The sequence below is a fragment of the Colwellia sp. MB02u-9 genome, assembly GCF_014077085.1.
Classification (GTDB): domain Bacteria; phylum Pseudomonadota; class Gammaproteobacteria; order Enterobacterales; family Alteromonadaceae; genus Cognaticolwellia.
This window is the reverse complement of the sequence record NZ_JACGVF010000067.1, coordinates 1-57,671: the sequence shown is the minus strand read 5'-3', so window position 1 is coordinate 57,671 and position 57,671 is coordinate 1. Positions and strand designations below refer to the sequence as shown.

Annotated in this window: 51 protein-coding genes and 1 riboswitch (1 of these 52 running past the window's edge); of the genes, 16 read left to right on the top strand and 35 right to left on the bottom strand. The window is 39.9% G+C overall.

Translation table 11 applies throughout. The features are described from left to right. The 3 genes from ileS to murJ all read right to left on the bottom strand — a co-directional run. Positions 1-1,166, bottom strand: the 5' end (the start) of a protein-coding gene (ileS, locus tag H4J65_RS02185) for an isoleucine--tRNA ligase (RefSeq protein ID WP_182194858.1). It extends 1,684 nt beyond the left edge of the window; 1,166 of the gene's 2,850 nt are visible here — the first part of the coding sequence; the start codon lies at positions 1,164-1,166; its stop codon lies off the left edge, out of view. A 119-nt stretch (positions 1,167-1,285) separates the two neighbouring features. Beyond that, positions 1,286-2,233: a bifunctional riboflavin kinase/FAD synthetase gene (gene ribF, locus H4J65_RS02180; RefSeq protein ID WP_182137509.1), complete on the bottom strand. Its 948-nt coding sequence runs from the start codon at positions 2,231-2,233 to the stop codon at positions 1,286-1,288. A 133-nt stretch (positions 2,234-2,366) separates the two neighbouring features. Further along, positions 2,367-3,947 carry a murein biosynthesis integral membrane protein MurJ gene (murJ, locus tag H4J65_RS02175; protein ID WP_182194854.1) on the bottom strand — a complete coding sequence of 527 codons (1,581 nt, stop codon included), beginning with the start codon at positions 3,945-3,947 and terminating at the stop codon, positions 2,367-2,369. A 487-nt stretch (positions 3,948-4,434) separates the two neighbouring features. Between murJ and rpsT the strand changes: the two genes are divergently transcribed. Then, the gene (gene rpsT / locus H4J65_RS02170) at positions 4,435-4,695 is read left to right on the top strand and encodes a 30S ribosomal protein S20 (RefSeq protein WP_182137511.1); all 261 of its coding nucleotides are present in this window, start codon (positions 4,435-4,437) and stop codon (positions 4,693-4,695) included. Positions 4,696-4,840: 145 nt separating this feature from the next. Continuing rightward, positions 4,841-6,496: a dipeptidyl-peptidase 3 family protein gene (locus H4J65_RS02165; RefSeq protein WP_182194850.1), complete on the top strand. Its 1,656-nt coding sequence runs from the start codon at positions 4,841-4,843 to the stop codon at positions 6,494-6,496. A gap of 156 nt (positions 6,497-6,652) precedes the next feature. On the opposite strand, the gene H4J65_RS02160 is transcribed toward H4J65_RS02165, so the two are convergent. Genes H4J65_RS02160 through H4J65_RS02150 form a run of 4 tightly spaced genes read right to left on the bottom strand, consistent with a single transcriptional unit; the run spans position 6,653 to position 10,979 of the window. Beyond that, positions 6,653-7,861 carry an efflux RND transporter periplasmic adaptor subunit gene (locus H4J65_RS02160; protein WP_182194845.1) on the bottom strand — a complete coding sequence of 403 codons (1,209 nt, stop codon included), beginning with the start codon at positions 7,859-7,861 and terminating at the stop codon, positions 6,653-6,655. Between the two features lie 4 nt (positions 7,862-7,865). After that, on the bottom strand, positions 7,866-9,479 hold the full coding sequence (locus H4J65_RS02155; protein ID WP_220465071.1) for an ABC transporter permease: 1,614 nt from the start codon (positions 9,477-9,479) through the stop codon (positions 7,866-7,868). Next, positions 9,461-10,228 carry a hypothetical protein gene (locus H4J65_RS17905; protein ID WP_220465070.1) on the bottom strand — a complete coding sequence of 256 codons (768 nt, stop codon included), beginning with the start codon at positions 10,226-10,228 and terminating at the stop codon, positions 9,461-9,463. Before H4J65_RS17905 ends, H4J65_RS02155 begins: the two co-directional genes overlap by 19 nt. Before the next feature lie 7 nt (positions 10,229-10,235). Beyond that, positions 10,236-10,979, bottom strand: a complete 744-nt coding sequence (locus tag H4J65_RS02150; protein ID WP_182194842.1) for an ABC transporter ATP-binding protein — start codon at positions 10,977-10,979, stop codon at positions 10,236-10,238. A 402-nt stretch (positions 10,980-11,381) separates the two neighbouring features. Between H4J65_RS02150 and H4J65_RS02145 the strand changes: the two genes are divergently transcribed. The 3 genes from H4J65_RS02145 (at position 11,382) to H4J65_RS02135 (ending at position 16,261) form a co-directional block, all read left to right on the top strand. After that, positions 11,382-13,016, top strand: coding sequence for a choline dehydrogenase (locus tag H4J65_RS02145; RefSeq protein ID WP_310649902.1), 1,635 nt, complete (start codon positions 11,382-11,384; stop codon positions 13,014-13,016). Positions 13,017-13,116: 100 nt separating this feature from the next. After that, a complete protein-coding gene (locus tag H4J65_RS02140) occupies positions 13,117-13,629 on the top strand; it encodes a TlpA disulfide reductase family protein (RefSeq protein WP_220465069.1) in 513 nt (170 codons plus the stop codon). A gap of 436 nt (positions 13,630-14,065) precedes the next feature. Further along, positions 14,066-16,261: a M3 family metallopeptidase gene (locus H4J65_RS02135; protein WP_182135693.1), complete on the top strand. Its 2,196-nt coding sequence runs from the start codon at positions 14,066-14,068 to the stop codon at positions 16,259-16,261. Between the two features lie 107 nt (positions 16,262-16,368). On the opposite strand, the gene H4J65_RS02130 is transcribed toward H4J65_RS02135, so the two are convergent. From H4J65_RS02130 to H4J65_RS02105, 6 genes are all read right to left on the bottom strand, one after another. Next, on the bottom strand, positions 16,369-16,806 hold the full coding sequence (locus H4J65_RS02130) for a DUF3010 family protein (protein WP_182135692.1): 438 nt from the start codon (positions 16,804-16,806) through the stop codon (positions 16,369-16,371). Between the two features lie 95 nt (positions 16,807-16,901). Next, entirely contained in the window at positions 16,902-17,666 is a 765-nt protein-coding gene (locus tag H4J65_RS02125) for a tRNA-uridine aminocarboxypropyltransferase (protein WP_182135691.1), read from the bottom strand. Between the two features lie 120 nt (positions 17,667-17,786). Then, entirely contained in the window at positions 17,787-18,599 is an 813-nt protein-coding gene (locus tag H4J65_RS02120) for a DUF2884 family protein (RefSeq protein WP_182194838.1), read from the bottom strand. Between the two features lie 224 nt (positions 18,600-18,823). Then, the gene (zapE, locus tag H4J65_RS02115) at positions 18,824-19,978 is read right to left on the bottom strand and encodes a cell division protein ZapE (RefSeq protein ID WP_182135689.1); all 1,155 of its coding nucleotides are present in this window, start codon (positions 19,976-19,978) and stop codon (positions 18,824-18,826) included. 96 nt (positions 19,979-20,074) lie between these two features. Continuing rightward, entirely contained in the window at positions 20,075-20,284 is a 210-nt protein-coding gene (locus H4J65_RS02110; RefSeq protein ID WP_077287100.1) for a cold-shock protein, read from the bottom strand. Positions 20,285-20,575: 291 nt separating this feature from the next. Further along, positions 20,576-21,094, bottom strand: coding sequence for an RNA methyltransferase (locus H4J65_RS02105; RefSeq protein ID WP_182194835.1), 519 nt, complete (start codon positions 21,092-21,094; stop codon positions 20,576-20,578). A gap of 203 nt (positions 21,095-21,297) precedes the next feature. Here H4J65_RS02105 and H4J65_RS02100 point away from each other — a divergent pair, with 203 nt between their 5' ends. The 3 genes from H4J65_RS02100 (at position 21,298) to H4J65_RS02090 (ending at position 23,772) form a co-directional block, all read left to right on the top strand. Then, entirely contained in the window at positions 21,298-21,912 is a 615-nt protein-coding gene (locus tag H4J65_RS02100) for a hypothetical protein (RefSeq protein ID WP_182194831.1), read from the top strand. A 192-nt stretch (positions 21,913-22,104) separates the two neighbouring features. Next, a complete protein-coding gene (gene lepB, locus H4J65_RS02095) occupies positions 22,105-22,770 on the top strand; it encodes a signal peptidase I (protein WP_182135686.1) in 666 nt (221 codons plus the stop codon). A gap of 261 nt (positions 22,771-23,031) precedes the next feature. After that, the gene (locus H4J65_RS02090; protein WP_182194827.1) at positions 23,032-23,772 is read left to right on the top strand and encodes a peptidylprolyl isomerase; all 741 of its coding nucleotides are present in this window, start codon (positions 23,032-23,034) and stop codon (positions 23,770-23,772) included. A gap of 411 nt (positions 23,773-24,183) precedes the next feature. On the opposite strand, the gene arfB is transcribed toward H4J65_RS02090, so the two are convergent. The 3 genes from arfB to hpf all read right to left on the bottom strand — a co-directional run bounded on the left by arfB (position 24,184) and on the right by hpf (position 25,246). Then, the gene (gene arfB / locus H4J65_RS02085) at positions 24,184-24,600 is read right to left on the bottom strand and encodes an alternative ribosome rescue aminoacyl-tRNA hydrolase ArfB (RefSeq protein WP_182135684.1); all 417 of its coding nucleotides are present in this window, start codon (positions 24,598-24,600) and stop codon (positions 24,184-24,186) included. Further along, positions 24,594-24,731 carry a hypothetical protein gene (locus tag H4J65_RS02080; RefSeq protein WP_182194823.1) on the bottom strand — a complete coding sequence of 46 codons (138 nt, stop codon included), beginning with the start codon at positions 24,729-24,731 and terminating at the stop codon, positions 24,594-24,596. Before H4J65_RS02080 ends, arfB begins: the two co-directional genes overlap by 7 nt. A 158-nt stretch (positions 24,732-24,889) precedes the next feature. Continuing rightward, the gene (gene hpf, locus H4J65_RS02075; protein WP_182182937.1) at positions 24,890-25,246 is read right to left on the bottom strand and encodes a ribosome hibernation-promoting factor, HPF/YfiA family; all 357 of its coding nucleotides are present in this window, start codon (positions 25,244-25,246) and stop codon (positions 24,890-24,892) included. Positions 25,247-25,992: 746 nt separating this feature from the next. Here hpf and H4J65_RS02070 point away from each other — a divergent pair. After that, on the top strand, positions 25,993-27,096 hold the full coding sequence (locus H4J65_RS02070) for a 1-acyl-sn-glycerol-3-phosphate acyltransferase (protein WP_182194820.1): 1,104 nt from the start codon (positions 25,993-25,995) through the stop codon (positions 27,094-27,096). A 116-nt stretch (positions 27,097-27,212) separates the two neighbouring features. Here H4J65_RS02070 and H4J65_RS02065 read toward each other — a convergent pair whose 3' ends face one another. The 8 genes from H4J65_RS02065 to H4J65_RS02030 all read right to left on the bottom strand — a co-directional run bounded on the left by H4J65_RS02065 (position 27,213) and on the right by H4J65_RS02030 (position 36,824). After that, a complete protein-coding gene (locus tag H4J65_RS02065) occupies positions 27,213-28,649 on the bottom strand; it encodes an aminopeptidase 1 (RefSeq protein ID WP_182194817.1) in 1,437 nt (478 codons plus the stop codon). 207 nt (positions 28,650-28,856) lie between these two features. After that, positions 28,857-29,174: an AzlD domain-containing protein gene (locus tag H4J65_RS02060; protein WP_182135680.1), complete on the bottom strand. Its 318-nt coding sequence runs from the start codon at positions 29,172-29,174 to the stop codon at positions 28,857-28,859. Then, positions 29,171-29,947, bottom strand: coding sequence for an AzlC family ABC transporter permease (locus H4J65_RS02055; protein ID WP_182194812.1), 777 nt, complete (start codon positions 29,945-29,947; stop codon positions 29,171-29,173). Before H4J65_RS02055 ends, H4J65_RS02060 begins: the two co-directional genes overlap by 4 nt. Before the next feature lie 188 nt (positions 29,948-30,135). Next, positions 30,136-30,900, bottom strand: a complete 765-nt coding sequence (kdsB, locus tag H4J65_RS02050) for a 3-deoxy-manno-octulosonate cytidylyltransferase (protein ID WP_182194808.1) — start codon at positions 30,898-30,900, stop codon at positions 30,136-30,138. A gap of 63 nt (positions 30,901-30,963) precedes the next feature. Beyond that, complete coding sequence (locus H4J65_RS02045) at positions 30,964-31,146, bottom strand: Trm112 family protein (RefSeq protein ID WP_182135677.1); 183 nt, start codon at positions 31,144-31,146, stop codon at positions 30,964-30,966. 89 nt (positions 31,147-31,235) lie between these two features. Further along, complete coding sequence (gene lpxK / locus H4J65_RS02040; protein WP_220461160.1) at positions 31,236-32,315, bottom strand: tetraacyldisaccharide 4'-kinase; 1,080 nt, start codon at positions 32,313-32,315, stop codon at positions 31,236-31,238. 38 nt (positions 32,316-32,353) lie between these two features. Beyond that, complete coding sequence (msbA, locus tag H4J65_RS02035; RefSeq protein WP_182135675.1) at positions 32,354-34,117, bottom strand: lipid A export permease/ATP-binding protein MsbA; 1,764 nt, start codon at positions 34,115-34,117, stop codon at positions 32,354-32,356. Positions 34,118-34,295: 178 nt separating this feature from the next. Beyond that, the gene (locus H4J65_RS02030; RefSeq protein ID WP_182194805.1) at positions 34,296-36,824 is read right to left on the bottom strand and encodes a DNA internalization-related competence protein ComEC/Rec2; all 2,529 of its coding nucleotides are present in this window, start codon (positions 36,822-36,824) and stop codon (positions 34,296-34,298) included. 46 nt (positions 36,825-36,870) lie between these two features. On the opposite strand from H4J65_RS02030, the gene H4J65_RS02025 reads away from it, so the two are divergent. Beyond that, positions 36,871-37,386: a DUF2062 domain-containing protein gene (locus H4J65_RS02025; RefSeq protein WP_182135673.1), complete on the top strand. Its 516-nt coding sequence runs from the start codon at positions 36,871-36,873 to the stop codon at positions 37,384-37,386. Between the two features lie 76 nt (positions 37,387-37,462). Here H4J65_RS02025 and lolE read toward each other — a convergent pair whose 3' ends face one another. From lolE to H4J65_RS01990, 7 genes are all read right to left on the bottom strand, one after another. Further along, positions 37,463-38,728, bottom strand: a complete 1,266-nt coding sequence (gene lolE / locus H4J65_RS02020; protein ID WP_182194801.1) for a lipoprotein-releasing ABC transporter permease subunit LolE — start codon at positions 38,726-38,728, stop codon at positions 37,463-37,465. After that, positions 38,729-39,583: a lipoprotein-releasing ABC transporter ATP-binding protein LolD gene (lolD, locus tag H4J65_RS02015; RefSeq protein ID WP_259367472.1), complete on the bottom strand. Its 855-nt coding sequence runs from the start codon at positions 39,581-39,583 to the stop codon at positions 38,729-38,731. It lies immediately after the preceding gene. Next, a complete protein-coding gene (locus tag H4J65_RS02010; protein ID WP_182194798.1) occupies positions 39,576-40,796 on the bottom strand; it encodes a lipoprotein-releasing ABC transporter permease subunit in 1,221 nt (406 codons plus the stop codon). Before H4J65_RS02010 ends, lolD begins: the two co-directional genes overlap by 8 nt. A 469-nt stretch (positions 40,797-41,265) precedes the next feature. Beyond that, complete coding sequence (locus H4J65_RS02005) at positions 41,266-41,433, bottom strand: hypothetical protein (protein ID WP_182135709.1); 168 nt, start codon at positions 41,431-41,433, stop codon at positions 41,266-41,268. 410 nt (positions 41,434-41,843) lie between these two features. Then, positions 41,844-42,455: a glutathione S-transferase family protein gene (locus H4J65_RS02000; protein WP_182194795.1), complete on the bottom strand. Its 612-nt coding sequence runs from the start codon at positions 42,453-42,455 to the stop codon at positions 41,844-41,846. A 367-nt stretch (positions 42,456-42,822) separates the two neighbouring features. Further along, positions 42,823-45,930: an efflux RND transporter permease subunit gene (locus tag H4J65_RS01995; RefSeq protein ID WP_182194792.1), complete on the bottom strand. Its 3,108-nt coding sequence runs from the start codon at positions 45,928-45,930 to the stop codon at positions 42,823-42,825. Next, positions 45,930-46,988 (bottom strand): efflux RND transporter periplasmic adaptor subunit, encoded by a 1,059-nt coding sequence (locus H4J65_RS01990; protein ID WP_182194789.1) that lies wholly within the window; start codon positions 46,986-46,988, stop codon positions 45,930-45,932. Before H4J65_RS01990 ends, H4J65_RS01995 begins: the two co-directional genes overlap by 1 nt. Before the next feature lie 653 nt (positions 46,989-47,641). Here H4J65_RS01990 and H4J65_RS01985 point away from each other — a divergent pair. The 6 genes from H4J65_RS01985 to H4J65_RS01960 all read left to right on the top strand — a co-directional run bounded on the left by H4J65_RS01985 (position 47,642) and on the right by H4J65_RS01960 (position 54,100). Beyond that, complete coding sequence (locus tag H4J65_RS01985) at positions 47,642-49,708, top strand: M13 family metallopeptidase (RefSeq protein ID WP_182194785.1); 2,067 nt, start codon at positions 47,642-47,644, stop codon at positions 49,706-49,708. Positions 49,709-49,898: 190 nt separating this feature from the next. Continuing rightward, positions 49,899-50,041: riboswitch (cobalamin riboswitch) on the top strand. A 201-nt stretch (positions 50,042-50,242) separates the two neighbouring features. Continuing rightward, positions 50,243-51,130, top strand: a complete 888-nt coding sequence (locus H4J65_RS01980) for an ABC transporter ATP-binding protein (protein ID WP_182194781.1) — start codon at positions 50,243-50,245, stop codon at positions 51,128-51,130. Between the two features lie 2 nt (positions 51,131-51,132). Continuing rightward, positions 51,133-52,134, top strand: coding sequence for an iron ABC transporter permease (locus H4J65_RS01975; RefSeq protein WP_310649904.1), 1,002 nt, complete (start codon positions 51,133-51,135; stop codon positions 52,132-52,134). Between the two features lie 5 nt (positions 52,135-52,139). Continuing rightward, positions 52,140-52,745, top strand: coding sequence for a cob(I)yrinic acid a,c-diamide adenosyltransferase (cobO, locus tag H4J65_RS01970; protein ID WP_182194778.1), 606 nt, complete (start codon positions 52,140-52,142; stop codon positions 52,743-52,745). A gap of 36 nt (positions 52,746-52,781) precedes the next feature. Next, positions 52,782-53,675 carry a cobalamin-binding protein gene (locus H4J65_RS01965; protein WP_182194775.1) on the top strand — a complete coding sequence of 298 codons (894 nt, stop codon included), beginning with the start codon at positions 52,782-52,784 and terminating at the stop codon, positions 53,673-53,675. A gap of 257 nt (positions 53,676-53,932) precedes the next feature. After that, positions 53,933-54,100, top strand: a complete 168-nt coding sequence (locus H4J65_RS01960) for a DUF2897 family protein (protein ID WP_182135663.1) — start codon at positions 53,933-53,935, stop codon at positions 54,098-54,100. Positions 54,101-54,388: 288 nt separating this feature from the next. Here the strand turns inward: H4J65_RS01960 and H4J65_RS01955 are convergent, their stop codons facing one another. From H4J65_RS01955 to H4J65_RS01940, 4 genes are all read right to left on the bottom strand, one after another. Next, positions 54,389-54,826 carry an acyltransferase gene (locus H4J65_RS01955; RefSeq protein ID WP_182194772.1) on the bottom strand — a complete coding sequence of 146 codons (438 nt, stop codon included), beginning with the start codon at positions 54,824-54,826 and terminating at the stop codon, positions 54,389-54,391. A gap of 105 nt (positions 54,827-54,931) precedes the next feature. Next, a complete protein-coding gene (locus tag H4J65_RS01950) occupies positions 54,932-55,345 on the bottom strand; it encodes an MAPEG family protein (protein ID WP_310649901.1) in 414 nt (137 codons plus the stop codon). A 156-nt stretch (positions 55,346-55,501) separates the two neighbouring features. Further along, positions 55,502-55,792 (bottom strand): DUF3817 domain-containing protein, encoded by a 291-nt coding sequence (locus H4J65_RS01945; protein WP_182182901.1) that lies wholly within the window; start codon positions 55,790-55,792, stop codon positions 55,502-55,504. A gap of 468 nt (positions 55,793-56,260) precedes the next feature. Next, entirely contained in the window at positions 56,261-57,220 is a 960-nt protein-coding gene (locus H4J65_RS01940) for an integron integrase (RefSeq protein ID WP_182194768.1), read from the bottom strand. Positions 57,221-57,671 lie beyond the last annotated feature (451 nt).

Sequence of the window (57,671 nt, the reverse complement as noted above, 5' to 3'; positions counted from 1 at the left end):
TTGGCTTTAAAAACATGCTGACCTGCAAAAAGTGGGGTATCTTCTAAATAAACACCGTTGGCACCAACAGGATTTGCCACTTCTAAATCATATATCTTACCGACAACAAAATCTTCTACACCATGACCTGGCGCTGTATGAACGCAACCCGTACCTGAATCGGTCGTCACGTGTTCACCTAAAATTAATGGCACGGTAAAATCATAAAATGGGTGTTTAAGTTCGACAAGGTCTAAATCGCTGCCCTGACAAAGACCTAATATCTGGTATTTATCAATACCAAAGCGCTCCATACACGAAGCCACTAAATCAGAGGCTAAGATGAAGCGCTCTTTTCCTTGCGCTGTTTCACACTGTACTAAGCTATATTCTACTTCAGCATTCACAGCCACTGCACGGTTAGCGGGTAATGTCCAAGGTGTAGTGGTCCAAATAACCACTGAAACTGAACCTTCACCTACATGCGCTTCAGAATGACCTTCTGGCTGAATAAACTTATCAGCAATGCTTTGATCAACAAGCGTAAATTTCACATCAATAGCGGGTGATTGCTTATCTTGATATTCCACTTCAGCTTCCGCTAAAGATGAGCCACAATCTGTGCACCAGTGCACAGGTTTAAAGCCTTGGTGTAAATGACCATTTTCAGCAATTTTACCCAATGAGCGAATAATATTAGCTTCGGTATCAAAATCCATCGTACGATAAGGCTTATCCCAATCAGCAAACACGCCTAAGCGTTTGAAGTCTTCACGTTGGGCATTAATTTGCTTGCCGGCATATTCACGACACTTTTCACGAAAAACACTAGCAGAAACTTTATGGCCTGGTTTGCCAATCTTTTTCTCTACCATGAGTTCAATCGGTAAACCATGACAGTCCCAACCCGGCACGTATGGCGCATTGAAGTCTGATAAGGTTTTTGATTTAACAATAATGTCTTTCAAAATTTTATTAACAGAGTGACCTAGATGAATATCACCATTGGCATACGGAGGGCCATCATGCAAAATAAATGATTTTTTGCCTTTTTTAGCGGCACGAATTTGACCGTATAAATCTTTCTCTGCCCATTCTTTTAGCATATTCGGTTCACGATTTGCCATATTGCCTTTCATAGCAAAAGAAGTTGCGGGCAAATTTAGGGTTTGCTTATAATCACTCATTAAAATAAATATCCGTTGTCGTAGTCACTAGGCTTTGCTTAGTATGATGTTATATTTTATTTTCTTAATTTATCGCTAATTTATTAATTATTTACCAATAAGTTATCGTTACGATGTCGTTAAGTAATAGCTAAATGTTGCACAAAAGTGCGGGCCTGTTCAGTATCGGTGGCAATTTGTTCGGTAAGCTCAACTAACGAGTTAAACTTATGTTCACTTCGTAGTTTTTTCAACATAACTACCTCAATGATTGCGCCGTATAAATTGTTATCAAAATCAAATATATGTACTTCTAATTGTTGCCTAATACCAGCAACTGTCGGTCTTGAACCTATGTTTGCGACACCGTAATGGTGACCAAATGGGCTTTTAACCTGCACCGCGTAAACCCCTGAAACAGGCGAAACCCGACGTTTTAATCTTATATTGGCGGTAGGAAAACCTATTTCACGGCCGCGTTTATCACCATGAAAAACTTTGCCAATAATTGAATAGGGCCGCCCTAACATGGTTTTTGCGCCGTCTAAATCATCTCTCTCTAATAACTGCCTGATTGCTGTGCTGCTTACCCGACAACCTGCTAATTTATGGCTTGCGGTATCAGTGACTGAGAAGTCAAACTGCTTGCCAGCAGCCTTAAGCATGGAAAAATTACCTTGGCGATTTTTACCAAAATGAAAATCATCACCAACAATCAAGTGTTTTATCGCTAAGCGTTTAACTAATAACTCTTTGATAAAGGTCTCGGCAGTTAGACTAGCAAATTTTCTATTAAAATTGATACAAATTAATCTATCTATACCTAAGTTTTTTAATAGGACATATTTGTCACGTAATCGACACAATCTTGCGGGGGCTGTTTCAGGCGAAAATAACTCTTGAGGCTGGGGTTCAAAGACCAATACGGCAGCTTCGCAGTTTAGCTTTCTGGCTTTTTCAACCAAAGCAAGAATCACTTGCTTATGCCCTAAGTGAACGCCGTCAAAATTGCCAATAGTTAACACGCAACCTTGACGATTGTTATCAACGTTAATCTGCATGTTATGAATGCCACGTGTTAATTGCATCTAATTAAAAACCTTACTGCCAATAGTGCTTTACTACTAGCTAAATCATTAAAGAATAAAAGCCGATGAATTATATATGAGTCAGCAATAAGAATCAGCCCTTATGAAGAGTTATTTTAGGGGAAATATCGTGTTAATTAAGCGTTTTTTGTCTAATTTTGATATCTGAAAGTCGAATACCTAATAAAAGCAGACAAATTAAATAACTCACTATGCCACTGCTAATACAGATCAAAAGTTGGGTCACTTGCTTGGAAAAGCTGTAGGTAAGCCAAACATCAAAATCAGGTGACACTTGATAAACAACTAAAGCCATTATCCCTGCAGAGCTTACAAGACGGCTGATAAACCACCATGTTTTACCCGATAACTGAAAAACATTAGCCGCTTTTAGCCCCTGATAAAGCATCAGTGCATTTAAGGTTGCAGATAAAGTTGTTGCTATGGCTAAACCAACATAACCAAAATATGGTGCTAGCATCATATTAAATACCATATTGGCCACCATAGCTTTAATCGCAATTTTCACCGGTGTTTTAGTGTCTTGGCGCGCATAAAAACCCGGCGCTAAGACTTTAATGAACATAAAGCTGAGTAACCCTGAAAGGTAAGCAAATAAAGCATAAGACACTTGTAAAACTTCATGTTGGGTGAATTCACCTCGCATAAATAACACCATAATAATCGGCTGTGCTAGCACCATCAGCCCAGCTAAAGCCGGCCAACCAAATAGAGAAACAACTCTGATGCCCCAATCTAAAGTATCACTAAATTCTTGAGTGTCTTTCTTAGTATGTAATTTAGCCAAGCTGGGTAATATTACGGTCGCAATACCTATACCAAATAAGCCCAGTGGAAATTCTAGTAGTCGGTCAGCGTAATATAACCAACTAATAGAACCCGTGATCAACATACTGGCGATAATGGTATCAAGCAGTAAATTTATTTGCGTTACTGACACGCCAAAGAGTGCAGGAATAATCAACTTTCGTATTTTAGTGACGCCAGGCGAATGCCATGACCATGTTGGTTTAACCAGAGCACCCGCGCGATATAAAAAGGGCAACTGAAAAGCGAATTGAATAAAACCACCTAAAAACACGCCCCAAGCAAGGGCAAATGCGGGATTATCCATCACAGGTGCTAAGTAAATAGCACAAGCTATGATACCCACATTTAATAACACCGGCGTAAAAGCTGAAACAGCAAAGCGACCATAAGTATTTAATATCGCGCCTGATAGTGCTGTAAAACTGACAAACCACAAATAAGGAAAGGTAATTTTTAATAATGTACTCGCCAGATCAAATTTTTCACTCGCAGGACCGTCATTTAACCAATCTAAAAACCAACCAAAGCCAAACAGCGCCACAATTAATGGCGACGCTATCATGCCAAATAAGGTGACTAAGGTAATAATAACACCCAGGGTGCCTGAAACTTGGCCAATTAACTTGCGTGTTTCGTTAGTGCTATGCTCCTCATCAAGGGTGTGATATTCACTTAACACCGGCACAAAGGCTTGTGCAAAAGCACCTTCGGCAAACAAACGTCGCAAAAAATTAGGGATTTTATTGGCAAAGAAGAATACGTCTGCTGAGGCCCCCGCGCCCATAATATTGGCAATAACAATGTCTCGCACTAAGCCAAGCACACGTGAAATTAATGTCATAGCGCTGACAATAAGTCCTGACTTAATTAGTTTTTTACTCAAACAGCTTGCCCCAATGTTATGCTTATTTTTAAAATATTTTTCAACCTATTCACACTAATTTAATTCGCTGATATTATGAGCAAATATAAGTATTGATTCATCATTAAAACAAGCCAAATTTCGCATAATAGATAATATCTCTCTATTATGCGGCTTTTATAAATTGATAGACAAGACTTTAATCTCCTAAAGCAGATGTTTTATGAATAATCGGGCAACACACTTATTCAAGGCTTAAAAGTGTGTTTTTTTTGTCAAAAAAGTACATAAATAGCAAATATATCGAAAATTAGTTAAATCAGAGGAGAACAGCACTTCCAACTTTTAACTAAAAACTTTAGAATGCGCCATTGGTTTTATTTATACAAACGGGTAATTATCCGAACGGTCAAATTAAAACAGTAAATTATTTGACAAACCAGTTAAAAACAGGCATATTTCGTCGCCTTAAATTTAGGCAATATTTATTCAATTTTAGGAGTTCACCTTGGCTAACTCAAAGTCTGCTAAGAAGCGCGCATTACAATCTGAAACGCGCCGCCAACACAATGCAAGCCGTCGCTCAATGATGCGTACTTTACTTAAGAAAGTAATGTCTGCTATCGCAGCCGGTGACAAAGAAAAAGCATCTACAGAATTTGCTGCTGCTGCACCGATTTTAGATCGTTATGCAAGCAAAGGTCTTATTCATAAAAATAAAGCCGCTCGTAGTAAGAGCCGTTTAAACGCTGCTATTAAAGCGCTTTAATTTTTTGTAAAGAATTAAAAAACCGGCCTTGGCCGGTTTTTTTATGCCTGTAATTCCACTAAAGCAAGAGTTTGTTGTTGTTTGCGCTTGCGCTTATCATCTATTTTGGTAGTCTCTAGGCGGTATTTACCAAGAGAAACCTTACATGAAACTTTCAAAAATCGCTTCTATGCTGATCATTGCTGGCACATTAACCGCTTGTGGTGACAACAAAGCAGTAACACCGCTTGCAAGTGTTAGCTTGTTACCTGAATATCAAGACCGTTTAGATATTTATAAAACAGTGACCTTAAGTGCTGACTTATCGCACCTATCCACGAACCAGAAAAAAATGTTGTCTTTACTTATCGAAGCCTCAGACATTATTGATGATCTATTTTGGCAACAAGCTTTTGGCCAAGATAAAACTAGCTTTTTAGCGTCAATAAATGACGATAAAGTCAGAGAGTTTGCCCGTATTAATTATGGTCCTTGGGATCGATTAAATGGTGACAAAGCTTTTTTAACTGAAAGCGCAGCAAAAAGCCCTGGCGCTCAGTTCTATCCCGCCGACATGAGCAAAGCCGAATTTGAAAAAGCCACCTTTGATGACAAAAATGGTTTGTACTCGCTGGTAATAAGAAACGAAAATGGTGAATTAAACACTATTGCCTTTTCAGAAGCCTACAGTGACGAAATTAATCGCATTGCGGTTATTTTAGAAAAAGCTGCGACCTTTGCGGATAATAAAGAATTCGCTAATTACCTTAATATACGCGCCACAGCATTACGTAATGATGATTTTCAGGCATCTGACCTTGCTTGGATGGACATGAAAAACAACCCCATTGATATTGTTATAGGTCCAATTGAAACCTATGAAGATCAACTTTTTGGTTATCGTGCCGCCTTTGAATCTTACGTACTGATCAAAGATATGTCGTGGAGTGAAAAGCTTTCAAAATACGCTGATTTTTTACCTGAATTACAACGTGGCTTGCCGGTCAGTGAAAAGTATAAAACCGAAGTCCCTGGCTCTGATGCCGACTTAAACGCTTATGATGTTATTTATTATGCCGGGCATTCAAATGCCGGCGGTAAAACGATAGCGATTAACTTGCCCAATGACGAACAAGTACAACTGGAAAAAGGCACACGTCGTTTGCAGTTAAAAAATGCCATGCGGGCAAAGTTTGACGCCATTATGACCCCTATTGCCGAAACATTAATTGTGCCAGAGCAACGAAAAAATGTCACCTTTACCGCCTTTTTTGCCAACACTATGTTTCATGAAGTGGCGCACGGCTTAGGCATTAAAAACACCATTAATGACAAAGGTACAGTGCGTCAATCATTAAAAGAACATGCCTCAGCTCTAGAAGAAGGCAAAGCCGATGTACTAGGCCTTTACATGATACGTCAACTACTGGCTAAAAATGTTATTAGTGAAGGTACGCTAGAAGACTACTACACGACATTTTTAACCGGTATATTTCGCTCGGTGCGCTTTGGTGCTAGTTCAGCCCACGGTAAAGCCAATATGGTGCGCTTTAACTACTTTGCTGAGCAAGGTGCATTCACTCGCAATGAACAAGGGTTATACAAGGTTAATGTTGCAGAGATGACCGCCGCTATTGATGCTTTGTCAGAGTTAATTCTAACCTTGCAAGGTAACGGTGATTACGATGGTGTTGATAAACTAGTCGCAGAAAGTGGTGTGATTAACAGCCATTTAGCAGAAGACTTAGCCAGTTTAGAAAGCGCAAAAATTCCTGTCGATATTACCTTTAAACAAGGTAAAAAAGTGCTTGGGCTAAATTAAGTTAAGTTAAATCAAGTTAAGTGAAGTGAAGCTAACTTGATTTAATATCGCTCGAAAAGGCTAAACATTGGTTTAGCTTTTTTTTGGCCGTTATTTGGCCATTATTTAGTAAGGTTACAGGGGCTTGAAACTGTGGCTGGAAATACACTTGTTGTGTTATTCAAATGAGCGTACTTCTACACGCTTACCATCGTCCACTTCATCACTCGGATGATTGATAACCAGTTCACCATCATTTACGCCCTCAAGAATCTGGGCAATTAAACCGTTACGCTGACCGACTTTAACTTCCCGTCTTACCGCCAGATCACGCTCAATAATAAACACTGCCCAGCCCCCCTTATATCTAAATAAGCTGCTCGCCGGTATTTGCAGTACATTTTCCTGCTGCCATAAAATAAAATTTGCCTCAACTCGATAACCATCTCCCAGTTGATTCCAAAGCTGAGCCTCAGAAACAAAATCAGAAATAATCAACACGCGTTGCTCTTCAACCCCAAGTGCTGACGCTTTGGTAAAGCCAACCGGTTCAACTATTCGAACCCGCCCCTCTAAAGGTTTATCGCCGCCCCAGCGATCAAACAAAACCTTCATGCCGGGTTTTATTTTCACCGCATCGGCGGAAAGTACATCCACCTCTATTTCCAGAGCTGAAGGGTTGCCCACTTCTAGTAATGGCTCACCAGTACGCACTGGACCTTCACATTCACGAACAACTTTAAGAATCTTTCCATCAATCGGCGATCGAACATTTACTCGCTCTACCGGCTCTCCACTGTCAGCGGCAGCTGAATATTGTAGAGCCGTGGCCGCAGCTTCCAGTTCATATTTAGCCACCTCGACACTAAAATTGGCTGAACGTTTTGCCGCTGCCGTCGTTTGTGCCTGGGTTTGGGCCTTATCAAAGGCTTCACGTGAAATCAAAGCCTGTGCCATTAATGGTTGCAGCCGTGTTAATTCATTACTGGCTAATTGTGCCGATGCAGATGCTGCATTTGCCTGTTCTTGCGCAGCATGTAAAGCCGATTTTGCGGCGGCTACTTGAGCCTGAGCTTGGGCACGGCTGCGCGGATCTAGCACCTGTGATTGTAATGGCGTAATCCCTAACAATACCTGCCCTTGCTTAACCGTATCACCGACCTTTAATTGTTGACGACAGGTTACGCCATCAACAGACGCTGATATCAGGTAACGATCAATCAACCGGGTACGGCCCTCCTCTTCAATGCTTACCGTCATAGGTGCGTACCTTGCCGCTATGCCTTCAACCATAATGGGCTGTGGCCAGAAACCCCAAATCAATAATCCGGTGGTTAAGGCAACAATAAAGCATATCAATGGATGTTTTTTTAACAGAGCAAGCATCTGTTTACTCCTTAGTTTTAAGTACGGCCACCATATCTAGGTGTGCCAGATTACGCCAAATCATCAATGCAGAAATGACAGAAGAGCCAATCACCACCAGCGCAGCAAAAGCATAAACTTTCAAGCCAAGCACCAGCGGTATACGATATAAATCAGAATCAAACTGAAACGCAAGAAATGCACACAAACCATAACCAATCATCATTCCCAGCGGAATAGCGATAAGTGTTAACACGGCCATTTCACCCAGAAGAATATAAGCAACCTCTGAGCGATGAAATCCCAACACACGCAAACTGGCCAGTTCTCGGTTTCGCTCAGATAGCGCAATGCGCATACTGTTGTAAACCACACCAAATGCTATGCTTCCACCTAGCAAAGTGGTGATATAGGTAAAAAATAAAATCGTTTCATCCATCGTTTCATAAAAAGATTTAATCGCCGATTCTTGCTCAACTACGCCGGCTATGCGTGGCGCACCTTTAAGCTCTGCGTAGACATCAGCCTGATGTAATCTATCGACTTTTAACCAAGCAGCGGAAATAACATGGCCTTCATTTAGCAGGCGATTTAGTGAGTTTAACTGCATATAACCATTTAAACCCAGATACTCTTTAGCCAGACCAACCAGGGGTACTTGCACCACAGGACAATCACCTTCCAGCACTTCTATGGTCAGCATATCACCGACCTTAATATGTAATATCTCTGCCAGGTAATCGGTGAGAATGATGCCCTCTGGCGGTAAATCAATCACTTTCAGGCGCGTATCAAGCAGGCGCATCAGGCTGCCATCAGGCGCTATTCCTTGCACAGAAGTTCTATACGAGCGATGTTCAAAGCGCAATTTTGCCGTAACGACTCGAAAACCTTCAACATGCTCTACACCCAGTAAACTCTGTAGTGAATAAAGTGAACGCTGAGATGTTGGCTCAGTATATATTGCCGTTAGATCGCTGCGCTGACTCATACCAAACTGCACCTCGACCATGTGCTTTATAGCTCCCTCTTGAAAGCCACCAACCATCATAGTGCCACAGGCCATGCTAATACCCAATATAGTCATGAATGATTTTAAGGGCCGGCGCTCAATGTGACGAAAAATCATTCGCGTTGGTTGTGTAAACCAGCGCTGTAAGCCCAGCTTTTCAATCAGGGTTGTATGATACATTGCCGGGGGCTCGGGGCGCATTGCCTGTGCCGGTGGTAAACTGGCCGCACTAGATACCGCATACAAAGTGCCAACCATGGCAACGCCCATACTAATTAACACCGCAGCAATAATAACCTCAGCTTTTAGTACATAAATCATAAATGGTAGGCTATAAAAGGTCATGTAAATATTACTCATGCCCTTGCCCATCCAGACACCAAAACCTATGCCTGCAATAACGCCAATAGCGGTGATCATTAATATCAATTTTGTGTAATGCAAGCCAACAGCAAAGTTGCTATAACCGAAGGCCTTAAGTCCGGCAATCTGTTCACGCTGTAAACTGATCAGGCGACTTGCGACAACATTTAAAAGAAATGCTGCCACGCCCAAAAAAATCATCGGAAAGATGGTGGCTATGGTTTTTTGTTGTTTAAGCTCCTCAGTCAAAAAACGATTAGACAACTGTCCTTGCGCGCGTATGCGCCTATGCCGCCATAGGGTTTTAACAATTCATCAAGCTGGTCTATTACATCCTGTTCATTACCCTCTTTACTCAGGGTAAGCGTGACATTATTAAATGCCCCGTCCATATCATAGGCACTTGCCAGTGGCTTACGGGCCATCCATAAAACACCGTATCGGTAATAATCTGGAAACATTGCGCCGGGCGCAATCTGGTAAATATATTCAGGTGATAGCACATGCCCGACTACATTTAGTACTTTTCGCCGACCATTTATTGTTGCTGCTAATTTATCACCGGGTTGTAAATCATGTGCACGGGCGAACTCTTCACTGAGTAACACTTCATTATCACGACCGGCCTCAAGTAAATGCCCTTTACGTAAATAAATCTGATTTAAAAGGCCAGCACTATTGGCATTTAATGACAGTAGATGACCACTGACCGGATCCTTAAAATCTTCTACATCAAGATTCACATAAGCCAGTACCCGAGTTTCAACCTTATCAACACCAGGAATTTCCTGAATACGTTTTACCAGTGATAAGGGCGCACGCTTTAGCGAAGCAAACACATCTGCGAAATGGTGATTGCGGTAATAATTTTCACGGGTTTCAAACAAGGAATCGAGTGTACTTAATGACATAATAAAAATGCTCACTCCACCAACAATTACCATAATAATTGCTAGGGCTTGCATCCGCATAGCCCAAAGTTCGCGCCATAATTTTATATCGATAGCTTTCATATCGAGATCACCACGTCAACTCATCAGGTCTTAATCGAGTTTCATTTTTATAGACCTTACTGATTAAGCCGTCAGTTAAATGGATAACGCGATCAGCCATTTGAGCAATGCCGGCATTGTGGGTAATAACCACAGTGGTTGTCCCTAACGCCTGATTAACTCGTTGCAAAGCCTGCAGCACGACAATACCGGTTTTAGAATCTAACGCGCCAGTAGGCTCATCACATAACAAGACATCAGGGTTTTTGGCAATAGCACGTGCAATGGCAACGCGCTGTTGCTCACCGCCGGAAAGCTGGGCAGGAAAATGATCAAGCCGATTCTCTAGACCAACTAGTTTTAATGCCTCTTCTGGCTTCATCGGCGACTTAGCAATTTCTGTGACTACAGCAACATTTTCACGTGCCGTCAGGCTGGGAATTAAATTGTAAAACTGAAAAACAAAACCGACATGAAAACGTCGATACTCTGTTAACTCTCTTTCGGTGGCTCGTGTCAGATCACGCTCACCGTAAAACACATGGCCTTCTGTGGGAATATCTAGACCACCCAGAATATTAAGTAGGGTTGATTTGCCACTGCCCGAGGCCCCCAACAATACGGTAAATTCTCCTCGATGCAGATCGATATCAACACCGCGTAAAGCTCGCACCTGCACCTCACCCATCTGATACACTTTGGTCACTTCGTGTACATGAAATACCACATTTTCTTCCAGTGTTTGATGTCGAGATTGTGAGTCAGATGACATACAGCTTCTCCCTTAGGTAAACAATAGCGTAACAACATGAAACGAGGTCAGATAATAATGGCTTGGAAAGCTCTAAAAGTGACTTTATTCATGACATTATCTCTATGATAGCCTCCATGATAGCGATTGATATAAAGACGATAGCGACCAACAGCCAATATAGGCTAATTCATAATGATAGCTCACCAACTGACTTAACTCAGTTAAACGACAAGTAATGTGTGAGTGCTCATATGGTAAATTTAAGCCCCTTGTTGGGTTATAACCATTTCATACAAATCTAGATTAATGATGAGAGATAAAAATAGCGCTTAAGCGAAACAGTTGAATAAATAATTATTTTATATCATAGTGGTCCGACGTGTTAAAAATAATAATAACAGCAACTTTTAAGGTGGCCGTGTGAAGATATTTGATTTTGTGATTATTGGGGCTGGCTCAGCTGGCTGCGTATTAGCTGATAAATTATCAGCCAGTGGCGAACATAGTGTTTGCCTATTAGAGGCAGGTAAAGCTGATAAAAACTGGTTGATCCATCTGCCCATTGGCATTATTGCCCTGTTACAAAATCGCAGCTTAAATTGGCAATTTAACTCTCAGCAAGAAAAAACCCTGAATAATCGAGAAATTTTTACACCACGAGGTAAAACCCTAGGTGGCAGTAGCTCAATTAACGCCATGCTCTATGTTAGAGGACAACAAAATGATTATGACCATTGGCACAGTTTAGGTAACCCAGGCTGGAGTTTTAATGACGTTCTTCCCTACTTTAAAGCCCTTGAACATCAAGAACGTGGGCCGGATGATTTTCATGGTATTAACGGTGCACTTAATGTTGCAGACTCAGTCTCTAAACCCGCTATTAATGAAAACTTCATGCAATCAGCCATAGCGGCAGGTTATCCTGAAAATCATGATTTTAATGGCGCGTCACAAGAAGGCATTGGCTACTATCAAGTCACGCAAAAAAATGGCTTAAGACACAGTGCCGCAAAAGCCTTTTTAACGCCCAATTTACACCGTAAAAATTTAACGGTTATTACCCAAACACAAGTCGAAAAAGTAGTCATTCATGATGGGATTGCTACAGGTGTTAAGTATAAACATCGCGGTAAAGTTCAGCAGATCATGGCGAACCACGAAATTATCCTCAGTGCCGGTGCGATCAACTCGCCACAAATTTTAATGCTTTCTGGTGTCGGACCTAAAGCAGAATTAGCAAAGCATGATATTGCGCTTGTACAAGCACTCGAAGGCGTTGGTAAAAATTTACAGGATCATGTCGATGTCCTCAACGTCGCCCAACATAATGTAAGCCAAGTAATGGCGCTTCGTCCGAAATCAATTTGGTGGGGCGCAAAAGAAACATTAAAATTCATCACTAAACGTACCGGCCTGTTGACTACGGTTATTGCCGAAGCCGGTGGTTTTATCAAATCAGATCCAGCCTTGGATCAACCCGATTTACAACTGCACTTTGTGCCCGCCGCCATGGACGATCACGGCAGAAATCTTAAACTGCTCTTTACCTACGGCATATCCTTGCATGTATGCCTGCTTAGGCCAAAAAGCCGTGGCACAGTGACACTTAACAGCAATAAAATCACTCAGCATCCACGTATTCACATGAATATGTTAGATCATCAAGATGATATTGATACCATGGTAAAAGGCGTGAAAATTGCTAGAAAAATATTATCGACAGCACCCTTATCTCTCACACATATTAAACATATATTCCCAGCTGAAGATTGCACTACAGATCAAGACATTCACCAGTTTCTAAAAGAAAAATGTAATACTATTTACCACCCTGTCGGTACCTGTAAAATGGGCCAAGATGAGTTGTCGGTGGTTGACGAACAGTTAAAGGTCAAAGGCATTAAGCAACTGCGAGTCGTTGACGCGTCAATTATGCCAACGCTAATTAGTGGCAACACCAATGCGCCAACCATGATGATTGCGGCAAAAGCAGCAGATATGATTCTGGCTGAACATGCATTAGCCCAAGATAAAGTTAAGGTTAAGGTTAACTAGCCGGATTAACCTCAATAAGAAAAATAAATAAACTTTTTTGCAACGAGATACTGGTTTGTGTGGTCAATTTAAATAACTAATCACTTAATGAGTATCTGGTTTGATTTATTTACTAACTTTAAGCAAAAAATTATTCACGGCCACTTTGCTAGTATTGCTATTTTTCACCCTAAATGCCAATGCTGCAGAAACCACTGTTGCGCCACAAGCACCGGCTTGGCAACTTAAAACACAATATGGTGACACTATTTCTTCCGCGCAATTTGACGGACAAGCGACTATTTTACATTTTTGGGCTACCTGGTGTCCCTATTGCAAAGTACTACAGCCAAAACTAGTCGAGCTTGAAAAAAAATATCAACAGCAAGGTGTTAAGCTTGTTGCTATTAGCTTTAATGAAGATGACGGCGTACTACCACAAGATGAGTTAGCCGCTCGAGGCTATAGCTTTCCTACTGCCGTTCATGGCGATGAAGTCGCAAGTCTTTATGGCGTAAACGGCACACCAACAACTTTTTTCATTAACAAGCACAAGCAAGTGATATTTAAATATACCAGCGCTGATACCTCAGACCCACGGCTTGAGCTTGCGGTTCAAGCGATAGTTAAATAAGCCATTAACTCAACTTAATCATACACTTTCTTTGACACTTTCGTTTTTGCTTTGGCTTGTGAGTCAAAGTGAAAATTGTTAAAAATAGCAATAATTTACTAGTTTAATCTTATAGCATCTACCTTTAGCTAACGCCAAATCGGCTTTATTTATATCAGACCACCTTGATGACTTCAAAATGAAAACGCTCTGAAATCACTTTATCTGCGGCTAATTATTTAGTAGAGCATTTAGCCTTTTTAAATTAAGCCCTAAAAGTATATTTGACCGCCAATAACGCACCACTCATCGAATTTTTCTCTGATGGCCTTGTACCTATGGCGAGTGCAACATAGAATCGATACTAGCTTCATTGTGATATAAAATAACTCATACCATGCTATCGCTCTGAATAAACCTTATTAGCCCTCTAGATATAAACTTAAAAGGTCATTTAATGAAAACTCGTTATCTCGCACCATTGGCCATTGCAATCGCATTAGCCGGTTGTCAGCCGAACACAACGCCCCCTGACGTTGTGAAAATAGAGCAAGCAGAAAATACAGCAAACAATCCATTTTTTTCTGAGTACGCGACACCGCATGGAATTCCACCCTTTGATAAAATTAAAAAGAGTGATTACTTACCCGCATTTAATCATGGCATTGCAAAGAAAAAGCTTGAAATAGAGGCTATTACAAAAGATAAATCGCTGCCAACATTTGAAAATACTATTGTTGCGATGGAAAAGTCAGGCAATTTTTTAACTAAAGTAAGTAATACCTTCTACGGTTTAATCGGCTCAATGTCAGATGAAGAAATGCGCGCCATTGCCAAAGAAATGTCACCTAAACTATCAGCCTTAGCTGATGATATAGCGCTGAACCATGCTTTATTTGTACGGGTAAAAGAAGTTTATGATAATCAAATAATATTTGATTTACGTACAGATCAAAAGCGTCTACTAGAAACAACCTATAAGAGCTTTGTTCGAGGTGGTGCAAACCTTAACGATGTTGACAAGTTAACCTTACGTGACTTAAATGAAAAGTTAAGTGCTTTAAGCCTAAATTTTGGTGAGAATCTACTAGCAGAAACTAACAATTTTGAAATGGTCATTGATAATAAAGCCGATCTTGATGGTTTACCTGCTGATATTATTGCTGCCGCTAGCGAAACCGCAACAGCGCGTGGCCACGAAGGCAAGTGGGTATTTACCACCCATCGCCCAAGTAAAAATCCATTTTTAACCTATTCAAACAACCGTGAACTACGTGAAACTATCTATAAAGGATATACCCTGCGTGGTAATAACGACAACGCCAATAACAACCAAGCCATTGCTAGTGAAATTGCTAGCTTGCGTTATCAAAAGGCGCAGTTATTAGGTTATAAAACTCATGCCCATTTTGTCCTTGAAAATGCCACGGCAAAAACCCCTGAAAATGTTTTTGAATTATTAAATAAAGTTTGGCCTGCCGCATTAGAACGTGCGAAAGAAGAAACCGCTGATATCCAAAAAATGATTGACGCACAAGGTGATAACTTTACAGTGGCGGCATGGGATTGGTGGTACTACGCTGAAAAAATCCGTAAACAACGCTTTGACATTGACGCCGCAGAAACCAAACCTTACTTCTCATTAGAAGCAACGCTACAAGGGGTTTTCTTTACGGCAGAAAAACTTTGGGGTGTTACCTTTAAAGAGCGTGATGATTTACCTAAATACCACCCAGAAGTGCGTACCTTTGAAGTGCATGATCGTGACGGCAGCTATGTCGGCGTCTACATGACAGATCACTACGTACGAGAAAGCAAACGTGGCGGTGCTTGGATGAGCAGTTTCCGTAAGCAATATCGTATGAATGGCGAAGAAGTCACGCCCATTATTTACAATGTATTAAATTACCCTCGCCCCATTGGCGATAAACCAACACTATTAACCTTTGATCAAGCATCAACTTTATTCCATGAATTTGGTCATGCGATTCAAGGTTTATTATCTGATGGTTATTACCGCTCTCAAACCGGTACCGCACTACCAAGAGATTATGTTGAATACCCTTCACAGGTTATGGAAAACTGGATGACAGAGCCGGAAGTATTAGCAAATTTTGCTAAACACTACCAAACAGGTGAAGTGATCCCTCAAGCCCTTGTTGAAAAAATTCAAGCTTCAGGCAAGTTTAATCAGGGTTTTGGTACCACTGAATATTTAGCCGCCGCATTATTGGATATGAGCTGGCATTCATTAGAAACAGCTGAGATACAAGATGCTAATAGTTTTGAAAAAAACGTTTTAAAAGAAATGGGTTTAATTGAACAAATCGCGCCAAGATATAAAACAGGTTATTATTCACATATCTTCGCCGGTGGTTATTCAGCCGGTTATTACGGTTATATCTGGTCAAATATCTATGACGCTGACACTTGGTTAGCCTTTAAAGAAAATGGCATATTCGATCAAGAAACGGCTGAATTATATCGCAAGCACGTACTAGAAAGTGGTGGAACAGACGATCCAACAGTCATGTACCGTCGTTTCAGAGGTAAAGACCCAACAGTAGAACCTTTACTTGAACGTCGCGGTTTAAGCAGTAAAGAACCAACCGTAGAACTTTTACATGAACATAGTGGTTTAATCAGTAAGTAACTTCACTAAGTAGAGCATTTTACTGAGTAAACAAAAAAGGGTCGCTATTTAGCGACCCTTTTTATTTACTTAACTTATCAACTAACTAAGCATGATTACACTTGGTATTATTGCAAATACAAGCTGCCTTCGAAAAAGCCAAAAACAGTTTCAAAAGCACCTTCTTGATATTGTTTTAAACCCGTATCACGAAAATCAATATCCACTTGGCTACGTGTTAGTGCCTTTTTGATAAAACTACTTGGCAGTATTTCAACCGGTAAATCTTTAATAAGTTGAATCGCTGCTTCTAATTTAAAACCAACCGGTCCGCCAGCAAACTTGCCTTTTAAACCACGGCCTTTAATCACCACTTTTTCAACTTTGTAGTCTTCCATCAGTTTGGCAAAAGCAAACTGAAACTCTTGTACTTGCGCAGCATCGCCTGCGTCAACAAGACTAATTTTTTGTACGCGCGTATTTGGTATGTCGTACAACCCATTTTCCCGCGACATGATACAAATAATTGCATCGTTACCTTTTAACTCAACACCACATATCTTCATAAATTAACCTCGTTACTATAATGTGCATTATTATAAAATAGTTTTGCTTTAGCTGCAGTGTTTTCATGCATTTAAAGTTAAGCTTTTAAAAGTAGTTATACATCTTTTGCCAAAGTGATGCCATTAAGCTGAGCGAACTCGGTGTAATCTGAGACCGCATTAGGATTCGCTTTATTGACTTGGCAAACACCGCGCTGGTATTGATAACTAAAAACATCAAACCAGAGATCAAGTAAATCTGCATTGGTTTGCTCTCCTACTAAAGACAAAACCTGGGCGGCAACTTCAGCGGTTGCTAATTCAGTATTATTGGCCGCTAAGCGAATTTGATAACGAGAACTTAACTCTGTTGAGTTTTCAGGTGTTTTTGGTGTAAATGACACTACCGGTAGATGTTGTAAATAAGGACTGCGGCGAAACATTTTTTTAGCTTCTCGCCAACAGCCATCTAGCATAATAAATAAGGGCCTTTTGCCCGATGTAACCGTGATTTTATTATCAAAAATTTCACGATCTTCGCCGACATATGCTTTAGGAAAAACGATCATAGGTTGCCACATAGGATCATTTAACAAGGTGATAATATCTGGGTTTACTTGTGTTCTTGACCAAAGAAATGCAAAACTGTCGGGGATCAAATCAGCAATTAACTTACCGGTATTACTCGGTTTTAAAACCTCAGTGTCATACATCAACAACAAAAATCCGGCCTGAGAACTTACCTTAGGCGACAAGTCACAAATACAAAATGGTTTGGCTAATCGACATAACTCACAACGAATAACTCGCTGACCTCGTGATTTATAGGTGGTGGTACTTAGGCTTTTACGATATTGATGAAGTTGCTGTACAGCGTGCATAAAGGATATATCAAGACTATTTAGGCCGCTACTTTAACGTGCATGTAGGATATTGGCAATAAAAAAGCGCAGCTCAAATTGAGCAGCGCTTTTTATCCACAAGTTGACTAATTTTACAGGCTACATTAGCTTAGAATTCGCTACGCTGTGTTTTGCGCTAGCGGTGATCAAATCATAATCGGCAATTTCGTCGATACTTTCTTTCAATTGCTCTTCCATTTTATCTATCACTATAATGGAACGACATAAAGCGTCAGCGCGCTTTTCTAGCCCTGCACTACGCGTTTTCATTTCATGCTCTATTAGCTCACCAAAATTCTCCATTTTGCTTTCAAAAGCCTTCATATCGCCACCTGAAAACAGCATTTCTTGGCCAACCGCAATCATTAAACTGCCTAAAGCGCTTTTAATCGTACTTTCTACGGCTGATTCAATTCTTTGCTCAAAGTTTTCACCAAAAAAATCTTTTCCGGAGAAGCCTTCTTCGTCGATATAGAAATTTTCATGTTGAGTAAATTCAGCATCAACTTCACCACGAATGGTGGTTAATTGGCTAGTTAACTCAGCGCTAGCCTGGTTTCCTTCACCTAACAATTCGTTAAAGGCTAGATTAACGCCATCAATGGCTAAATCAATAGCATCTAAGGCGATGCTTCTCACTTCTGGTACAAGATTACGTATATGAGTTGAGTAATCGCGTAATAAAGACTCTTGGTGAGCTGTTAAAGCAATTTTTTCGCCGTTTATCAGTAAAGTGTCATTTTCAGTGATGCTATACAGTGGCGATTTATCTTTAGAAAAAGTAATTTCTTGAGCATTGATATTAATGCCACCATTTAAGTCAAGATTACATGATTCACTAGAAAAAGAATTATCGTGTCCATAACTTGCTGAGCTTGCCATAATGAGAGCGGTAGCAATCAATGTTTTCATATTAATCTTCCTTTAAAAATTAAGTTTCTAGAGCGATAGTCGTGTCAGAAAACCACTTGTTAACGCTATTGATTACAAGACTGATGCCAACATTAAAACTTGTTTAATATCAAATAATAAGAAGAGACTCTTTATTTTAATAAAAAGATAATAAACTATAATTTAGTGAAAAAAATAATTTTTTGGTTAATTTAACAAGCTTTAAACTCACCAGAAAAAACACTCTAGGCGTAACTTAGACGCTGCATTTCAAACAGTCTTGATCTACAGCGGGCAAATTCAAAGTTAAGTTGAGTGCCCTGATAAAGCTCAGCAATATCGACCTCAGCGGCAATAATTAAGCGCACACCTCTGTCGTAGAATTCATCGACTAGTGCGATAAAACGTCGCGCTTCATCATCGAGACCTCTGAGTTGCCCCATCAGCACACCACTTCGTTGGTAACCGTCTTCAACACCGGAGAAAACGGCAGGAATTAATGCGCCATTAAATTGTGGCACATTACTGATCAGCACGGTGTCATAGTTATCGGCTAACTTAATATAATCTCTTTGGCTTCTTGGGGTTGAGCAAAGTGCCATAAAATCAAACCAAATGATATCTGCAGTACAAGCTAAAAAATTAACTGCCCTGCTATGAATAATAATACTGTCATTATAGCGAATATTGCTTTTAGCGAGCGCTGCAAAGTGGTGAGTTAAGAAGTTACTCTCAGTTTCAGTGCCAATATAAAAGTCTCGATAGTTAAGTGTGGCTATATTAGTGTCTAACATTCGATGATCTTTTGGTCCATCAATAGAGATAACCTGGCAATACTGGTGAATAATATCAATAGTCGGTAGAAATCTAGCGCGTTGTAGGCCATTTTTGTATAACTGATCGGGTGGGCAATTTGACGTTGCCACTAGGATAATACCCTGCGATAGCATAGCTTCTAGTAAGCCTGCCAATAGCATGGCATCAGCAATATCATTAACAAAGAACTCGTCAAAACAAAGCACATCGACTTCTTCAGACCAAGTTTTTGCAATCAATGCTAGCGGATTGTCTTTACCACTAAAATCATTCAACAGCTGATGCACACTTTCCATAAAATGATGAAAGTGAATACGCCTTTTGCGTGTTAGATTAAGTTGTTGATAAAATAAGTCCATCAACATAGTTTTTCCACGACCAACTCGGCCATGAAAATAGATCCCCTGAATGGGTTCATTCTTGGTAAATAAGTTTTTTATGACGGCAAGTAGTGGTGTTTGAGCTTGGGCAGATATTAATTTTTGCGAAAGTTTATCCAAAGCAAGGGCGGCTTTGTATTGTTCAACATCGAGGTTAAGTGCTTCATGCTCAACAAGTTGTTGATATTGCTTTATTACTGACATAAATTTACTTACAGGCACAAAAAAGGGCAGACATATGTCTCCCCTTTTTCAACACTATTAATATTTCAGCTAGCGTAGCCAGCTAAAGATTATTAATTAAAGTGCTACGATGTTCTCAGCTTGAGGACCTTTCTGACCTTGAGTAACAGTAAACTGTACTTTTTGGCCTTCAGCAAGAGTTTTAAAACCGTCGCCAGAGATTGCAGAGAAATGTGCGAAAACGTCTGGACCAGACTCTTGCTCGATGAAACCAAAGCCTTTAGACTCGTTAAACCATTTTACTGTACCAGTAGTTGTATTAGACATTGTATTATCCTATTTATTCGTAATTGATGCCTTAAAATAAGGCGGTGTTGCAGGAAGTGTTGCTATTAATTATTAAACAGGACGAGCTACTTACTAATATAACTTCGAAACTTTGTACATAAATATAGGTCTTACTTTCTAGCTGGGCGTATTCTAACTGTTTCCCGACAAGAGTCAACCTCTTTTAGATAAAAAATCATTTAATTTATAAAAACTCATAAAAAACACTTTTATTCGATGATTAAACAACATGTGGTGATATAGAAACTAAACTTTTTTCTGTCTGCAGCATCAATTAACTGGCACTTTTACTGTGTTATTGGTGTCTCGGCTGCTTTTAATTAACTCATCACCCGCCAGCATGTCTTTTGATTTTGCTAATCGGTCGTAAAGCAAAACATTAACACTGGCGGCTAGGTTCATGCACCCAATTGTTGGTACATATACTACTGCATGGGCGCTATTAATAACCTCTTGCGCTATCGTGCCATCTTCTGGGCCAAAAATGTAAAGCGCATTTTCTGGATGCTCAAATTCAGGTAATGCTATCGCGCCTTCAACTAAATCAACACAAACGATACGTTGTCCTGGCGTTAAATTATCAATTAAAGATTCAACCGCATTCAAAGGGATTTTGCGTGATGCATCTTTTGTATCTGTATGAAACTTTGCAGCCTTTGCATATCGTACACCGGTATAACGCACTTCATTAGCTTGATAACAACCTGCGGCACGCATCACAGCACCAACATTTGACGGACTTTTAGGGTCTGTTAGTCCAATAACAACATTTTCAGTTTTTAACTTCATTTATACAGCACTCAAAATTTAACACGCTTATTAAGACAATTTTGCGCTGCAAGCGATAAGACTACAAGCAAATCTTTTACCCTTTCTTTACCATATTAATGCCTTAGTTTTTGTATTACAGCACTTTTACAGCTACCTATTAGCCATTTATCTGATAGCATCACATGTTAATATTTAAAACTCAGTCAATTTAGGTGTATTTAATGAAAGCAAAAATAAATATTGTAAAACTAATACTTTCTAGCAGTCTTTTTTACTTTGCCCATTCAGCCGCAGCGCTTGAAGCCCCCTTGGTTTCTATCGAAACACATGATAACTTTTTTAACAGTATTAAAGCTCATTGTGGCAAAGCTTTTCAAGGTCAGGTAACAATAGATAATGCTAGCGGTGATGGCTTTGCCAACAAAGATCTTATTATGCATGTCAGAAGTTGCTCAGACGAAAAGCTAGAAATTCCTTTCCACGTGGGTGAAGATGCCTCACGGACTTGGATTATCACTAAAACAGGTTCGGGTTTATCATTAAAACATGATCACCGTCACCAAGATGGTAGTTATGACGAAAGCACTATGTATGGTGGCCAAACAGTAGACGCTGGTTGGTCACAAGTGCAATCGTTCCCCGCTGATGAATATTCAAAGCAGTTATTTGTCAAAACAGGTATCCCACAGTCAGTCGGTAATACTTGGCAAATGTTTATCTACCCTGAAAAGTTCAGCTACCGGTTAATTCGTCAGGGTCGTGAGTTTCGTGTTGATTTTGACCTAAGCACACCGATAACTCCACCTGATGCACCTTGGGGTTATAGTGACGATTAGCTGATAAAACCCAAGCTAAAGTAAATAGACATAAAGAATTACATTTTATAAAGCTTATACCTAGCGTTACTCAGGAACTTTAAAATAACGATTTAGTCGAAAGATAAATCGTTATTTTTATGCCTGATTTTGAGGCCTAGGAATAAGCTAAATAGCCACATAATAACCAGCTATTAATTCTAAGGAAAGATCATGAAAAAAAGTATTTCTCACCTCTGGAAAGAAAATAAATCTTTATTATTGTTTGTCAGTTTAATGCTAGTTTTTCGCAGTGCGGTTGCTGACTGGAATGATGTGCCAACAGGTTCAATGAAACCGACCATTGTCGAAGGTGATCGCATTTTAATTAACAAAATGGCCTATGACTTAAGACTACCCTTTAGCCAATATTCACTAATAACGTTAGCCGAGCCATTACGCAATGACATTGTCATTTTTGAGTCTGATGTCGCTGATAAACGTCTTGTGAAACGTATTATAGGCATTCCAGGCGACACGGTAGCGCTGCATAACAATCAATTGGTTATTAATCAAAAATCAGCTCAATACACACTGATAGCCAACAACCGTGATTTTACCCTAAGTGAAGAATATATCGCGGGTAATAGTCATCTAATACGCACTCAGCTTAAGCCTGGGCATTCTAAAAATTATCCGTTAGAAAGTTTTCAAACGATAACTATTCCTAAAGACTATTACCTTGTTATGGGCGACAACCGTGATAACAGCGCAGACTCTCGTGTGATAGGTTTAGTGCCACGTAATGAAATTATTGGCCGTTCAACTATGGTGGTTTTTTCATTAAATTACAAAAATTATTTAATGCCGCGCAATGAACGCTTTTTTAAGGTCATTTAGTACCATCAGCTTAATTCCGTTAGCTTAATACCGCTAGATTAGTACCGCTAACTTAGTACCGGCAATGACGAGACTAATAATAAATGCTGAGGAATAAGAAAAATACTACTCAGCCTATTTTCATCCTGACTATATAACAACTTAAATTCACTAAGCAGTGTCTGTCAACATAAGCGAAACGCGGCTTTATCTTGTTGTTTTCTTTAAAGCCTATTATTATCGCTACACTTTGTAACATGTTAAGCAGTAAGTAGTTAATCTATGTCTTTTTCAAACCTATCAAAAATAGCAATCGCATCGCTGATCATTGCTAGTGCTTCAACCTCTGCAACCATAGTGGAATTTACCACTTCACAAGGTAGCTCTAAAAGTAGTTTTAAAGTTAACCTGCACGATGAAACAACGCCAGAAACAGTGGCTAACTTCCTAAAGTATGTCAATGATGGTGACTACAACAACACTGTTGTGCATCGTGTTGAGCCTGGATTTGTTATGCAAGCTGGCGGTTTTGCGTTTACTGGCACCCTGCCATTGAGTCCGATTGCTACAGATGGTGCGATTAAGAATGAGCCACTTTATTCAAATGTACGTGGCACTATTGCCATGGCCAAAGTGAAAGGCAACGAAGATAGTGCGACTAGTCAATGGTTTGTAAATTTATCTAATAATAGTTCATTAGATACTCAAAATGGTGGTTTTACTGTTTTCGGTGAAGTCATTGCAGGTATGGAAAACATTGATATTATTGCTGGTATACCTAGATGTAACTCAACCCCAATGCCAGACTATAGTGCTGATAACTGTGCAAACAACTTTGTTCCGGGTGTCGAAAATTTCGTGACCATTGAAAGCGTGATCATATTTGATGCAAGCGTTAATAGCGCTGATAGCTTAGCCGCAACAGCACCTGCACCAACAAATTCAAGTAGCGACGGAGGCTCTATTGCGTGGTTTAGTGTACTTTTTACCGGCTTAATCGCCTTAAAAAGACGCGTTAAATAATCACAAGCAATAATAGGGCAATGGCATTAAAAATTAACGGCTATATACTACATACCTAGTTAATCCTTTAATTCTCAATAGCTTTATTTAGCTAAATTTTATCGCGTATTTCAACTCATGACAGCACTCGTGGTGATTTTGAATTAGCTTTAAGATGGCAAAACGTATTAGTTATCTTTCTTTCTCATTGTTTTCTCCCTGTAAAAAACAAAAAATCACAGGGAGAAAAGCAGGAGAACTACAGGAGGAGAAGCACGGCAAAACCGCGCTCAAACTTATTTTAATTTACTGATAGCTGACAACTAAAAGCTTGTCTTTAAACGCCCCTAAATCCCCCTCATTCCGTTCTCATTGTCTCCTCCCTGAAAAAAAATAATTCACATGGAGAACTACAGGAAGAAAAGCAGGAAGTTACTGATGGTCTACTTTTCCACGCAACACTTTATTAGAACCCGTTTTTTTCTTTGCATCTAATCGTCTGAGCTTTGAGCCTTTTGTGGGTTTGGTCGGCCGTCTAGTTTTTTTCACCACCATGGCAGATAAAATCAGCTCTTTCAGACGTTTTAACGCATCGTCTTTATTCATTGGTTGTGTTCTAAATGATTGCGCTTTAATAATGATAATGCCATCACTTGATATGCGACTATCTGATAGTTTCAGCAGTCTGGCTTTGTATATGGCAGGTAATGTTGAACGCTTAATATCGAAACGCAAGTGTATCGCTGTTTCGACCTTATTGACTCTTTGGCCTCCGTTCCCAGTCGCCCTTATACCGGTAAGCTCAATCTCCCAGTCGGCAATGATTACTGCACTTGATATTTCTAGCATGATTTACCTTGGAAAATTAGCGATGAGGTGCATCGTTTGTTAACCCTTTCGCTATCGCTGTCTTGAGCGCGAATAACATTGCCCTCAACGTCACAGTCTGCCGCGACAATATAGTTAAAAACTTCTAGCATATAGCCTCTAATAGCCGGTTATAAAGTTGCTATTTTAAGTGTATTTCTATGAGATGCCAAACTAAATGTCTGCTTATTCGCGCTGAACAAGCTAGCGCAAGCATTAAAAAAGGAGGCTACAGCCTCCTTAACGATAAGATGATTAAATTGACACCTTATTAACTGAGATTCATCTCTTGAACTTTTTCATGAGCAATTTCAGGTGCTGTTGCTTCGGGTTTACTATGCAAATTAGCTTTTAATAAACCTTTTCGGTGTTTTAAAGCGGCATCCAATTTTTTAGCTGCTGTTGCAATAGCTGGGTACATAACGCCGTCATTTGCTGATGCTGAAATACGACCTCCTTCATAGGTTGTGCGAAGTTCTACATTATGTTTGTTATGTTCGTGCGATAAAATAACATCGAGTGAAATTAAGGTTGGGAAGTGTGTCGATATTTTTGAAAACTTTTCATTAATATGTTCTTTGATTGAATCTGAAATGTCAACATGATGACCTGAAAGATTTATTTTCATAGTTGTTCCTTTTTATTATCTACTCACTAATAATACTTGGGCCTAAAAGTTAAAAACGCAAGTCAATTGCTGTAAATTTTACAATTATTTTTACTAAAGATAATTTTTTGAATTAAAGAACGCTTCCTATGATATTTTATAACCCTTATATCGCGTTAAGGAAAATCAACATAACCTTTGGTATAAATAAAAATAACCCTTTGTTTTTATTTCATAAAAAACAACATCTCGATAGAGACTTGGTGGTTTTATTTTCTGTATTAGCTATAAGGTATCGGTGTTCAAATGTAAATTTATTATTAGCCTAGCTAATTACACTGTCTGTATTGATTCAACGCCATAACCTTGTCAACAATGCTGTTATTAAATGACTCTTGATTAAATAACACAAAAAATCTCTGCATTACTCTCGATATCACTATCACGAACGAGCCCTAATTTAATCTAGCTGACCTGCTAATACTATATATAGCCTGAAAATTTTATTGCTGTTTTAGCTAACCTAAGAAATGGTATTAGCCATACTAAAGCTGAGTTTATGTTCGTCATACTTTAAGGGTGTCAGTGCATAATGTGGTTTAAATAATGGTTGCTTTGTCCTCCATACAATTTAATATAATTTACCGACATTAAATCAACAAAACTCAGCAACTAAACTATTAAACAAAAAGCGCATTTTTCAAGATGATTCGGTTATAATCCCCACTCATTTATTATTTATTTTCGACCATATAAGAGATTTTTGAATGTTTGATGATATACGTCCTTATCGTGATGATGAGGTAGTTGCAGTAATCAAAAAATTAATTAACCAACCAGGCTTACAAGCTTCTATTGCTAGTTTAAAAATGCCACGCTTATATCAAGCCCTGCCGCAACTTGCCTGCAAAATTGTAAAATGGTCATTGAAGTTTCGGGTGAAAAAATTTCATAATATCGAACAAATCCAAATTGAAGTGGCTAAATATTTACATCATTTGATCAAAAACAGTACTGCCGGTTTTAACTATAGCGGCCTAGAAAACTTTGATACCACCAAGCCAGCGCTATTTATCAGTAATCATCGTGATATTGTTTTAGACGTTGCCTTAGTCAACTTAGCGCTATATAAAAGCGGTATCAATACCGTGGAAGCTGCTGTGGGTGATAATTTACTACATCAGCCTTGGGTCGCTGATTTAATGCGTATTAACAAGAGTTTTATTGTTAAACGGAACGAAGAAAACAAACGCGCTATGCTCAATGCGTCAAAGCAATTGTCTGCCTACATTCATGATACGGTAGCGAACCGAAAGCAAAATATTTGGATCGCACAACGCGAAGGTCGTGCCAAAGATGGTGTAGACAAAACCAATTCAGCCTTAATATCTATGCTATTACTCAATAAAGATAAGCAAATGCCTATGGCTGATTACTTAGCAGAACTTAACATAGTACCGGTATCAATTTCCTATGAGTTTGACCCTTGTGATATCGACAAGGCAATAGAGCTTGCTGAAAAAGCAGCGACCGGTAGCTATCAAAAACACGAAGATGAAGACTTAAAAAGTATCACACAAGGATTAGTCGGGCAAAAAGGTCAAGTCCATCTCCAGTTTTGTCAGCCAATACAGGGAGACTTTGCCAATAGTAAGGCCATCGCCGCCGCAATTGATAAAGAAATTATCAGCAACTATAAATTATACGACAGTAACTTAGTTGCATACGCAAAACTTAATCAACAAGATACTGACAGTACAGTGCTTGAAAAACTGAATAAGCGCATGGAAAACCTCACCGCTGAACAGCAACACTGGTTATTAACTATGTATGCCAACCCCGTCTCTGCAAAACAACAGTTACCATTATAGTTGTAGTTATAGTTATCAATATAAAAAAGCCGTATCTATTCAATACGGCTCGCTCTTTTTAGCTCAAGGTTATAAAAAATAAGCTTTAATCTTTTAAAATAAGCACTAGCTCGAGGCTATTTTTCTTGGTAAAACGCTGACATTGCTTTGTACAATGAATACAAATCAACTTTTGAGCCAACCGCATAAGGCGAATGTATTGATAAAATTGGAATACCAAAATCAATTACTTCCATATTATCCTTAGATAAGTCACTACCAATAGTACCACCTGACGCCTTACCTTTATAAGTCGAGGTTTGCCATTTAATATCGGCATTATCTAAATAATTTCGCGTCCACGCCATGTATTCAGAATTAGCATTAAAACCACCACCATAGAGCTTCAAATTAACGCCGTTACCCAAGCGAGGTGCATTACCTAGTTCCCAGACATTTGACCATGTTGGGTTCACTCCTGGGTTTACGTCCGCAGAAATAACTTTGGTATTACGTAATACTTGACGCAATTGATAGTCATTATAGCTATCACCCTTTTGGTTGTAGAGTAAGCTACTGATTAAATCAACTAAGTAGGTGGAACTCGCCCCCGTGTTATTAATGTTACCCACTTCTTCGTTATCCACTAGATAAGCGATAGCGGTATATTCAGGTGTTTTCTGCTCAGTTAATGCTTTAACCGCCGCAATTGATGAAGCTTTATCATCTTGGCCATACGCGGCGATCATACTACGGTCAAAACCGACATCGCGCGGTTTAGTGGCTGGCACTAAAGCAAGTTCAGCAGAAACTAAGTCTTCAACTGAAATATCATAAGTTGACTTTAAATAACTGCTGACCTGATCTTTAATTTTTTTATCTAATTCAGGCTTAGCCGCAATAATAATATCGAGTTCTTCTTTACCGATAACGTCTCGACTGGTGCGTTTACGGTTGGGTGAGTCAACATGAGGAGCAAGATCTGTCACCAGAAAAATAGGATCATTGTCATCAAAGCCAACGGAAATATTAACCCTAGTACCATCTTTCTTATCAACTCTGCCAACTAAAGCCAGCGGAATATTTACCCATTGATAGGTTTTAATACCGCCGTGAATGTAAGTTTGAAACATGGCAAAATTTTCTTTTTCAAATAATGGCCGTCCTTTAAGCTCAAGTCGCGGAGAGTCAATATGTGCGCCAACAATACGCGTACCTTGCTCTAACGGTTTTTTCCCAATCACCATCAAGGCAATAGTACGGTCACGATTGACATCATAAAAGCGCGCGCCTGGCTTTAATTCACTTTGCTCGGTTAGCTTGGTGAAACCTTGTTTTTCAACGCGTTTAATCGTTTCAGTAACAAAGGTTAATTCCGTGGGTACTTTATAAATATAATCTTTATATTCAGTCGCATAGCGCTCTACTGCTTTGAGTTCTTTCGCGGTTAAGCTTAACCAGCTAGACGGTGATTCCGGCTTAGCTTTGGCGTCTGCCGCGTGGACAAAAGTACTTTGTGAAAACGTCAGTGCACTGACAATGGCGAGGGTGGTTATTGATTTTGTTAAATTCATAGCAATATTTATAATTTAATCTCAGATAAAAGGCATACTCCATCATAAAAGCTACCAATATCAGCTGACAAGCTTTATTCGATAAACAGCACTTTTTCAGCTATAAACAGCCTAAAAACACCCTAAAAACAAAACTTACCTACAGAATATAACTAGGTTCAAGACACTCAATAAATTACAAGGTTAAGCGATTACAGCGGTAAAATATTACAGAGATAAAATATACCGACTCAAAACAAAAGTAATAAGCCCCACAAACATGGTTAAATAAATACTTTTACTTTTTGCCGCCGCAACTATCGCCAACGTCGCGGCAATTAAATAAGGATTATGCAGCGAAATACTCAACTGGCCTTGTTGAATAAAAATAATAGGTACCCAAATAGCCGTTAACACCGCTGGTGCGCTAAAACTTAATAGCTTAGCCATTTTTGCCCCTAAGCGCACAGGCAAGCGCGGGTGGATAAATAAATAGCGCGTGCTAAAGGTGATGACCGCCATCAGAAGAATGGTAAGTAATGTCATGTGCTGTCCTTAACTGACGGGGATATTTTATGATTGTCTGCATTATTGACATCATTATTGGCATCATTTTTTTTATGCAAAAAACGGTCAGTCAAATAACCTGAGTACATTGCAATCAAAGCGGCTGCGACCAAATCTAATTCGAACTGCATTAGCTTAAACACTACCGATAATAGCGCAGCAACAAGCACAGTGACTAAAATAGGTAAGTTAATAATGGTGGGAATCACTAAGGCAATAAAGGTGACGGCAATCGCAAAATCTAAGCCTAAATGGGTTAAGTCGGGTAAATAACTGCCGGCGATAACGCCTGCCACATTCCATACCAACCAAAAAACATAAAAACTGCCGCCAGCGACAACCGCATAAACTAATCTTAACTGCCCAACAAAGGACTTGTGATGACTCGACAAAGCAAATAGCTCATCAGTTAACAAAAAACCTAAAGAATAACGCCACTTGGTTGGTAAAACTTTTAACTTATCTCGTAATGCTAAGCCATATAGAAAATGCCGCGAGCTAATAATAAAGGTGGTAAATAATATCGTCGCCAGTGATGCATTGTTGGCAATTAATTCAATCGCAACAAGCTGAGCAGAGCCAGCAAATACGATAAGCGGCATTAAAATAGCTTCAAGCGCAGTAAAGTCACGTTGAACAGCCAAAGAACCACAGAGTATACCCCATGGCAAAACAGCTAAATTAAGCGGTAACATGTCTAAAAAGCCTTTTCTTGCCATTAACCAGCGAGCTTTTTTCTTGGTGAGTGCCATCAAATATTTACCTAAATAATCTAGCGTTATGTGATACCAAAGCCATAATTACATTCAAAGGTTTGAGTGGTTAAATCGGCTCAACTCTCAATTAACATAACTAAGCAAAGTAAAAAAGAAAAGTAACAAAAAAGAGGCGATCAAGCCTCTTTTTTGTTGGAGAAAACAGGTTATTGGCTCAAGTTATTTTATAAAGACTTTGCGTAAACTCGGGCTTTTTCTAAATCTTCAGGCGTATCAACCCCTTCAACCGCTAAGCGTACTTTCGCAACAGCGACATGAATTTTCTCACCTTGCCAAAGTACTCGCAGTTGCTCTAATGACTCAACTTGCTCTAACTGGCTAGTTGGCCACTGCACGTAGTCTTTAATAAAACCGGCTCGGTAAGCGTAAATACCAATGTGGCGTAGATAAAAGTCGCCAATGGCCTCAATGTTGTCATTGTTAAGAAAACGCTCTCGATCGTAAGGAATAGTCGCGCGACTAAAATACAAGGCATAACCATTTTTATCACATAGCACTTTCACCGCATTAGGGTTTAATGCTTCAGCAACATCGTCAATTTTCATCGCTAATGTCGCCATGCGCGCTTGGCTCTGGCTAGATAAGTTATCTGCAACTTGTGCAATGTTTTCAACCGGAATAAAAGGTTCATCCCCTTGAACATTCACAATAACTTGCTCATCAGCAAACTGATACCTTTGCATTACTTCAGCAAGACGTTCAGTGCCTGATTGATGATCAGCACGAGTTTTACATACTTCACCACCAAAACTTTTTACCACACGAGCAACTTCGTCACTGTCAGTCGCCACAATAACTTGCTCAGCGCCACTAGCTAAGGCTCTTTCAACAACCCATTGAACCATAGGTTTACCGGCAATATCAGCGAGCACTTTACCGGGTAAACGTGACGACTCAAACCGTGCAGGGATCACTACCACAAACGACATAAAAACCTCATTAATCTGATTATTCCAATCATGCTATAACTCATACTACTCTCGGCGCTAACCTTATGCATTATCTTCAGTAATGCGACGCGCTTCACTTTCAAGTAACACAGGAATGTCTTTTTCTATCGCATAAGCCAAACGGTCGAATTTACAAATCAACTCTTGCTGCTCTTTGTTGTAGTCTAATTTTCCTTTGCATACTGGGCATGCAAGGATTTCCATTAATTTAATATCAAAGGCCATTATTTTCTCTCTTAAATGTAAACTTGATCTATGTGCATCAAGCGTTAAAATCCTGTCAGTTCTTATTAACTCTTTCAGTTCTGTTAGCTCTAGCAGCTTTTAGTTGATAACTCATGCGGCTTGCTAGCAAGTGCAGCAATGTTAGCGATTTCGCTCGCCATAGCGGCACTATCATTATTTGTTGCAAATACGGCATCAACCGGTAAATACCAGTAATGTTCTTGGGCAAAGTCAGCACATTTAACGGCATCTTTTTCGGTCATTAATAACGGCATATCACTAGAGAACTGCTGTAAATCTTGCGCTGAAAAGGCTTGATGATCAATAAAGCCTTTAGTCATGGCTAACGTAAAGCCTACTTGCTCAAGGGTGTTGAAAAAGCGTTTAGGGTCGCCAATACCTGCTAGCGCATTAATAGGTTTATCGCTAGCAAGGTTTTGCGCTAAAAAAGTATCGATTTCAACACGCTTACCGGTTTTAATATTGATGACATACCTTGCCTGTAGCTGCATAGTTAATACCGGTAACGCTAGATTACTCGCTGGTTTTTGCCATGAACTCATGCCATTAACAATAACACAATCGGCACGTTTTATTCTGCGTTTTGTCTCGCGCAATGGCCCTGCTGGTAATAATAAACCGTTACCAAATAAACGTTTACCATCAACGACCACAAACTCGTAATCTCGCGCCAAACGATAATGTTGTAGTCCGTCATCGGCAATAATCAATTCACAACCTTGCTCAATTAAGCACTGGCAAGCTTGAATTCTATTGGCGCCAATAACCACAGGAACGCCACTGCGCTGAAAGATTAATAACGGCTCATCTCCTGCTTGCTCAGCGCTGCTTTCATCGCTAACTTGATACGGATAATAAGGCGCTTTTGAGCCATAGCCGCGACTTACCACGCCCACTTTTATACCTTGCTCGGTAAGTTTTTCAACTAAATATAAGCTAACCGGTGTTTTGCCATTACCACCAATACCGATATTACCCACAACAACCACGGGCACTGACATTTTAATCTGTTTAAATAACCCCATTTGATAAGCTAAACGGCGAAAAAAACTCACTAGCGCAAAAATAAAGCTCAATGGCAGCAAAAGTGGCACCATTAGCCATTTTGCTGGATGCCCCTGAAACCAAACCTTTTCAATCAGGCGCATAATCTATAGCCAAAATAATCGATTAAATACATAGTGAACTAGGCACCAAATTGAAATTTATGTAACTGAGCATAAGCGCCGTCTTTCGCTAATAAAGCTTGATGATCGCCTTGCTCTTTTATTTGCCCTTGTTCCATAACAATAATTTTATCCGCACTTTCTATGGTTGATAAACGATGAGCGATAACGATACAAGTGCGGTTTTTTTGTAATGCGCTTAACGCGTCTTGAATATGACGTTCAGATTCAGTGTCTAAAGCACTGGTAGCTTCATCTAAAATTAAGAAAGGGGCATCACATAATAATGCTCGCGCAATCGCTACACGTTGGCGTTGACCACCCGATAACATCGCACCATTGTCGCCAATATTAGTATCTAGTCCTTCAGGTAAGTCTTCGACAAACTCCATCACATGGGCTTTACGTGCCGCGTCTTCAACTTCTTCACGTGTCGCATGGGGTTTACCATAAGCAATATTATTAGCGATTGAATCGTTGAACAACACCACTTGTTGAGAAACGTAGGCAAATTGCTTGCGTAAATCTTTCAGTTTGTAATCTTTAATGTCTTTACCATCGATTAACACCTTGCCAGTTGTCGCCGTATAAAATCTTAATAATAAGGCGCTCGCGGTTGATTTACCACTACCAGAGCGACCCACTAAAGCCACAGTTTCACCCACATTAGCGGTAAAACTTAAGTCGGTTAGTGCCTGTTTTTCTTTGTCTTTATTATAAAGAAAATTAACGTGTTCAAACGCTAAAGTGCCTTTTGCACGTGCTATTGCGATAGTGCCAGTGTCGTGTTCTTTTTCTTGATCAAGTACCGCGAAAATACTGACACAGGCCGCCATGCCTTTTTGAAATTCACTATTGACCGTTGTTAGCAGTTTTAAAGGTCTAAGCAGGGTTACCATACACATTAATACCGTCATAAAAACCCCGGCTGAAATATCTGCTCGCATCGAATCAAGGTTGGCAACATATAAAACAAACGCTAAGGCAAACGAAGCAATAATTTGAATAATAGGGACACTGGCCGCTTGTGTCGCCACCATTTTCATCCGTTGTTGGCGATTATGTTTATTAATTTTGGCAAAACGGTCAAACTCTCGTTGTTGACCATCAAAGGTTAAGACCACTTTATGACCATTAAAGGTTTGCTCTGCCGCCGTTGTTACCTCGCCCATGGCATTTTGAATACCTTTACTTATTTGACGAAAACGACCTGAAATAACGGTAACTATGCCCGCAATAACCGGGGTGATCAGTAAAAATATCGACGCTAACTGCCAACTGTTATAAAACATAACAATCAGTAAGCCCAGCACAAAGGCGCCTTGCTGCACTAAAGTCAATAACGCTTTAGAAACAGCACTGAGCACTTGTTCGGTATCAAACGTTAATTTTGAGATCAAACTGCCGGTAGATTCTTTATCGTGATAAGCCACGGGCATAGACATCACATGTTCAAACAACTCCTGACGAATATTGGCCACCACATTATTACCTAACCAAGCTAAGGTGTAGTTACCCGCAAAGTGGCAAATTCCGCGCAGAATAAACATCAGCACAATAACAAATGGCGCCCATTTCATAAATGCGGGATCTTGCCCATCAAGGCCTTTGTCGATAAGTGGTTGCAGTTGGGAAAATACAAAGCTGTCAATCGCGGCATAACCTAACATGCCTAAAATAGAAACAACGGCTGCGGCCTTATAGGCTTTAGCATAAGCCAATAAACGCTTAAAATTTTGTTTTGTGGTATTTTCTGTAGTCGGTGCTGATAGTGTTGTCGACATTCATGCTCTCATGCGTTATCAAAAAATCTTATCCCTGCGGGATTATTTTATTCTGTTTTATTTTGTCTTATTAGTAAATCGTCGGTATTTTAGCGTTATTTTGCCCATCAACCAACTGATAAACTTTTATAGGCGATATAAATCCAGTCATTAGCGTAGAAATAGCTGAATAAAGTGATCAATTTACAAACCAATAAGGCCGAATATCGTCTCGGTAACTTATCACTTCAACGCTAGCATCAATAACAGTATCTGCAATATTGCCTTTATTATCATTAGCACTAGGGTCAATATTTGCACCACCCGTGGTTTGACTAAACTTAAAGGTCACCATCCCTTCATCGACGGTATTAAAAGTCGTAATATCAAAACTGTTATATCGGCCCATTATTTCATCAGATGGCATCTGCCAACGGTTTAAATAACCGGTACTAAATACTACATAACGTGGCATAACCGCCGTTAAAAAACCACGACTAGACGATGATTTGGAGCCATGGTGCGGAGCAATCAAAATGTCACTGCTGAGTTTCTTAGCCATGCCCGCAACATTTAATAGCCGTTTTTCTTGTTTTATCGAAATATCGCCCGGTAATAACACACGATGAAAGCCATCACTAATGGTTACTACGCACGAGTCATCATTTTTATCACCATCAGCCTGCATTGGCGACAGCACTTCAAAAACCAAGCCTTGCCAAGTAAAGCGCTGTCCCGAGATACAATGGCGGTCAGGTTTTAACGCTAGATCGTTAGCAATAACACGCTTAATAGCCATTTTAGCGCGTAAGTGACGTAAGCCTCCAGCATGATCATTGTCGTTATGGCTGATGATCACTCCATCAATCGCTTGATAACCTTGATGCTTTAAATAGGGTAATATAGCCGCATCAGCCATATTAAAACCACTGGGATAACTGGCACCAGTATCGTAGAGAAAAACATGATGATTTTTTTCAATAACAACGGCAAGACCATGACCCACATCAAGCACTGACAAACGCCACTCTTGCTGCTGTTCAGCACTAAAAAAATCGATACCAACCGCCGTTATAAATAAACTCAGCGCGGCAATAAACTTAGCCTTAGTGAGTCGAAAAAACACCGCCAATGCAATAATGACAAAAAACACCATCATGGCTTGTATTTGCTGATATGAAATAGCAAAAACTGCCCACTCTGCGCTAGCCAAATAAAGCAACCATTGCCAAACATATGACAAACTGAGTAAGGCTAAATCAGTAAAAAAATGTCCTAACCAAAGACTAAATGGCAAAGCAATAACCGCCAGCAGCGTTAAAGGAATAACCGTCACACTCATCAAAGGTACAGCGACTATATTGGCAAAAAAAGCGGCTAACGGTAGTTGATAGTTTAGCGATGCGGCTATGGGCAACATAGCTATCGTCAGTGCTAGTTGCATAAAAAGCAAGGTTTTAAGCCAAAGTAACACCCGCGTTTTAACGCCATGCCATTGCTTTTTAAGCCTAGTTTCAGGCAAGGGTTCAAGTGTTAATAATGATATTTTATCTCTCGTTAAGACTGGTGCTATCGTGCGCATGGAAAAACGTGAAAATGTCGAAAAAATAATGACCAGTGCTGATATGGATAACCAAAAACTCGCACTGAGTAAGCTAAGCGGCCAAACCAGTAAAATAATTAAAACGGCCAGTAATAACCAAGGTAACAGTGTTACCTTTAAGTGCATCATTTTAAGTGACCAAAACAATAACAACATCACCAAAGCACGTAAGGTAGGAATAGAAAAACCCGCCAGATAGGCGTAATACCATGCCATAACACCACTACACAGAATCGGAGCATAGCTTAAGTTTATTTGCATCAGTTTCAGTTGCCAAGGCGTCGACAACAGAGAACTCAAGGGCAATAAACGAATAACCGTGCGTATAAAAATCAAGCTTGCAAAAGCTACTATGCCGATATGCAAGCCAGAAATCGCAATAAGGTGCTGAGTTGCCGTTGCAGAAAGCACTCGCCAATGCTCGCGCGTTAACTCTCCCCGCTCACCAAAACCCAAAGCTAAAATTAGCGCCCCCAGGGGTTTATCAGCTAACACAACAGATAATTTTTGATACAAATATTGACGCCAGCTAATTTGCTGATGCAATAAAATATTTTGCTTTTTAGTCTGTATTTCGGTTTTAGTTTCGGTTTTAGTTTTTGTTTTGGTTTTAACATAGCCAGTGGCGACTATTTGTTGTTGCCGCAGCCAGACTTGGTAATTAAAGCCACCGATATTAGCCAAGCCATGCGCAGGTTTAAGTTTTACCGCTAATTGCCACTTTTGTCCCTGCAGCAGAGGTTTGTCTGGCGCCTTCCAAGTTAAGCGAACCTTAAATTTTTCATTAATCTTTCGACCTTGCCAATGGCTAACTAAAAAGTTAAAACGACTACTACCAGATTTTATATGAACAATATTACTCACTTCACCTTGAATTAGATGAACTTTTTTATGTAACTGATCAAGCTTGATGTTATTTTTCGCTAAGGTATATTGATATTGGCTGCCAGCAATTAAAATCCAAACAACGGCGAATAGCGCAATAGCCATAAAGCGAAATTTACCTATAAAGATAAATATTAATGAAACCAATAATATAATGAGCAGTAAAGAAAACTCTGGCACTATAGGTATAAATAATGACAAAATAGCGCTGAAAAAAAATGTGAGTAGCCACCATTCCATAGTGATTAGTTTCCATTTAGCCAAGTAACGTTAAGTAAAGTAATTTATGCCCAAAAAAATAATTCAACGCTTTATGCCTGATCACCAAAAAATAAAAGATAACAAACATTTAAAAATGTTTGGTGCTTTACTACATAACGCTAATTTGTGGCACTTGAACCGCCGTTCGGTGAGTAAAGCATTTGCTGTCGGCTTATTTTTTGCCTTTATGCCCGTGCCATTTCAAATGGTTTTAGCGGCAGGCTTTGCCATTATAGTACATGCAAATCTACCTTTATCTATTACCCTTGTTTGGATCACTAACCCTTTGACTATGCCGGCAATTTTTTATTTTTGTTATGTTGTTGGCACCTGGATTGTCGATGTACCAACAAGAAACTTCACTTTTGAAGCAAATTGGCAGTGGCTAATTGATAGTGTTTCAACTATTGGGCCCGCCTTTATTGTCGGCTGTGGTGTACTTGCGGCTGTTTTTGCTCTCTTAGGTTATTTAACTATAAATATCATCTGGCGCTTTTCAGTCGCAAAAGAGTGGAAAAAACGCAAAGCACGAAGAGGCTAAGCTAACCATTCATCATAAAAAAATCAGACGCTATGTCTGATTTTTTTATCTTATTACTTTATCTTTAACTTAAGGTTTACGCTTGCCCTAACACTTGTGCCGGCTCTACTTTGGTCGCCCGCCATGCCGGATAAATGGTCGCTAAAAAACTCATCATTAAGGCCGTAACAACGGTGTTAATAACATCTTGTTGGCGTAATAACGTTGGTAAAAAATCAATAAAATATACCTCTGAAGATAAAAACTCTACCGATAAGGCCGCTTCTATAGCACGGATAATATCAGTTAAATTCAACGAGATTAAAATCCCTAAGCTAGCACCCAGTAAGCAACCGACAATGCCATTCATTAATCCTTGAAACATAAAGCTGGCCATAATAGTGCTTGATTTTGCCCCCATGGTTTTTAATATGGCAATGTCTGACTTCTTCTCATTTACCGCCATAATTAAGGTCGACACTATGTTAAAACTGGCCACGGCAATCACCAGCACTAAAACAATAAACATCACTAAACGTACCAACTGAATATCATTAAATAAATGACCATGGCTGCGGGTCCAGTCCAGCATGTAAACATAAAAATCAAAATCATAAGCCACCTCACGAACAATTTGTGGCGCGGCAAAAACATCATCAACCTTTAGGCGAATGCCCTGCACTTCATCCGCTTGATAACCCAGTAATTCACTCGCTTTCGCTAAGTTAATAAAAACCTGTGTGTCATCTATCGTGCCACCAAATTTGAACACCCCTACGATAATGGCCTGTTGCGTCATGGGCACAGGAAATTGCTGTGATTTACTGTTTTTTTGGTTGTTCAAATTAGCTGGGGGTAGTAATAACTGAACCTTGTCGCCCACTTGCACCGAAAGCTTACGAGCAATGCCAGCGCCAATAATAACGCCATTTTCAAGTATTAGGTCTTGCCACTTGCCAGCGATCATATAACGCGAAATAGCCGAAACCTGCGGCTCTAACATCACGTCTACACCGCGTATTTCAACACCTTTAAGTGCTGCAGACTTTTGCATCATACCCTGGGTTTTAACAAATGGAGCAGCGGCAATCACATGGGGATTTTGTTCAATACGCGCCACGCTTTTTGGCCATTGCGTAATAGGTGAGTTGACCGCTACCACTTCAGCATGAGGTACAATTGACAATAAATGTGTCGCCAAAGCCCGTTCAAAACCATTCATGGCTGAAAGCACAACAATCAGCACCATCACACCAATGGCAATACCAATAGTTGAGGACGCCGATATAAATGACGAAAACCCTTTGCTATGGCGGCTACGCACATAACGTAAGCCAATAAAAACACTTAACGGTTTTAGCACCTAAGCGCCCTCATTTTTTTTCATACGACTATCGCTATTAACTTCAAGCGGTTTTAGGTGTCCGTGATCTAAAAGCAGTTGACGATCCATTTTTGCCGCCAAGGTTAAATCATGGGTAACAATGACAAAGCTGGTATTTACGGTCCGGTTTAACTCCTGCAACAACTGAAAAATTTGTTCCGCGGTATCAAAATCTAAATTACCCGTTGGCTCATCGGCTAAGACAAGTGACGGCTTGGTCACTAATGCGCGAGCAATGGCAACACGTTGACGCTCGCCCCCCGAAAGCTCAGAAGGTCGATGATGACTGCGATGAGTTAACCCCACTTGTTCTAGCATAGCTTTAGCCTGAGCCATAGCAGCTTTGGGCTTATCACCACGTATCAACAAGGGCATGGCGACATTTTCTTCAGCCGTAAATTCCATCATTAAATGATGAAACTGATAAATAAAACCAATATGTTGATTACGAAATTTTGCCCGTTGCTTTTCAGACAATTGATGAATATTAACCCCATTAATATACACCTCGCCTGCACTTGGCGTGTCTAACGCGCCAGCTAAGTGCAAAAAGGTACTTTTTCCGCAGCCAGAACGGCCAACAATCGCCACTAACTCTCCGGCTTCAATGGCCAAATCAAGCTTGGATAATACGGCTGTGGTTACCGGGCCTTGTTGATAAGATTTACTTAACTGGCGGCATTCTAAGCCTAAAGGAAGCCTAGGTGTTACCGCATTTTCATCGCTACTTCTATCGCCACTTTCATCGCTACTTTGGTTGATATTATGTTCCAAATCACTGTTCATTTTGCTCTTCATTTTATTGTTCATGTCATTAAGCATTAGGCTACTCATTTCTGAGTACCTCTGCTGGCTGAGTTTGCGCAGCACGATAGGCCGGATAAAGGGTCGCTAAAAAGCTCATGACGAGTGCAGAAGCAACAATCACTAAAATATTGACCACATCAAGTGCAATAGGTAATTTTTGCCCTGCGCCTAATAAATTAACCCCGAGTAAGCTAAACAAATGATTTAAATTCAGCGTTAATATCACCCCAAGTGTAACGCCCAAAATAACGCCCAAAATACCATTGGTTAAGCCTTGCGTAATAAAAATTCTCACAATACCACTTCGGTCTAAACCCAGGGTTTGTAAGATGCTAATTTCACCTTGCTTATCAATAACCACCATCACTAACGCTGAGACAATATTAAAAGCCGCAACAGCAACAATTAAACTCAGCATGAGCCACATCATATTTTTTTCCATGCTGACCGCAGCAAATAAAGCCCCCTGGCTCTCTTGCCAGCTGACAAAGTTAAAATCCGGATATTTTAACGATAACTGTGAAATGACCCGCGGGGCTTTAAAAGCATCATCTAGGTACAACCTTAACTGATTAACACCATCACCTTTTTGTCGATGCAGTTTTGCGCCATCTTTGATGGCAATAAAGACCATCGCCTCATCAACTTGAGAGCCAACATTAAAAATGCCCACAATACTAAATGTACGCTGCACAGGCACGCGTCCCATGGGGGTAAATAAGGTTTTGTTCGGTAAGGTTAAACGTACAACATCGCCTAAGTTAACCTTTAATTTTCGCGCTAACGTTTGGCCTAAAACTAGGCTAAACGACGTGGTGTCTAAACTGGCTAATTGGCCATATTCCATGGCGCTATTGATAATATTGTGTTGTTCAAATTCAGGCATAATGCCATGCACTAAAACCCCTTGCAGTGCTGTTTTAGACTGAATTAACGCTTCACTTTGCTGAAACGGCGTTACTTGGGTAACGTCAGGCAAGGCGAGAATATCGCGCTGTAAATCGCGCCAATTATTGATATGAGTTTGTTGGGGGGACATTAACACATGCGGCACTAAACCTAGTACCCGACGTTTTTGCTCTCGCTCTAAACCATCCATAACAGACACAACGGTAATTAAAGAGGCAACACCGAGCACAATACCGATAATAGAGAAAAATGTGATAAAGGAGACAAAACCTTTGCCATTACTACTGCGACTATACCTTAAGCCGATGTAAACACTAACTGGTTGAAACATGAACTCTTTCTTTATTGATAATGCTAATAGCACCAAGATTATTGAGCCTAAAATCATAGCACAGCTCATCAATATATATCTTCAGACTTTATTCACTTTTATACATTTTATTAAGCTGTGTCGGTAAATTAGTGCTAACTCATTAAATTTAGCTAGTTTTGGACTATTCACCGGCATACTTCTGCCCAAGTTAACTACATGAATACTTAAATACCTAAATACATGGATAGACCAAACATACCTAATACTCATGAAATTGCACTCAACAGAATTAACATCATAAAAAATGTTCTGCTTTGTCCTGTTGTGACTTACTTTTTGTAACCAGTCACAATCACCAATGTTGCAATAATAAAACTAAAGCGCTAGTACTAAACACTGGCTATGGTTGCCAAATAAAATTTTTCGAATGAAATTTGTCGAGTAAAACTTTCGAGTAAAATATTAAAATCAACATTATCGCCTAACTTCAGTCGTCGTCATCGTCGATAATATCTGGCGTTACGGCATCAACAACATCAATAGCGCCGCCAACGACAGTGGTTGTTACACCTACAGCGGTAGTCACTACCACACAGCTGGGTAGGCTTAACACCATTAAACTAAAAAACAGAAAACACATTCTTTTTAATATCACTTTTGTTAGTCCTATTTATTTACACTGAGTATCAATCAATTTACTTTTGATTTTCTCTTGCCCGCCCCTAACCCGTTGTAGCACAAATTAGGACTATGAAAATTATGAAGTCTAAGCAGACAGACTTCAACTTTATTAACCTAACCTTAGCTGAACTCAACTAAAGAGTCAGTAAGTGTATTGCAATGAGTCGATGCTTTAAGCTTAAGTTTGCTCACCGGCCAGCCTATTGTTTTTTATACTGATGGTAAACGATGTAAAGAGACTCAATGACTAAACTTTACATCATCACCAACGAGTTAATATGGCTGCCCGCTATCGACCACGGCTAGTAAAAAATCTGTCAGGGTTATCTATGCGGTTCATTTATGCAGTTTAGCTATGCCATCCATGATAACTATTATAACACCTTAAGCTTTTGCTGATGGTCTTGAAGAAACTTCAGCGTACCAGCGTTTTAGATTTTTTTGTTCGTCTGCTATTCGAATGTTGTTCACTCGATTAAAGTCTATTGAGATGAGCGCTGTAATATCGGCAATAGAAAAGCTATCACCTGCGATGTATTCTGAAGACGCTAAGTGTTGGTCTAAAAATACCAAAAACTTTTTCACATTTTCACCACATTCTTTGCCCCAACCGGGAACAACGTTCATTCGGTCTTTAAAGTAACCACTGGTATGTTGAAAGCACATGCCCGTTGGCATTAATAAAGATAATTCCATACGACGTTGCCATTGCTCTATTATGGCTTTTTCAAGCGGACTTGAACCCATTAATGGATGTTCTGCATTTATCTCTTCAAAATATCGGCAAATGGCAACACTTTCACTAATCACAGTGCCGTCATCTAATTCTAAAATGGGTATTTTAGCCAATGGGTTTTTCTGTTTGAACGCTTCAGTTAAGTTATCACCGCGTAGAATGTCCATTTGAACAAACTCGATGCCGGTAATGTTTTTCTCATGTAAAAATATTCTTACACGCCTTGCATTTGGTGCTGTTGCTGCTTCATATATTTTCATGGACATTGCCTTTAATAAATTATCTACACCACTTATGATAACAATTATCTATTCAACCATGATAACTATTATCATATCCTAGGCTTTTGCTGATGGTCTTGCACAAACGTTAGCGTATCCGCAGGTTAGATTTTTACTGCTCTGCTATTCGAATATTATTAACTCGATTAAAGTCTATTTTGATAAGCGCGATAATATCGCCAATAGAACAGTAGTCACCTGCAATGTATTTTCAAGACGCTAAGTGCTTATCTAAAAATGCTAAAAATGCTAAACACCCCAAAAATGCCAAAAATTTTTAACATTTTCACCCAATGAACCTTTCCCCAAATCGGGAACAAGGTTCATTGGGTGCTAATGGCGCACCTTAGCCTTTTTGCTCTGCCTCAAGCAATTCAGCTTCGAGTTGATCACTTTCATCGGCTCTAGGTTTAGTAAAAGGTGCAATAAGCTGATATAAAACAGGCGTCAGTAATAAGGTGAATACCACCGCTATACCCAAACCACCAAATACCACCCAACCAATTGAATTACGTGACTCGGCACCGGCTCCGGTTGATAAAATAAGCGGTAACCCCCCTAGTATGGTTGATATCAAGGTCATCATAATAGGTCTAAAACGAACTTCGGCTGCCATAATGATGGCGGCTTTAACCGTTTTACCTTGATCTCTTAATTGATCAGCAAACTCGACTAATAAAATGGAGTTCTTGGCAATCAATCCAATTAGCATCACCAAGCCAATTTGTGAGTAAATATTAATAGATGTACCCGTTAAGTAAAGCGCGAAGATAGCTGACGCTATGCCAAAGGGTACGGTGATCATCACGATGATCGCACTATTAATACTTTCAAATTGAGCGGCTAATACCAACAACACGATCAGAAAGGCGAACAGGTAAGTCATGGCAATTTGATTAGACGTTTCTTCAAACGTCAAGGCTTCACCCAAAAACACTAAACCTATGCCAGGCGGTAAGTTGTCGTTGCCAATATCACGCAATTGCTCAACCACATCAGCCATAGATATTTCATCCGGTAGTTCTAGGTCAATTTCGATTGCCCGCCTTTGTGCCTGCCTTTCTAACTCGGCAGCAACACCTTCTTCTGATATGTAGGCAAGACTGGATAATGGCACCAAATTGCCATCGCGAGATTTAACAAACAAATTAGTTAAATCGGAAGGATTACTGGTCGAGCGCCCGCTAGATTGTAAAATTAATGGCACGGCCTGATCACCAATATTTAAATCGGTTATATCATCACCATTGATAGCCGCACGCAAAGTGCTAGAGATATCATTAAAAGGCACACCTAGCTCTTCGGCTCTGCGCCGATCAATATTAATTTTCAATTGTGGTTGAGTTGGCTGATAACCAATTCTGGGGCGACCTAACTCAGGTAGTTTTTCTTCAACAATCTTGCTAAAGGCTTGCGCCGCTTCAAAGATGCGTTCGTAAGTATCACCCGTTAGTGCTAATTCTAAGCCACCGCCTTGCCCTCTAAGGTTTAAACTATTTGAGCCAAAAGCTCGAGCTGGAGCGCCCGGAATGGCCTGCAATTGAGGGCTCATTTCGCTAATAATTTCTTGCTGTGATTTACTTCTATTATCCCAGTGTTCTAATGGTACAGTTATAAAAACAATATTAGGATCCCAACGACCCACCACGGTGTAAATGGAATTAACATCTTCATCTTGCACGTAGGGTAATAATATTTCTTCCATTTTCCGTGCTTGTCTGTCCATATAGTTTAAGCCGGCCCCATCTGGGCCTCGAGCAAAAATACGCACTGAACCTCGATCTTCTGAGGGTAATAATTTATTTTCAATTTCGTTATACAGCGCAGCGGCTGACGCAGCAGCAATGACCGAAATTAATAAGGTTACCCATGCATAACCCAGCGCTAGGCTTAATAAGGCTTTATATTTAGTTAAAACCCAAGTACCGAAGGCACCTAACGTGCGATCGAACAGTACATTTTTTTTATTTTTAACGGGTAGCTTTGCTGTTAGTGCAGGTACCAAACTTAAGGCGACGAATGAAGATATGATAACGGCCCCCGCTAACACGCCACCAAATTCTCTGAATAAGCGTCCCGCTGTTGACGGTAAAAAAGCGATCGGAATAAACACCGCAGCCAATACCGCAGTCGTTGCCACAACCGCAAAAAACACTTCTCTAGTACCTAGTACAGCTGCAGCTCTAGAGCCTAATCCTTCTGCTCTTCTGCGTTGAATATTCTCTGATACCACAATAGCATCGTCGACGATTAAGCCGGTACCTAAGACTAAGGCTAACAAAGTCAGAATATTAATCGAAAAGCCCAGTACCCACATGATCACTAATGCGCCAATGAGCGACACGGGAATAGACAGAGCTGGCACTAAGGTGGCACGAAAGGAGCCTAAAAATAACCACAGTGTGCCTATCACTAATAATACCGTTAAACTTAGCGATAAAATTACTTCATCTACAGAGCCTCGAATAAACTCAGCATCATCAGAGGTGACAACAATATTAAGATCCGTAAAGCGCTTATCAAGATTTTTCACCATAGCTAACACTTCGTCAGAGATCTCTATGGTATTAGAACGCGCCTGACGCACGATACCTAAACCGACCACCGGCATGCCATCTAACCTGACAATACTTCTTGAGTCAGCCGGTCCAAAATAAACACTCGCCACGTCGCCAATACGCGTATTACCCGACACGACAATACGTTCAATATCTTCAGGGCTAACTGAGTTAGCACTGGCCCGAACAATAAGCTCTTGATCTGCTGATTTAACACTACCGGCTGGTACGTCAAAAGGGGCTAAACGTAAGGCGGCGGCGACATCTGACATAGATAAGTTAAAACTGGTCAGTCTCAATGCATCCACTGAAACCCGCATTACCCTTTGTCTTTCACCATTTAAAGACACGTCAGCGACGCCAGGAATGCTTAAAAACAAAGGCGCTAAATCAACCTCAACCCGCTCGGTGAGTGTTTCCATATCTAAGGTGTCGCTGCTAATCGCTAAACTGACTACCGCTTGAGCGTCACTATCTGCTTTGATAATGGCCAGTCTTTCCACTTCGTCAGGTAAATTTCGCTGCACTCTGCTGACCGACTCTCTGGTTTCATTGGCCGCGTCTTCAAGATTTGTGCCTGGCCTAAACTCAACCCGAATACGAGAGGAGCCCTCTTCACTTGAGGCTCGAATAGATTTAACGCCACTGACTCGCGCAACCGCACCTTCTATTCTGCTGGTTACTTCACTGTCTACGGTTTCTGGCGAGCCACCAGGATAACTGGCCGACACGGTCACCATGGGCCGGTCAACATCTGGTAATTCTCTTATTTCCAAATCATTTATCGCGGCAAATCCTGCTAAAATGATCAGTAAATTAAGCACCATAACCAATACTGGCCGGCGAATAGCTAAGGAAGGTAAATCATTTAATTGCGGCATAGACGGTAATTTCATTATTCGCCCTCAACCTCTTTTACAACATACTCATTAAAAGTGTTCTGTGCTTTTAATGCTTGTCCTTGACGTAATTGCTGCACGCCTTCTACCACCAAAGGCTCGGTTAGGTTAAATTCACCTTCGACTAAAATAGTGCCCCGTAAACGTTCACGAATTTTCACATTAACTCGTGCCGCTTTTTCATCAACCATTTGCCAAACATAAGCCCCCGTGGCACTCCATAACAAAGCGGCTTCAGGCACAGCAATATAATCTTGCCCTGGCACGGTTAAGTTAACGCGAAAGCTCATACCGGGTCGGTAAGTGTCTTGGCTATTATCGAGCAGCGCTCTGACGCGAATAGTTCTATCTTGCTCGTTAATGCGTGAGTCAACTTGGGCGATACTTGCCTCAATAGTCACTAAACGATTTTGCCAAGGTACTAGCTGCACTTGGGGTTGTTGCGACAACAAAGCCAAGGCTATTTCTGGTGCGGTGAAATTGATAAATAATGACCCACGATCGTCTATGGTAGTGATCACACTTTGAAGGTTAACTCTGTCACCTACTTGGATGTCAGTTAGGCCTAACACACCAGCAAAGGGAGCTCGTATAATACGCTCTTCTAAGGCTATTTTCGCTTCTTTAACCGCTACGTTTGCCAACTCGAGTGTGGTGATAGAATCATCTAACTCACTTTGTGATGCCGCACCTTTTTTAATACTTTCTACTAACAGGAGATTTTTTCTCGCCGCATCTTTGAACTCAATTTTGGCTCTTTCCAAGGTAACCGACTGACGTTCGCTATATAACATCATCAATACTTGTGATTTCTTAACTCGCTGACCAGGCTCAAAATTAACCGCAACCACCCTTTCATTGACCGCAGGAAAGAGGGTAACAGATTTAACGGCTTCCGCGGTGCCCACGGCTTCTAAACTATTTTTTTGAGTTTGATAAATGAGTTTTTCAACTATCACCGTTTTTTTATTAGTGTCTTTATCCCCCCAAGACTGGGCAAAAGTTTGGCTACTCATAACAAGTAAGGCGACCAGATAAAATAAACGATTTCGCATAGAATATATTTCTCAATTATCTTCAAGAGGTTAGAGTACGAACATAGACAGTACTCGGATCAATAAAGCTGACGGTAAACAGTAAAGGGTAAAAGGTAAAAATGTAACTGAATGATGACAACTTAAGCCACTAGGGTTATTTAAAGCTCATTAAACTTTGTCCATTAACCCAAGTAAGGTCTGAGCACATAGCTTGCTTAAGTCAATCTGATCTATATTACCCTGACGACTCGCAGCAAATATTTCGTTCGCGGGTTATAAATAGCCATTAAGTTCAACCACATTACTGTTAAATAGGCGCTTAGCATAACAACACTCACTCATCATAAGCGAGCTATTGTAATTTTTCTACTTAGGCTGTTGCAGAATTTTTTAAATTTCTGCTTTTAACAGACAAGTTAACGGCATAATTTTTAACTAAACCATGAAAAAAAATTACAAAGCTCAGCAGTAAAAGGTAAATAGCAAAAATGGTTATTAATACCTTAACCAGAAAACATCTACATATTTTCTGGTGGGTAAACTTTAACATACAAAGATAAGTTAATAATTTGTAGCCAATATTTTATTATCCTAGTAAATCAGCGTGATAGCCTTTAATATATTCTTACTTAAAATAAAAGTTAGTCTACTAAATAAATGGTGAGTATTGAATGAAGAAAATAATAACAACTGCTGTTTGCAGCTCTTTACTATTCATTGCAGCTTGTAATGATAATACCAGCACAAAAAACACGACTGAAGTACCGGTTATGCAAAAAACGGCTTTGGCATCGGGTATTGATAAAGCCACTATGGACTTGTCTGTTCGTCCACAAGACAACTTCTACCGCTACGTTAACGGCGCATGGTTAAACACTCACGAAATTCCGGGTGACAAAACCGCCATTGGCTCATTTTATGACTTACGTGATGAAGCTGACGACAACGTAAAAGCGATTATCGAAGAATTAGCCGCGACTAAAAATCTAAAAATGGGCAGTGATGAGCAAAAAGTGGCTGACTTATTCCGTTCATTCATGGATCTAGATAGCCGTAACACTGCAGGCACAGCGCCAGTACAAACAATATTTGATGACATTAATGGCTTGAAAGATAAAAATGAACTTGCCACTTTCTTTGGTGAAAATCAAAAGATTGGTGTCGGTAGCCCGCTCGCTTTTTATATCAGTGTTGATGCAAAAGACTCCACACGATATGCCACACATATATGGCAAAGTGGTTTAGGTTTACCGGACAGAGACTACTACTTTAATGAAGCCAAACGTTTTGCAGCATTACGCGCAGGTTACCTTGCTCACATTGAAAGCATATTCGATTTAGCGGGTTTAAAAAACGGTAAGGCCGCCGCTCAAACCATTATGGCGCTTGAAACTAAGTTAGCCGGTTTTCATTGGACCAAAGTTGAATCTCGAGACAGTACTAAGCGTTATAACAAATTTAATGTTGCCGATTTAAACACAATAACAGATGCTTTCAACTGGACCGCCTACCTTGCTGCACAAGGTGTAGCCACGCAGAAAGATATCATCATTAACCAACCTTCATTTATTAAAGGTTTTGGTGAAACATTCGCGGCAACATCCTTAACTGATTGGCAGACTTACCTCACTTTTCACACTCTGAGTAATTTTTCCAGCTCACTTACCGCCGAGTTAACCAATGAAAACTTTTATTTTTATTCAAAACAGTTAAGTGGTCGTGAAGAACAGCGCCCACTGTGGAAACGTGGTGTTGCCGTAGTTAATGACAATTTAGGTGAAGTTATTGGTAAAGTTTATGTTGGCCGTCACTTTAAGCCTGAAGCTAAAACCCGTATGACAGAACTGGTTGAAAATTTACGTGATGCTTACGGCGCAAGCATAGACGAACTAGATTGGATGTCAGAGGCGACTAAAAAATCAGCACGTATAAAACTCGCCAGCTTTGATCCTAAAATAGGCTACCCAGATAAGTGGGAAGATTACACCGCACTAAGCATTAAAAGTGACGATTTAGTCGGCAATACAATACGCTCTGGTACGCTTGCTCACCAAAAAGAACTGGCTAAGCTTGGTGGTCCAATTGACCGACAAGAATGGGCGATGACACCTCAAACCGTTAATGCTTATTACAACCCAACTAAAAACGAAATTGTCTTTCCAGCGGCTATTTTACAGCCGCCATTTTTTAATTTAGCGGCAGACGATGCGGTAAACTACGGTGGCATTGGCGCCGTTATTGGTCATGAAATGGGCCACGGCTTTGACGACCAAGGCAGCAAATACGACAGTGAAGGCAACATGCGTAACTGGTGGACTGATGAAGATTTAGCGGCCTTTACCATGCGCGCGGATAACTTAGTGGCACAGTATGGCGACTATGAGGTATTTGATGACTTAAACGTTAATGGCGAGCTAACCTTAGGCGAAAACATTGGTGATTTATCCGGAGTTACTATCGCTTATAAAGCTTATAAAGCTTCATTAAATGGCAAAGAAGCCCCAGTGATCGACGGCTTAACCGGCGACCAACGCTTCTTTATGGGCTTTGCACAAATATGGCGTGGAAAAATGGTTGAAAAATCATTAAGAAATCGCGTAGCAACAGACCCACATTCGCCAGGTGAGTTCCGTGCACTAGGGGCATTATCAAATATGCCTGAGTTTTATAGCGCCTTTGACGTTAAAGCAGGTGACGCTATGTATATCGCTCCTGAGAAGCGCGTTAAAATTTGGTAATATTGGCTTTACTGATGACATAAGAAAAATCACCTTAGGTCTAATTAACGCTTAAAACAAATTGTCAAAATACAGTGACAAAATAAAAAAGGAGCATTAGCTCCTTTTTTTTACGCCGCTTATAGCGCGTCAAATGACGGTTTTTATTGTAAAGCAGCATACTAAGCCGTAAAATCTCATGCCTAATAATCGATACCTTTAGCCAGATGTTTTGTTATTGTCTTGGCTAATTGATAGGGAACACGGTTAAATTCCGTGACTGTACCCGCAACTGTAAATAGCTTTTAATAAAAGTTATAAGTCAGGACACCTAGTATCAACCTATTGTACCAAGCTAATCATGTTAACACCGTGCGGGAATACACGTAAGTTACACTGTCTTTAAGGCATTCGTATCCTATTTTCTGCGCGGTAGTTAGTTTTATTATTCAACATAAGCTTTTGAATTAACCTCTAGGCCGCAATGAAAATATACTCCTTAGTTATTATCCAACACATGCCAAACGTGATTAGCACTAAGCTAGGCTGGCTTTAATGGCAAAATTACTCAGTGTTGAGTCAGTATCTTGGGCTGTTGATAAACAAAGTATTCTTAATAATATTTCATTTGATGTTGCCCGCGGCGATATTATTGGCATTATCGGGCCTAATGGTGCCGGCAAAACCTCACTCCTTAAGTGCATACTAAACCAATACAAAAATTGGCAAGGCGGCATTAAGCTAAAAAATAAAAAAATCAGCGACTACAAACCACATGAATTAGCACAAACATTTGCTTTAGTGGTACAGAACTCGCCGCCCATATTTGATTTAAACGTTTATGATGTGGTTAGAATGGGCCTACTGCCCTATAAAAGCCTCTTTGCTCGTGATAATGATGTCGATAAAAAAGACATTATACTCGCGTTAGAAAAAGTGGGGTTAGCTAGCAGCCAAGCAAAATTTTTTAACACCTTATCTGGCGGCGAACAACAACGGGTATTAATTGCTAAAGCCCTAGTACAAAAAGCAAAAATCTTGGTATTAGATGAACCCACTAATCACTTAGATATTTTCTACCAACATCAAATATTACAACTCGTGAAAGCGTTAAATATTACCGTTATTATGACCATACATGATCTCAATTTAGCCGCACATTACTGTAATCGTTTGTTGCTATTAGATAAAGGCAACTTAGTCAGCGACAATAGTGTTGATCAAGTGCTAAAGCCTGAGCTATTAACCAAAGTTTTTGGTTTACCCTGTTATCGAGATGACGCACAACATTGTGGCGTACCTAGAGTTTATTTCTATCCTGCTGATGATACTTCGGCGGTTAAACCAACTGGGGCAATGAACTCAACTGAGTCAACTGAGTCAACTGAGTCAACTGGGTCAACTGGGTCAACTGGGTCAACTAGTAAAGGTCAACACTCGTGAGTATTCTTGGCAACCGCAAAGGTAAAAATGTCTGGGTATTTTCAGCCCTTATTGCTTTTACCTTATTCTCCATTATTATGTCGATAACCTTTGGGCCAGCAAGCATTACTAGCCTAGATATATTTCAATGTGTGGTTAATCAATGCGCCTCCACTATGCACGACATGGTGATTTGGCAAATACGCATTCCACGTGTTTTGGTGGGTTTAGTGGCCGGCATGGGTTTAGCTTGTGCGGGGGCAATACTGCAAAATGTAACTCGTAACCCACTGGCCGATCCTTATTTATTTGGCATTATTTCTGGCGCAGGCTTAGGTGCTACCATCGCCACTTTAGTGCTCAGTGACCAACAAGCGCTAGCCTTGCCATTGGCGGCATTTCTTGGGGCATTATTTTCTGTGGTCATTGTCTTTGGTATCGCGACCCTACTGCGTAATATGAACCATTTATTATTAACCGGTATTGCGGTGTCGTTCATGCTTGGCTCTATTAGCCACTTTATTCTTTACCTTGGTGACCCTTTTGCCACCAGCCGCGTTATTTTTTGGTTAATGGGCAGTTTAACGCGCGTTGAAATGTTCCACTTTTATTTGATCAGTGCCATGGTATTACTCACTTTACTGACTATTTTTGCCTTACACCGACAAATAGATGCCCTGTTACTGGGCGATGAAAGTGCGGCAAGCCTTGGCGTTAACGTTAACAAACTGCGTTTAATTCTATTAGCTTTATGTGCAGCAGTGACCGCCGCCATCGTAGCTTATTGCGGTGGTATTGGTTTTGTTGGCCTGATGATCCCACATATTGTTAGGCAACTGGTTGGCGTTACCACCATGCCGTTAATTATTGGCTCCGCCTTGGTTGGCGGATGCTTTTTAGTTTGGGTTGATGTTGCCGCGCGCAGTTTGCTGAGTAATGTCGAAATCCCCATTGGCATCATTACTTCAGCCATTGGCAGTATTTTCTTTTTAGCGATCATGTATCGCACACGTAAAACAGGATAAATCACATGACAACAGATACAGATAAAACTCAAAATCATCAAGCTCGTATGCAACGCCTTAAAGAAAAAGTTGATGCCCGCATTGATTCCGCTCAAGAAGAGCGCGGTTTACTTATTGTTATCACAGGTAATGGTAAGGGTAAATCAACATCAGGCTTTGGCACGCTAGCCCGCGCGGTTGGGCATGGCTATAAAGCGGCGGCATTACAATTTATTAAAGGCGATTGGGCCTGTGGTGAACGTAATTTATTAGAAAACAATGGCGTTGAGTTTCATGTCATGGCGACCGGTTTCACTTGGGACACCCAAGACAAGTCAAAAGACATTGCCGCTGCCGTCAGAGTATGGGAAGAAGCAAAACGCTTACTAAAAGATGAAAGTGTCGACGTGGTTTTACTTGATGAATTAACCTACATGCTGTCATTCAAATATTTAGATTTAGATGAAGTGATTGAAGCTATCGTTAATCGCCCCGCTAAACAGCATGTTATTATCACTGGCCGTGCATGTCATCGCAGTATCATTGAACTTGCCGATACCGTCAGTGAAGTTCAGCCGCTTAAGCATGCGTTTGATAACGGCATAAAAGCACAAAAAGGTATTGATTGGTAGCCAATATTGCTGTCATAAAACACAAATGGAATAGTCATGAAATTCAGCCAATACATAGGGATTATATTACTGGGCTTTGCTTATGTTGCGAGCACACAAGCCACAAGTAAAAGTATTGATCAGGCCACGGTTATTGATGCGCCTAAACCTCGCATCATTGCATTATCACCACACATTGTTGAGATGTTGTTTGATATTGGCGCCGGTGACCAAATCATTGCGACGACTGATCACGCTGATTATCCGCTAGCGGCAAAGAAAATACCCAGAATTGGCAGCGCTTTACGTATTCAATTAGAACGGGTCATTGAATTACAACCAGACTTAGTTATCGCTTGGAGAAGTGGTAACCCAAGTGATGATTTAGCCCGTATTAAGCAACTGGGCTTTCGTGTGGTTTACTCGCAGCCTAATAGCTTTGAAGATGTCGCTAAAGAGCTACGCTTGTTTGGGAAACTGTCAGGTCACAGCGCACAAGCTGAAGGTGTTGCGGCTAAGTTTTTATCCGATTTAGCCAATATCAAAAAGCAATATGGTGATAAAAAAGCACTCACCGGTTTTTATGAGGTCTGGTCTAGACCCTTAACCACCATTGCCAAAGGGAGTTGGCCGCAACAGTTTTTAGACGCTTGCAGCATTAGTAATCCATTTGTGGCAGCAAAAGTCCAATATCCACAAGTAAATATTGAACAAATACTGCAAACAAATGTTGATGTTATTATTCAACCCTTATCAAAAAAGCAAGCGGGTAATGATAGTTATGATTGGCAGCAATGGCCGATATTGTCGGCAATTAAACATCAACAAATAATCATCCTTGATGCTGATGTTGTGCATCGAATGAGCACGCGCAGTTTACACGCCCTGACCGATTTATGTCAGCAAGCAGACAAAAGCCGAGCCTACTATCAGCGCATGACAAGTGGATAGTATCTAGTGCTAGCTAATTATTCTAAATACTTATGCTAGATACTTATTCTAAATGTTGTGGTAAATGTTGGCTATAAATACGGGTTAAACTGACTTTATTAAACCCGTTTAAAACAAGTGATCTTGCTGGCGTGTTGCAAGCATATTCATAAATTACATGCTATTATTCTGTATCGCTACCTGTCTTTTTTTTAGACTAAAAAGATAGATAGCAAACAAGTTTCTTACCCATAAATTTTATTTCAAAGGATATAAATATGACTTTTACCAGCATGTTAATTCTTGTTGTTGCTGTTGGCTCTGTTATCGCCGGTATCTTATTGATCAAGCAATCAGCCAGTAAATTTGAGCTCTCAGACGAACAACAAAAAAAAGTAGATAGCCGAAAGGCAGAACAACTTAAAAAAGATCAAGAGCAGGAATAAGCGCTAAATTCATAGCCTTGATGCTTAACCTTAATAGCGCTTAAATTAAATAGATGCCAATTTTTAAGGGCTATCCACTTAACCCAACCGACCACTACATCTTGTGTTTGCTAGACTTAACCTCGTCGAGCACTTATGCCACATTCGCGACATTAGGCTTCGACACCGTTTAGCTTACCTGGATTAAATTTTGTATCGATAACGCCCAAATAACTGGCTAAAAATTGTTGGCCGAAATATCGAGGAACGAAAGCAGCCAACTGATTTTTATCCTTATTTATTAGCTTCTTAGGCATACTGACGAGTTAAAAATAAACATGCTGTTATGAGTGATATGTTTATAAATGCTCGAACCAGCCAATGATAATCACTGTATGAAATACCAAGTTTCTTTGTCGTTAAAACTATTAAACTCATTAAGGAAAACCATGGTGTAAAAAAAACCGTTAACTCCCATTTTACCAAAGTTATCGCTAAATCATGTAATGCACCACTAACAGCGAAAGTCATAATAATTGCTAACCATATAGGAAGCAGATCGCTCAGTGGCTTCATTATCTTGCAAGAAAGATAGTAACCCCATATTGGATTCCAATATTGCCAAAATAAATAGAACGAACTCGCACCTAACGAACGCTTGAGCATATTAGTCATTGATCCAGATGAGCCAAGAACTACGCCATTACGCTTTTTAACGTACTCTGATAATGTAATAGCTCTATGCATGCTGACCTTGTATGCCTACGCCCCTATTAAGAGGCAAATAATTATTGGCTAAAATAGGCGACGAAAGAGCAAATAACCAACTGTTATTTGTCCTGCTTGAATGGCTTATATTTTTTGGAGCAACAAGTTTACCCAAAGAACCATAACGCAAATAAATGCCGCAAAAAATGTGAGCATGCGATGCATTACATGATTGTAAGTTATATGGATATATGAATGTACGATGCGCAAAATAGTAAATAACCAAGCAAAAACTAAAGCAAGAAAACTTTCGATACCAAAGCTAATATACAAAGTACATACGACATAAAACAAAGTCGGTATTTCAAATTGATTATTAAAATTTCGAGTCGTTTTTGTAATTATCTCAGGAACGTTTTGCCCACCCATTAACCGATAATATTTAGCACTTACATCACCATTTTTCACACTTGAAAATCGAGATTTTACCGTTAGAAAACCAACAACAAAAGTTAAAACCACCATTAAAAACATTGGATATAACAAATAAACTTCCACGGGAACTCACCTATGAATAAAAAACCAACGCCCACTTAAGCGGACAAAAACAGTTGGCTAAAATGTGTTGCGAAGCGGAACCTAGCCAACTGTTTTTGTTCCGTTTAAAGTTGTTATGTGCATTCTTGGCATGAGGTATGACACGCATTGACTAAATTATGCTACGGACAATGCTTGTTTCGTGGATTCTTTTCGCAAGAACAGTTCGACAATAATAAAAGCAAACGGAACAATAGAAGCTAAAAACAATGCTATCCAAGATAGAAAAGACCAACCTTCTTTCTTGGCTACAACAAATGATAGCGCAATGTAAAGCATGAATAAAACACCATGAAACATGCCAAGATAAGAAACGAACTCTCTGCTTATTACACCAAGCGTAACGCATAAAATAGCTAAGAATGACAAACCCTCAACAACACTGATAATTCTGAAATATTTGAGCATGACACAACCTGTTTAGTTCTAATTTTATCATTGACCTAAACATAAAAAATTAAATGTTCAGGCTTACGGCTTATACACGTTTAGCACATGACGCCCTGTTAATGACTTGCAAATAAAATCAAAGGATTAAGTAAATTAAGCCTAGGGTTTATGCTTTATTTGAAGCACATGTGTAGCGTTTTTACTTACAAAATCATTCTTTAGATAATATCACTGAAATGTCGCTAAATGCCACACTGCTGACCTAAATAATAGATTAAAATCACCCTGTTTTATGTTCACTTTGATACGATAGCGGACGTTCTCCACAGATATAAAAACGCATTAATTTGACTATAAGTATTACCAATTAATCGAATAATCTGACTGGCAAAAATGCCACCACAGCGGTCATTCGTCATCAAATAGTTAATGCTAACTGAGGACATCCGCAAAATAAAAAAAGAGATACTTTTTCTAATGGTTAAGTCATCTATCAATGGGGCTAAGAGTCCCTGATGAATGCTGGCCAATCACATGAGTATAGATTTGAGTAGTCTTCAAATCATTATGGCCAAGTAATTCTTGTACCGTTCTAATATCAGCTCCATTTAACAGCAACTGAGTCGCAAAACTGTGTCTGAAAGTATGTGCTGTGACATGCTTTCTTATTTCAGTTTTCACTACGGCAGATCTCAGAGCTTTGGTTAATGAGGTCCAATGTAAGTGATGACGACAAAAATAACCATCCGTTGGATGCTTACATCTCACGGTTGAGGGAAATAAGTATTGCCACTTAAACTGAGTAATTGCTTTTGGGTATTTGCGTGATAATCCTGAAGGCAAACTCGTTTTACCTTCTCCTTCAGCTAAATCTTTACTATGCAAGTCTTCGACTTTGTCTATTTGAGTCTTGAGTGGCTCTATGAGTATTTTAGGCAATAAGGTCATTCTGTCTTTAGCCCCTTTCCCCCTAAAAACGTAAATTGAATTACCGTCAAAATCGATATCTTTTATACGCAATCTCAATAGTTCCGCTTTTCTTAATCCACACCCGTATAACAGGCTGAACATTAGGTGGTACGGGGGCTTTAACTCTTTGATAATCGCAGTAGCCTCTTGATTTGATAATACCATTGGCACCCTAGTTGGCGCTTTAGCCCTGACCGTATCAGATAAGAGGGTTAGTTCTCTTTTGAATACATGCTTGTACATGAAAACAATTGAGCATAGTGCTAAGTTTTGGGTTGAAGACGTTACTTGCCTATCAACAGCTAAGTAAGTGAGATAATTACTTACTTCTTGCTCTCCCATATCTTTGGGGTGTCGCTTTTGGTTAAAAAGAATGAAGCGTTTAATCCAAAGCAAATACGTTTTTTCAGTTTGGATACTGTAATGTTTTGTACGAAGGATATTACGGATACTTTCAAGAAAAGGCGATGTAGACATTATTACCAACCTATAGCTGTATTTATATACAGTTATAGGTTTCAATTAAATAAAGATCAAATATTTTATCAAATGGATATTACTGAGAAGTCTCAGTAAATGACCAAAACCCTGATACATCATTAAAATTTCAAGTTATCTTGCTGAATACAAACGTGTTTTATTTTTTTGTGTTAACAGGATATTACTGAGACTTCTCAGTAATATCCGAACACAATAAGTTTTGGTTAAATTAATCTTTCTAATTTATTGAAATTGTGGAATATTAAGTGATAATTAATAAAAATTATGGAACGGACATTACTGAGAAGTCTCCATAATAAGCTGTTAGTTGTCCGCACTAAATCGAATGATTTTATTTATCGTTTAGTGCAAATCGCATAGTTTTGCGTTTGGTTCAATTCTTTGGTTTGGCAATGGAAGTGCCGTTCAATCTACCTTCCTTTTTGCC

What these genes read in the sequence shown, in the direction of transcription:
- ribF (WP_182137509.1), bottom strand. Translation starts at nt 2,233, where the DNA reads ATGCAATTAACACGTGGCATTCATAACATGCAGATTAACGTTGATAAC.
- H4J65_RS02165 (WP_182194850.1), top strand. Translation starts at nt 4,841, where the DNA reads ATGAAACTTTCAAAAATCGCTTCTATGCTGATCATTGCTGGCACATTA.
- H4J65_RS02160 (WP_182194845.1), bottom strand. Translation starts at nt 7,861, where the DNA reads ATGCTTGCTCTGTTAAAAAAACATCCATTGATATGCTTTATTGTTGCC.
- H4J65_RS17905 (WP_220465070.1), bottom strand. Translation starts at nt 10,228, where the DNA reads ATGAAAGCTATCGATATAAAATTATGGCGCGAACTTTGGGCTATGCGG.
- H4J65_RS02150 (WP_182194842.1), bottom strand. Translation starts at nt 10,979, where the DNA reads ATGTCATCTGACTCACAATCTCGACATCAAACACTGGAAGAAAATGTG.
- H4J65_RS02135 (WP_182135693.1), top strand. Translation starts at nt 14,066, where the DNA reads ATGAAAACTCGTTATCTCGCACCATTGGCCATTGCAATCGCATTAGCC.
- H4J65_RS02130 (WP_182135692.1), bottom strand. Translation starts at nt 16,806, where the DNA reads ATGAAGATATGTGGTGTTGAGTTAAAAGGTAACGATGCAATTATTTGT.
- H4J65_RS02125 (WP_182135691.1), bottom strand. Translation starts at nt 17,666, where the DNA reads ATGCACGCTGTACAGCAACTTCATCAATATCGTAAAAGCCTAAGTACC.
- H4J65_RS02120 (WP_182194838.1), bottom strand. Translation starts at nt 18,599, where the DNA reads ATGAAAACATTGATTGCTACCGCTCTCATTATGGCAAGCTCAGCAAGT.
- zapE (WP_182135689.1), bottom strand. Translation starts at nt 19,978, where the DNA reads ATGTCAGTAATAAAGCAATATCAACAACTTGTTGAGCATGAAGCACTT.
- H4J65_RS02110 (WP_077287100.1), bottom strand. Translation starts at nt 20,284, where the DNA reads ATGTCTAATACAACTACTGGTACAGTAAAATGGTTTAACGAGTCTAAA.
- H4J65_RS02105 (WP_182194835.1), bottom strand. Translation starts at nt 21,094, where the DNA reads ATGAAGTTAAAAACTGAAAATGTTGTTATTGGACTAACAGACCCTAAA.
- H4J65_RS02100 (WP_182194831.1), top strand. Translation starts at nt 21,298, where the DNA reads ATGAAAGCAAAAATAAATATTGTAAAACTAATACTTTCTAGCAGTCTT.
- lepB (WP_182135686.1), top strand. Translation starts at nt 22,105, where the DNA reads ATGAAAAAAAGTATTTCTCACCTCTGGAAAGAAAATAAATCTTTATTA.
- H4J65_RS02090 (WP_182194827.1), top strand. Translation starts at nt 23,032, where the DNA reads ATGTCTTTTTCAAACCTATCAAAAATAGCAATCGCATCGCTGATCATT.
- arfB (WP_182135684.1), bottom strand. Translation starts at nt 24,600, where the DNA reads ATGCTAGAAATATCAAGTGCAGTAATCATTGCCGACTGGGAGATTGAG.
- H4J65_RS02080 (WP_182194823.1), bottom strand. Translation starts at nt 24,731, where the DNA reads ATGCTAGAAGTTTTTAACTATATTGTCGCGGCAGACTGTGACGTTGAG.
- hpf (WP_182182937.1), bottom strand. Translation starts at nt 25,246, where the DNA reads ATGAAAATAAATCTTTCAGGTCATCATGTTGACATTTCAGATTCAATC.
- H4J65_RS02070 (WP_182194820.1), top strand. Translation starts at nt 25,993, where the DNA reads ATGTTTGATGATATACGTCCTTATCGTGATGATGAGGTAGTTGCAGTA.
- H4J65_RS02065 (WP_182194817.1), bottom strand. Translation starts at nt 28,649, where the DNA reads ATGAATTTAACAAAATCAATAACCACCCTCGCCATTGTCAGTGCACTG.
- H4J65_RS02060 (WP_182135680.1), bottom strand. Translation starts at nt 29,174, where the DNA reads ATGACATTACTTACCATTCTTCTGATGGCGGTCATCACCTTTAGCACG.
- H4J65_RS02055 (WP_182194812.1), bottom strand. Translation starts at nt 29,947, where the DNA reads ATGGCACTCACCAAGAAAAAAGCTCGCTGGTTAATGGCAAGAAAAGGC.
- kdsB (WP_182194808.1), bottom strand. Translation starts at nt 30,900, where the DNA reads ATGTCGTTTGTGGTAGTGATCCCTGCACGGTTTGAGTCGTCACGTTTA.
- H4J65_RS02045 (WP_182135677.1), bottom strand. Translation starts at nt 31,146, where the DNA reads ATGGCCTTTGATATTAAATTAATGGAAATCCTTGCATGCCCAGTATGC.
- lpxK (WP_220461160.1), bottom strand. Translation starts at nt 32,315, where the DNA reads ATGCGCCTGATTGAAAAGGTTTGGTTTCAGGGGCATCCAGCAAAATGG.
- msbA (WP_182135675.1), bottom strand. Translation starts at nt 34,117, where the DNA reads ATGTCGACAACACTATCAGCACCGACTACAGAAAATACCACAAAACAA.
- H4J65_RS02030 (WP_182194805.1), bottom strand. Translation starts at nt 36,824, where the DNA reads ATGGAATGGTGGCTACTCACATTTTTTTTCAGCGCTATTTTGTCATTA.
- H4J65_RS02025 (WP_182135673.1), top strand. Translation starts at nt 36,871, where the DNA reads ATGCCCAAAAAAATAATTCAACGCTTTATGCCTGATCACCAAAAAATA.
- lolD (WP_259367472.1), bottom strand. Translation starts at nt 39,583, where the DNA reads ATGAGTAGCCTAATGCTTAATGACATGAACAATAAAATGAAGAGCAAA.
- H4J65_RS02010 (WP_182194798.1), bottom strand. Translation starts at nt 40,796, where the DNA reads ATGTTTCAACCAGTTAGTGTTTACATCGGCTTAAGGTATAGTCGCAGT.
- H4J65_RS02000 (WP_182194795.1), bottom strand. Translation starts at nt 42,455, where the DNA reads ATGAAAATATATGAAGCAGCAACAGCACCAAATGCAAGGCGTGTAAGA.
- H4J65_RS01995 (WP_182194792.1), bottom strand. Translation starts at nt 45,930, where the DNA reads ATGAAATTACCGTCTATGCCGCAATTAAATGATTTACCTTCCTTAGCT.
- H4J65_RS01990 (WP_182194789.1), bottom strand. Translation starts at nt 46,988, where the DNA reads ATGCGAAATCGTTTATTTTATCTGGTCGCCTTACTTGTTATGAGTAGC.
- H4J65_RS01985 (WP_182194785.1), top strand. Translation starts at nt 47,642, where the DNA reads ATGAAGAAAATAATAACAACTGCTGTTTGCAGCTCTTTACTATTCATT.
- H4J65_RS01980 (WP_182194781.1), top strand. Translation starts at nt 50,243, where the DNA reads ATGGCAAAATTACTCAGTGTTGAGTCAGTATCTTGGGCTGTTGATAAA.
- cobO (WP_182194778.1), top strand. Translation starts at nt 52,140, where the DNA reads ATGACAACAGATACAGATAAAACTCAAAATCATCAAGCTCGTATGCAA.
- H4J65_RS01965 (WP_182194775.1), top strand. Translation starts at nt 52,782, where the DNA reads ATGAAATTCAGCCAATACATAGGGATTATATTACTGGGCTTTGCTTAT.
- H4J65_RS01960 (WP_182135663.1), top strand. Translation starts at nt 53,933, where the DNA reads ATGACTTTTACCAGCATGTTAATTCTTGTTGTTGCTGTTGGCTCTGTT.
- H4J65_RS01955 (WP_182194772.1), bottom strand. Translation starts at nt 54,826, where the DNA reads ATGCATAGAGCTATTACATTATCAGAGTACGTTAAAAAGCGTAATGGC.
- H4J65_RS01945 (WP_182182901.1), bottom strand. Translation starts at nt 55,792, where the DNA reads ATGCTCAAATATTTCAGAATTATCAGTGTTGTTGAGGGTTTGTCATTC.
- H4J65_RS01940 (WP_182194768.1), bottom strand. Translation starts at nt 57,220, where the DNA reads ATGTCTACATCGCCTTTTCTTGAAAGTATCCGTAATATCCTTCGTACA.